Source organism: Luteimonas gilva, from assembly GCF_005239095.1.
GTDB classification, from domain to species: Bacteria; Pseudomonadota; Gammaproteobacteria; order Xanthomonadales; family Xanthomonadaceae; genus Luteimonas_C; species Luteimonas_C gilva.
Window position 1 is genome coordinate 903,267 of record NZ_SZUA01000002.1, and the last position, 57,671, is coordinate 960,937.

Sequence of the window (57,671 nt, forward strand, 5' to 3'; positions counted from 1 at the left end):
AGGGTCAACTGTCCCATGGGGGTTACAAACAATGGCTTCTAACTACCTTGCCAAAGGCCTGAAGCGGAGCGCGCTGACCGTTGCACTCGGTCTGAGCTTCGTCGGCGGCGTCCAGGCGCAGACCAACACCGCAGGCGCGGTGACCGGTCGTGCGGCTTCCGGCGACACCATCACGGTCGCCAATCCGGCTACCGGCTTCACCCGTACCATCACTGTGGGCGCAGACGGCAACTACCGCTTCTCGCAGTTGCCGACCGGCCAATACACCATCACCCGCAACAACGGTTCTCCGCGCAACGTCACGGTCAACGTGGGCACCAACGCCAACGTCGATTTCGTCGCTGCCGGAGGCGACGCAACCGAGCTCGGCACCGTTACGGTCGTCGGTACCGGCGCGGTCAACCCGATCGACATCTCGTCGGTGGAGTCGACCACGATCCTGACCGCCGAGCAGATCAAGAAAATCCCGGTCGCGCAGAACACCACCGCGGTGGCGTTGCTGGCTCCGGGCACCGTTCGCGGCGACGCCGCGTTCGGCAACCTGGCTTCGTTCGGCGGTTCGTCCGTCGCCGAAAACCAGTACTACCTCAACGGCTTCAACATCACCAACTCGTTCCGCAGCCTGAACTTCGCTGCGGTGCCGTTCGAAGCGATCGCCGAACAGCAGATCAAGACCGGCGGCTACGGCGCGGAATTCGGCCGTTCGTTGGGCGGCGTGATCAACCAGATCTCCAAGCGCGGCACCAACGAGTTCCACGCCGGCGGCAACGTGTACTACATCCCGGAAGATCTGACCGAGGAAACCAAGAACACGTTCTATTCGAATCCGCTGACCCCGGACAGCTTCGGCCAGCTCCGCAGCGACAACTCGAAGGACAACGGCTGGCAGTACACCGCCAACGTCTGGGCCAGCGGCGCGCTGATCAAGGACAAGCTGTTCGCCTACGGCTTGGTGTCCTACAACAAGCAGGAAGCCGATGCTTGGGGCAGCGTGTTGGCCACCGGCAACACCACCACCGAAACCAAGAGCCCGAAGTGGTTGGTGAAGTTGGACTGGAACATCACCGACAACCACATCCTCGAATTCACCGGCTTCTCGGATAAGCAGAAGCAGTACGTCGACAGCTACCTCAACGACGTCGGCAAGCTCAACCGCACTCAGTTCCTGGGCACGACCCTGAACGAGCAGGGCGGCGAGAACTACGTCCTGAAGTACACCGGCTACCTGACCGACAGCTTCACCTTGTCGGTGCTCGCCGGCCACGGCGAATTCTCGCGCGCGACCGAGCTGATCGCTCCGGATGGCCGTCACATCACCTACGACGGCAACATCAACGCTCCGGCCCAGCCCGGCTGCCCGGTCATCATCGACAGCCGTCCGGGTTATCGCGTGACTTCCACCGGCGCTTACAAGAGCACCTGTAACGTCAGCGGCGGCCAGCTGAACCGTAAGGATTCCGGCGACACCCGCGACCAGTTCCGCCTCGACGCCGAATGGCAGTTGGGCGACCACCTGCTCCGCTTCGGTTACGACCGCGACGATTACGAGTCCATCGCCGGCGTGGCGATCGAAGGCGGCTACCAGTGGACCTTCCTGACCAGCAACGGTCCGGACGGCGCGCCGAACACCGGCGACGAGTTCGACATCGCCCGCAAGCAGTACTTCAGCCAGGGTTCGACGGTCAAGGTCAAGCAGCACGCGTACTACATCGAAGACAGCTGGAACATCACCGACAACTTCATCGCCTACCTCGGCGGCCGTTGGGATACCTTCGAGAACATCAACGGCCAGGGCGCCACGTACGTCAAGATCAACAACCAGTTCGGTCCGCGTCTGGGCTTCTCCTGGGACGTGTTCGGCGACTCGACGTTCAAGGTGTTCGGTAACGCCGGCCGCTACGCGCTGCCGCTGACTCCGTCGGTGGCTGTCCGCGGCGCTTCCGCGTCGCTGTTCAGCCGCGAAGACTTCACCTTCACCGGCGTCAACCCGACTACGGGCGAGCCGACGGGTACGACCTCGCGCGGCAACTTCCGTTATTTGAACGGCGAAGACGGCCATCCGAAGGAAGCTCGCGCCATCGCGTCCAAGAACCTCGATCCGATGTATCAGGACGAGTACATCTTGGGCTTCCAGAAGCAGCTGACCGATCACTTCTCGATGGGCGTTCGCGGCATCTTCCGCGACCTGAAGGCGGCGATCGACGACAACTGCGATTACACGGCGATCCTCGACGCCCATCCGGGTGCGGCCTTCGAACTGCCGAACCCCGGCTTCCCGTACTGCCGCATGTTCAACCCGGGCGAAGACGCGGTCTTCGAAACCGATTTGAACAACGACGGCCATTGGGTCACGGACACCATCCCGGGCGCCCGCCTGTCGCCGAAGGCCAAGCGCACCTACTCCGCGCTTGAAGTCTTCTTCGACGGCAACTGGGACAAGCTGTTCCTGCAGGGTTCGTACACCTACGCCAAGTCGAAGGGCAACACCGAAGGCGGCGTGAAGTCGGATATCGGCCAGGCCGATACCAACGTCACCCAGGACTTCGACTACATCGAGCTGACCCGCGATACGTACGGCTACCTGCCGAACGACCGTCGCCACAGCTTGAAGCTGTTCGGCAGCTACCAGATGACCGACGAGTGGGCGGTGGGCGCCAACTTGCTGGTGCAGTCGGGCCGTCCGCTGAACTGCTTGGGCGTGTTCGATACGAACCCGGGCCCGGTGTACGCGCCGCATCCGTACGGTTCGTCGTTCATGCGTTGCGGCACCACCACCGCCGGCGGCGCCAACGACGCGACGGTCGTCGCCCGCCCGCGCGGCACGGCCGGCCGTCTGCCTTGGACCAACCAGATCGACTTGAACGTGGCCTACACGCCGAACTGGGCCGAGGGCCTGACGCTGAAGATGGACATCTTCAATGTCCTGAACTCGCAGAAGGTGACCTCGGTGATCGAAACCGCAGAAGTGGCGGCCACGGGCAATCCGTCGTCGACCTACTTGCTGCCGGCTTCGTTCCAGGCTCCGCGCCAGGTCCGCTTCATGGTTCAGTACGACTTCTGATAAGCGGTATATATAGACTGTTGACCTTTAGCCGCCGGCCTTCGGGCCGGCGGTTTTTTATTGCCCGCGGTCCGTAGGGTTTCTCGCGCATCGGAGCGGCGATGCTTCGGTTTCGCGACGGCTTCGCTTCAGCTCGGGTCTTCGCGAGCGCGCTCGCTCATTACCGGCGCATGAACGCCGGGGCTGGATAGGTCATCTCTCAAGACCATGACTTATGGCCTATAAAAATCGACAAACAGATCCTTCTTATCGTTCTAACGCCCATTAAGTAACGGCGCCCGATACAAAACCATGACTAATGGCATGGTGACCGTAGGCACAAGCGCACACCCAGTATTGGGAGTATGTGACTGATTTATAAGAAAATTTTTGTGCATTAACCCTTGTTAAGGATTTGTTGACTGGCCTATAGTCGGCCGGTCATGCCGCTATTTCGGCCCTGACTCCACTTGCAGTTTTTTCAGGTCAACAGTCCCAATGGGGGTTACACAATGGCTTCTAAGCACCTTATCCAAGGCTTGAAGCGGAGCGCGCTGACCGTTGCACTCGGTCTGAGCTTCGTGGGCGCCGTCCAGGCGCAGACCAATACCGCGGGTGCGGTGGGCGGTCGCGCTACTGCCGGCGACACCATCACCGTCAGCAATCCGGCGACGGGCTTCACCCGCACCATCACGGTCGGCGCAGACGGCACCTACCGCTTCGCGCAGCTGCCCACCGGCCAGTACACGGTCAGCCGCAACAACGGCAGCCCGCGCACGGTCAACGTGAGCGTCGGCGGCACCCAGAACGTCGATTTCGTGGCCGCTGGCGGCGGCGACGCGCAGACCCTCGACACCGTGACGGTCGTCGGTTCCGGCGCGGTCAACCCGATCGACATTTCGTCGGTGGAGTCGACCACGATCCTGACCGCCGAGCAGATCAAGAAAATCCCGGTCGCGCAGAACACCACCGCGGTGGCGCTGCTGGCCCCGGGCACCGTCCGCGGCGACGGCGCGTTCGGCAACCTGGCTTCGTTCGGCGGTTCGTCCGTCGCCGAAAACCAGTACTACATCAACGGCTTCAACATCACCAACTCGTTCCGCAGCCTGAACTTCTCGCAGGTGCCGTTCGAAGCGATCGCCGAACAGCAGATCAAGACCGGCGGCTACGGCGCGGAATTCGGCCGTTCGCTGGGCGGCGTGATCAACCAGATCACCAAGCGCGGCACCAACGAGTTCCACGCCGGCGGCAACATCTACTACACCCCGGAAGAGCTGTCCGAAACCAGCCCGGACGCCTACCTCTCCAATCCGCTGTCGCCGAACTTCGGCAGGCTGCGTAGCGACAACTCGAAGGACAACGGCTGGCAGTACACCGCCAACGCCTGGGCCAGCGGCGCGCTGGTCAAGGACAAGCTGTTCGCCTACGCCTTGATCTCCTACGGCAAGCAGAACAACGACGCCTGGGGCGCGGTGAACACGGACCAGAATACCGCGACGGAGCAGAAGAATCCGAAGTGGCTGTTGAAGATGGACTGGAACATCACCGACAACCACATCCTCGAGTTGACGGCGTTCTCGGACAAGTCCAAGCAGTACATCGACACCTACAACAACACCCCGGGCCAGACCGACCGCTTCAACTTCATCGGTACGACCTACAACGAGCAGGGCGGCGAGAACTACGTCCTGAAGTACACCGGCTACCTGACCGACACCTTCACCCTGTCGGCCCTGGCCGGCCGCGGCGAATTCTCGCGCTCGCAGAAGCTGATCGCTCCGGACGGCTCGGTCGCTTCCTACGACGGCAACATCCACAATCCGGACCAGCCGGGCTGCCCGATCGTGGGCGACGGCCGCAGCGCCGCTCGCATCGCCGCCACCGGTCTGTACTCGAGCTCGTGCAACATCAGCGGCGGCCAGCTCAACCGCCTCGACTCGGGCGACACCCGCAAGCAGTACCGCCTCGACGCCGAATGGCAGTTGGGCGACCACCTGATCCGCTTCGGTTACGATCGCGACGACTACGAGTCCATCGCCGGCGTGGCGCTGGAAGGCGGCTCGCAGTGGACCTACCTGACCGACGACCACGGCACGGACGACGAGTCCGACGACACCGACATCGTCCAGCAGCAGATCTTCAGCCAGGGTTCGACGGTCAAGGTCAAGCAGCACGCGTACTACATCGAAGACAGCTGGAACATCACCGACAACTTCATCGCCTACATCGGCGGCCGTTGGGATACCTTCGAGAACATCAACGGCATCGGCGCCACCTACGTCAAGATCAAGGACCAGTTCGGTCCGCGTCTGGGCTTCTCGTGGGACGTGTTCGGCGACTCGACGTTCAAGGTGTTCGGTAACGCCGGCCGCTACGCGCTGCCGCTCACCCCGAGCGTGGCCGTCCGCGGCGCCTCGGCTTCGATCTTCAGCGTCGAAACCTTCACCTTCACCGGCGTCAATCCGGTCACCGGCGAGCCGACGGGCTTGGTCTCCAACGGCGACCAGTTCTTCGCCAACGGCGAGGACGGCTTCGCCAAGGCGCCGCAGGCGATCGCTTCGAAGAACCTCGATCCGATGTACCAGGACGAGTACATCCTGGGCTTCCAGAAGCAGCTGACCGACCACTTCTCGATCGGCGTTCGCGGCATCTTCCGTGATCTGAAGGCGGCGATCGACGACAACTGCGATGCCGGCGCGCTGTTGACCGCCGCGGGCTTCCAGAACGTCGGCGGCCATTGGATGCGCGGCGGCCGCGAGGCCGTGCTGCCGAATCCGGGCTTCCCTTACTGCCGCATGTTCAACCCCGGCAACGACGCGGTGTGGGTCACGGACTTCTTCAACGACGGCAATTTCGAGACCACCACGGTTCCGGGTTCGGCGCTGGCGCCGAAGGCCAAGCGCACTTACTCCGCGCTTGAAGTCTTCTTCGACGGCAACTGGGACAAGCTGTTCCTGCAGGGTTCGTACACCTACGCCAAGTCGAAGGGCAACACCGAAGGCGGCGTGAAGTCGGATATCGGCCAAGGCGACACCAGCACCACCCAGGACTTCGACTACCTGGAGTTGATGACGGACACCTACGGCTATCTGCCGAACGACCGTCGTCACAGCCTGAAGCTGTTCGGCAGCTACCAGCTGACCGACGAGTGGGCGGTGGGCGCCAACTTGCTGGTGCAGTCGGGCCGTCCGGTGAACTGCTTCGGCGTGCTCGACCTGGATCCGGGTCCGGATTACGTCCCCCACCAGTACGGCGGTGCGTTCATGCGTTGCGGCCCGACCACCCGTGGCGGTTCGAACGACACGAGCGTGGCTGTACCGCGCGGCACCAAGGGCCGTCTGCCTTGGACCAACCAGATCGATTTGAACGTCGCTTACACGCCGAACTGGGCGGAAGGCCTCACGCTGAAGATGGACATCTTCAACGTGCTGAACTCGCGTAAGGTCACTTCGGTGAACGAAGTCGCCGAAGTCCGCGCGACCGGTCTGCCGAGCCAGACCTACCTGCTGCCGCTCACCTGGCAGCAGCCGCGTCAGGTCCGTTTCATGGTCCAGTACGACTTCTGATCCGGTAACGTCAGTGCTGCAAGCAAGTGGCCGCCTTCGGGCGGCCACTTTTTTTCCGGGGCTGCGGGCGCCCGGTCCGGTATCCTAGGGGCTTAGCTTCCGGACCACCCCATGCAACAACAGATCGCGCGCCACTGGGCGCAGGCCCAGGCTTTCGAAGCCGCCCACAATGCCGAGGCGGCCCGGGCGGCCTACGAATCGATCCTGCAATTGGACGCCGCCCAAGCGGGCGCTTGGCTGCGCCTGTCGCGGCTGGACCAACTGTCCGACCAATACCGCGCCTCGCGCCTGCATGCGTTGAACGCGGCCAAGGCCGTGGTCGAAAAAAAGGATTGGAAGACGCTGCCGTTCGTGACTCTGCGGCTGCTGTCCTTCGACGAGCGCAACGCGGTCCGCGACTTGATCGTCAACGCGGATTGGACGAGCCGCGAAGTGCTCGGTCAATCTCCGGTGCTGTCCCAGCATTTGTGGCTGATCGAGGAATACGAGGAATCGCTGCGCTTGATCGACGAGGCCTTGCGCCACGTCCGCGGCCATCATCTGTTGAGCTATTCGCGCGCCAATGCGCTGCGCTATTGCGGACGCATGGACGAGGCGACCGCCGAGTACGAGAAGTGCATCGCGCTGGCGCCGGACTACGCGTACGCGCATTGGTCGCTGGCCTACCATCAGAAAGCGGATCCGCCGGGCAGCCGGATCGACCGGATCCGCCGCGTCAAGGCGCGCACCGGGCCGTCGCTCGAGCGCGTGCATCTGTGCTACGCCTTGTTCAAGGAATTGGACGATGCGGGCGAAACCGAACAGGCCTGGGCCGAGCTGGAGGAGGGCGCCGCGATGATGCGCGGCTCGTACCGTTTCGATTCGGCCGAGCAGGTCCGTCGCATCCAAGCCTTGCTCGACGATGCGCCGCAGCCGTCGGAAGCGGCGCAGGCCGGCGGGCGCGTACCGATTTTCGTGGTCGGCATGCCGCGCACCGGCACCACCTTGCTCGAACGCATCCTCAGCAACCACGCGCAGATCGCGACCGCCGGCGAGTTGAACGATTTCGCGCGCGCAGTGAGCTGGGAGGCCGATCATTTCTTCGCCGGCGCGTTGCAGGAACCGTCGTTGGGTAGCCTCTACGGGCTGGACCATGCCGCCGTGGGCCGCGAATACCTGCGCCGCACCGAACCGCTCGCGGCCGGCCGCGATTTCCTGGTCGACAAGAACCCGGCCAACTTCTTCAATGTCGGCCTGATCCGCCGCGCGCTGCCGCAAGCCAAGATCCTGTGCCTGGTGCGCGATCCGATGGATGCATGCTTCTCGAACTTGAAAGAGCTGTTCTCCGGCGACGCTTATCCTTACAGCTACGATCTGAACGAGTTGGCCGATCACTACGCCGGCTTCGAGCGTTTGCGGCAGCATTGGCAGCGCGCCATGCCGGAGGCGTTCCATACCGTCCGCTACGAAGATCTGGTGGCCGATCCGGCCGGCGTCGCGCGCGGCGTGGCGGAATTCCTCGGCGTGCCCTACGCCGAGGACAGCATCGATATCACCCGCAATACGGCGCCGGTCGCCACGGCGAGCAGCTCGCAGGTGCGGCAACCGATCCATGCCGGCAACGTCGGCGCGTGGCAGCGCTACGAACGGCCGTTGCGGACGCTGCGCGAGCGGCTCGAAGCCGCCGGAAACGCGGCATGACTTCGCGTTACGGACGCACGGCGCCATGAATCAACCCGCCGCCCAGTTGCGCGATCTGCTGGCCAGCGCCGAGAGTTATGCGGCGCGGCGCGATTGGCCGCGCGCGATCGAATCCTACGAGTCGTTCCTGAAGCAGCGGCCCGGCGACGCGTTCGCGATGGTGCAGTTGTCCTATGTGCATTCGTTGGCCGGCCACTACCGCGCGGCCCGAGACTATGCGCTGCGCGCCGCGGCCCTGCGGCCGACCGATTCGAAGGTGCTGCCGGAACTGATCGCCCGGCTGCGCACGTTCAACGAAGGCGACGCCTTCCACGATTGCCTCGCGCGGCTGCCGCCGCTGTCGCGGGTCGAGATTCCGCTGTTGCTCGCCTTCGCCGCGCAGCTCAGCTATTTGAACGAGCAGGAGCGGGCGATCGCGTTCCTGGACGAAGCCAAGAGCGCCGATCCGGATTATCCGCCCACGTTGCTGTCGCGCAGCCAGGTGCTGACTTATCTGGGCCGATTCGACGAAGCCGAAGAAGACCTCCGCCGGGTCCTGGCGCGGGCGCCGGAAATCGCGCAGACCTATTGGCTGGTTTCGCGGCTGCGCAAGCAGACGTCGGCGTCGAATCATGTGGACGCGATCCGGCGCCAGCTCGCGCGGCCCGGGCGCAATCCCGACGAGACCGCGCTGCTGGCCAACGCGCTGCACAAGGAGCTCGACGATCTGGGCGATTACGAGGGCGCCTGGGAGGCCTTGGAGCAATCCAACCGAGCCAAGCGTTCGCGCTTGAGCTACCGCGCCGAGGACTCGCGCGCCCTGGTCGACGGCCTGATCGGCTTGCCGTTGCCGCCGCGCGGGCCGTCGTTCCAGAGCTTCGACAGCGAGCGCACGCCGATCTTCATCGTCGGCATGCACCGCTCCGGCACGACTTTGCTGGAGCAATTGCTGGACGGCCACAGCCAAGTGCGCGGCGTCGGCGAGCTGTACGACTTCACCAGCCAAATGCGCTACGCCACCGACCACCATTGCCGCGGCGTGATCGATGCGACCGTCGTCGAACGCGCGCGCGGCATCGATTTCGGCGCGGTCGGCGCCGGCTATCTGAAAGGCATGCAATGGCGCTTGGGCGACGAGCGCTGCTTCACCGACAAGCTGCCGTCGAATTTCCTCAACGCCGGTTTCATCTGCCGCGCGCTGCCGCAGGCCAAGCTGCTGCACATGGTGCGCGACCCGGTCGAGACCTGTTTCTCGAACCTGCGCGAGCTGTTTTCCGACGCCAATCCGTATTCCTACGATCAGGGCGAGCTGGCCGACTTCTACCGCCAATACCGTCGATTGATGGCGCATTGGCACCAGGCCTGTCCGGGCCGGATCCTGGACGTGGATTACGCCGAACTCACCCGCGAGCCGGAAGCGGTCGTGCGCCGGGTCGCCGGGTTCTGCGGCCTGGCCTACGAACCGGCGATGCTGGAACTGCAGCAGCGCTCGCGCGGCGTGGCCACCGCCAGCGCGGTGCAGGTGCGCAGCAAGGTGACCGCGCTCGAACGGCCGAAGTGGGCGCCGTACGAAAGCAAGCTAGGTCCGCTCATCGGAGCGCTGGAAGTAGTTTGAGAGCCCCAGGCTTGTGGGAGCGGCTTTAGCCGCGAGCTTTCATTTCAGATCGCGGCTTTATGCGAGAAGAGCTCGCGGCTAAAGCCGCTCCCACAAGCGCTAAGGGATCAGAGATCCTGCTCGTAGCGGACGTAAGGCACGGTGCCGTCTTCTTCGCCCGAGCTGTTGCCGGGCGAGAACGGGTTCTTGCCGCGGGTGACGACGTTCTCGGCGCCGACCGTCAGCTGGCCGCTCCACGGCGTGCGCCAGGTGACGCCCAGCCCCAGGCCTTCCCACTTGCCGCTGCCGCCCGGCACGTCGACTACGCGGCCGACGATGTTGGCGCTGAACGCGCCGATGCCGCCGCCGACCGACAAGCTCTTGGTGTTCCAGCGATCGGCGAGGCCGGCGGGCAGGTCGGCCGCAGGCACTAACCGGGCCTTGGCCGTGGTGCCGCCGATGCTGACCATGCCGTTGCGGCCGATGCTCTTCTCGGCGAACAAAGTGAGATCGTTCTGTTCGAGACGGGCGCCGTTGGCGCCGTTGTTCATCAGCCAACCCGGCAGGGCGTCGCGGCCCGTGCCTCCGGTCACGCCGAAGCGCATGCTGCCGCGATTGATCGCAGCGCCGACGTTGGCGCGCTTGTTCTGGCTGTTGTAGCTGTTGCCGAACGAGCCGACGAAGCAGTTCTCGCTCAAGCTGCCGATCGCGCTGGCGATGCCGGTCTTCTGGTCGCAGAGCAGGGCCAGCGAATCGCCGCCGCCCAAGCCGACCATGGTGTCCAAACTGTACTTGCCGAAGTGCCAGCGCATGCCGGTGGCGGCGTCGCCGGTGGGTTCCAGATACAGCGCCGCTTCGACTTTGCCGTTGGCGTTGTAGATCGGCAGGATCGCGGTATCGGCTTGCTTGGCCTGCGCATGCGCGTCCGTCGCCGCGCCTAGCGCGAGCAAAGAGGCCAATGACAGTGTCAGCAGGGATCGCATGGTTCGTTATCGACCCGTTGGGCGAGCCTGAAGTTCCCCCTTCAGGCGGACGATCAGGCTAATCGATTTATGTTTATTTAACAATCCCCTGGGGCCGTTTCCGGTCCCCGTTCGTCGGTTATTGCAGGCGATCTGGGGAGGCGGCGTGAAGGCCGGGAGCGGCGAATAAGGCATCGATTTCGTCCGGGTCGAACCGGTATTGCTGGCCGCAGAATTCGCAGCGGATCTCGGCCACGCCGCGCCCGTGCAGGGCGGCCCGGGCCTCTTCCTGGCCCAGGGATTCCAGCACGGCGGCCACGCGCTCGCGCGAGCAAGAGCAGGCGAACGCCAGCGGGCGCTCCGCCAGGGTGCGGGCCTCTTCTTCGTGGAACAGGCGGTGCAGCAGGGCCGCGCCGGGGGTCGCCAACAGCTCGGCCGGTCCCAAGGTGTCGAACAGGGCCGTCGCACGGGCCCAGCCGTCGTCGTCGCCGCTATCGCCGGGCAGTTTCTGCAGCATCAGGCCGGCGGCATCCAGGCCGTCCGCCGCCAGCAGCAGGCGGGTAGGGAGCTGCTCGGATTGGCGGAAGTAGTCCTCGAAGGCGCCGGCCAGCGATTCGGATTCGATCGGCACCAGGCCCTGGTAGCGGGTCGGATCGCGGCCGTGGGGATTCGGGTTCTCGATGGTGATGGCCAGCAGCGCCCCCTCGCCCAGCGCGCGCAGATCGCGGGACACGGTGCCGCCGGCCTCGTCCAACTGGGCGATGCCGCGCAAGGTGCCCGCCGCCGTGCATTCGGCGAACAGGGCGCGCAGCGCGCCGGTGCCGCGCAGCTGCACCGACAAACGGCCCTCGATCTTGGCATGGCCGGTGAACAGCGCCGTCGCCGCAGCGGCTTCGCCGAGCAATTCGGCGACCGCCGCCGGATACTCGGCACGGTCGCGGATATGGCGCCAGGTGTCGCGCAGATGCACGTGCACGCCGCGCACGCCGGCGTGGGGGAGCAGAAAGCGGGTCAGGCGGTCGGAGGCGTTTTCCGGGGTCACGGTCATGGAGGTCGGAAGTGAGAAGGGCCGCGCATCGAAGATAATGCCGGTCGCGCGCAAGCGGGAGTGGGGCGAGATGGGGGCGACTGAGGTAGACGACAAGCCGCGGCGGCGCGGGCGCCGGCTGTGGCGCTGGTTGCTGTGGCTGCCGCTGCTGTTCGCGGCGTTCTCGATCCTGCAGGTGGCGTCGCTGCGCTTCATCGATCCGCCGTTTTCGATGTTCATGCTGAACCGGCAACTGGCCGCCTGGGTCGAAGGCGATTGGCGTTTCCGCATCGCCCACGACGCGCGCGATCTGGAAGACATGTCGCCGTATCTGCCGTTGGCGCTGGTGGCTGCCGAAGACCAGAATTTCCCGGAGCACAGCGGATTCGATTTCAAGGCGATCGAAAAGGCGCGCAAGAACAACGCGCGCGGCCGGCGCGTGCGCGGCGGCAGCACGATCAGCCAGCAGGTGGCCAAGAACCTGTTCCTGTGGAGCGGGCGCAGTTGGGTTCGGAAAGGCATCGAGGCCTGGTACACGGTGCTAATCGAGACGCTTTGGCCGAAGCGTCGGATCCTGGAGATGTACGCCAACTTCGCCGAATTCGGCGACGGCGTATACGGCGCGCAAGCCGCGGCGCGGACCTATTTCGGCAAGGACGCGCGCAACCTCAGCGCGGCCGAAAGCGCACGCCTGGCGGCGGTGCTGCCCAGCCCCCGCCGCTACAGCGTCAGCCGCCCAGGGCCTTACGTGCAGCGCCGCAGCAATGCGATCCAGCGCCAGATGCGCGCGCTGGGCGGCCCCGCGTACCTCAACGATCTCTGATCCGGAAGCCGCGGGCGGCCGCCCTCGGCTAACATCGCCGCATGAGCCCCGACCGCCTCACCATCGTCGTCGCCGCCTACAACGAGGCCGAAGCGCTGCCGCTGCTGCATCCGCGCATTTCCGACGCGCTGGCGCGGGTCGAAAATTTGGATGCGCGCGTGCTGTACGTCGACGACGGCAGCCGCGACGGCACCTGGCGCGCGCTGCAGGCGATCGCGGCCGACCCGCGCGTGTCGCTGCTGCGCCTGTCGCGCAATTTCGGCAAGGAAGCCGCGCTCACCGCGGGCTTGGACCACGTCGAAGACGGTGCCGCCGCGCTGATCCTGGACGCCGATGGCCAAGATCCGCCCGAATTGATCCCGCAGTTCGTCGCCCAATGGCGCCAGGGTTACGACGACGTGCACGGCACGCGCGTGGAACGCGCCGGCGAAAGCTGGTTGAAGCGCGCCACGGCGCACGGCTTTTACCGGCTGATCGGCCGCTTGTCGAAAACGCCGATCCCGCAGGACACCGGCGATTTCCGCCTGCTCTCGCCGCGCGCCGTCGCCGCATTGCGGCAATTGCGCGAACGGCACCGCTTCATGAAAGGCCTGTTCGGCTGGATCGGCTTCAAGACGGTCGCGATCCCGTATTCGCGCGAATCGCGCGCCGCCGGGCGCAGCAAATTCGGCTTCTGGAAGCTGTGGAACTTCGCGCTGGAGGGCATCACCAGCTTCTCCACCGCGCCGTTGCGGGCGGCGACCTATCTGGGCCTGGCCACCGCGCTGGTCGCCTTCCTGTACGCCGTCTGGATCGTGCTCAAGGCGCTGCTGTGGGGCGACGCCGTCGCAGGCTGGCCGACCATGATGGCGGTGATCCTGTTCCTGGGCGGCGTGCAGCTGATCGCGCTGGGCCTGATCGGCGAATACCTGGGTCGGCTGTACGAGGAATCCAAGCAGCGGCCGCTCTACCTCGTCGACCGCTGGCAAGCGGCGTCTGGAGTATCCTCGGAACCAGGTCCTAGCGAAGGAGACGGCCATGCGCTGCGTACGCCATCTGCTGGAATCCAAGGCTCCTGAGGTCTTCGCGATCGGGCCGGACGCGCCGGTGATCGATGCGATCCGCCTGATGGCCGAAAAACGCATCGGCGCGGTGGTGGTGATGCAGGGCGGACGCCTGGCGGGAATCCTTTCCGAGCGGGACTACGCGCGCAAGATCGTGCTGCAGGGCCGCTCCTCGGCGACCACCCCGGTGCGCGACATCATGACCGCCGACGTGGTCACCGTCGGCCTGCAGGACAGCGTGGACCATTGCATGCAACTGGTCACCGAGCGCCGGATACGCCACCTGCCGGTGGTCGACGGCGCCGCGGTGCTGGGCGTGGTGTCGATCGGCGATCTGGTGAAGGCGGTGATCGAGGACCAGCAAGTGCAGTTGGATCAGCTGCAGCGCTACATCGCCAGTTGATTCGATACGGCTTCGCTCCTACAAAACCGGGTCAGCGGATCGGCGCGCAATTCACCGCCTCGCCGTCGTTCTGAATCAGCATTACCGCCCGTTCGCCAATCGCGAAGCGCAAGCCGCGGTCCATATAGCTGGGCGGGCGGCTGTTGGGCACGTAGTCGATGGTCACCGTGCGCGCGTCGCTCAAAGTGATGCGCGCGTAGTTTTGGCCGAAGACGTCGACGCGGTGGCCTTCGCATTCGTAACTGGCCGTCACCGCCGGATCTTTGCTCGGCGACATGTCGATGGCCTTATTCGCCGCCGGCGGCGTCTCGGCCGGCTTGCAAGCGACGAGCGCGACCGCCGCGATCGCGCATGGGATCCAGGTCCGCATGTGTTTTCCCCTGAAACGCGAAAGTACGACGACGAAGCGGGTCCGTCCGCGAATGGCTGGATTTTAACGATGCCGTGTCGAGGCGACGTTACGGCGGTCTCACTTCGCGTAACGCCCGCCGCAATCGGCGTCCTGGCCGCCGCCAAGCTCGGTCGTCGCCAGCAGCGCGGCCGGCGGGGCGATCGTGGCCAGCGCCAGCGCGATGCCGCCGCGCAACCCGATCCGGGCATAATCCGGACGCACGTTCGGATGCTTGAACGTACCATCGACGTACAGCGGCACCCGCAACGACAATAGGCTGCGGCCCTTCGGTCGCGGCCGCATCGTCAGATCCAGGGTTTCGTCGCGCAAGCTCACCGTGCCGGAGCCGATCACGATCGTGTCGGTGGTGTCGAAGGCCAGCGCGCGCGTCGTCATCAGGCCGTCCTTCACCGCGAAGTCGCCGAACGCGCAACGGATCGGAATGGGTTTGTCGCCGGACAACTTGGTCCGGATCGCGCCGGCCAAGTTCAGTCCCGCCAATTTCATCAGCAGCTTGCTCACTTGGCCCTGGCCCATGCCGATGGCGATGTCGCCGTCGGCGTTGCCGAGCATGTTCGCGATGGAATTGCCGCGCGTCGTCACATCGAGCTTGCCGCCGATCTTGCCGATGGATTCCTGCGCCAGCGTGCCGTCCGGCATCAGCTTGGGCAGGCTCAATCCGCGCATCGCGACGTCGGCGCGGGTAAGGATCGTCGACTGCCGCGCGTCCATGCGGATGTTGGAGCGGATATCGCCGTCGGCGACGCCGAAATTCAAGGGCTCCAGCCGCAGCAAGCCGCCGTCCAGGAAAAGATGCGCGTCCATGTCGTCGATCGGCAGCGACGGCGCATTGATCCGCACCGCCTTCAAGCGCACGTCCGCGTCCATCGCGCGCAGCTTGTCCAGCTGGTAGGGCGTGTCCGGCAGCACGCGCGGGCTCGCCGCCTGTTTCGCGGCCAGCGCTTGCAATTCCGGATTCGTCGAATCGGCGCCTTCGGATTTGCGGCCCGAACCGACGAAGCCCGAGAGGTCCTCGAAGTCCAGCCGTTTCGACGCCAGATCGGCCTTCAAGAACGGCCGCGCGCGGCCGGTGATGACGTGGGCGTAACCGCGCAGATCGCTGTTGCCGACCTTGCCGGCGAAATCGTCGTAGCGCCAGGTGTCGCCGATGCGCGTGAGGCGGCCGTCGAAGCTGTAAGGCGGCGTGGGCGGAATGGCGACGCCGATCAGCGGATACAGATCGTCCAGGTTCTGTCCGGACAGCGCGAAGCGCAGATCGAACCCGCGCAAGCGCAAAGGATCGAGCAGGGTGCCGCGCGCATGCGCGCGGGTGCGGCCGGCGCTGGCGCGCAGGTCGATGCGATAGGGCTCGTCGGTATTGGCCAATTCCAACGGCGATTCGGCGCGGCCTTTCAACGCGAACGGGTTGCCTTTCCAGCGTCCGTCGCCGTCGACCTGGATCGCCGGCGCCGCGCCGCGCCGCTGCGCTTCGTAACTTTGCAGATCGATATCGATGTCGGTCTTGCCGCGCGCGTCGACGAAACGCAGCCGCCCTTCGTCCACCCACAACCGGCGGAACTGCGGCGGCTCGCCGCCGGTGTCGGGGCCGAACACCCAATTGCCTTTGCCGTCCGGTCCGGTTTCCAGATAAGCGTCGGGTTTGGTCAGGCGCAATTCTGGGATCAGCACTTCATGCCGTTTGATCAGGGCGGGCCACAATTCCAGGCGCAATTCCATGCGGTCGGCCGCCGCCATCGTGGGCTGCTTGGACCAAGCGGCGTTGCCGAAGACGAGTTTATCGGCGCGGATCGTGACCACCTTGCCCAGGTCCACGTCGAGGTCGCCGCCGATGTCGAAGCTGCGGCCGGTGCGGGCTTCGACCTGGCGCTCCACCGGGCCTTTGATCCAGTTCCAGTCCCAGAACACGATCAGCAGGATCAGCGCCAGGATCAGCAACACCGCCAGCGTCAGCCACGGATGCTGGCCGACGTCGTCCACGAACGGCGTGCGTTTGCGCGGCGGCGCTGGGGCGTCAGGAGCGTTCATCGCGGATTCCCAAGGATTCCGCACACCTTGGTCAGGCGCAGGTAAAACGAGGGTGAAACCGTTGCGCGGCGTTCAGCGAGCCGGGGCTATCTGCGCCAGCACGGCCACGTAATGGCAGACGCTGCCGGCGATCACGAACAGATGCCACACCGCGTGCGAATAGCGCAGCGAAGGGCGGTGGTAGAAAACGGTGCCCAGCGTGTACAGCACGCCCCCGGCCAGCAGCCAGCCGAAGGTCCAGTCGTCCAGCGCCTGCAGCAGCGGCTTGATGGCCAGCAGCACCAGCCAGCCCATGGCCACGTAGATCAAAGTGGACAGCAGCTTGAAGCGGCCGGTATAGAACAGTTTGAACGCGACGCCGAGCGCGGCCAGGCTCCAGATCGCCGCGAACAGCCACCAGCCGACCGGGCCGCGCAGGCCGATCAGCGTGAATGGCGTATAGGTGCCGGCGATCAGCAGATAGATCGCGCAATGGTCGAACACCTTCAGCCGCGCCTTGGCGATCGGGTGCTGGATGGCGTGGTACAGGGTCGAGGCGATGTACAGCAGCAACAGGCATAGGCCGAACACGATCGACGCGATCAGCTGCCAGTGGTCGCCGTACAACGCGGCGAGCGTGATCAGCACCGCGCCGCCGGCGAGCGCGGCGGCGGCGCCCAGGCCGTGGGTCAGCGCGCTGGCGAATTCTTCGCGTAGGTCGACTGCGCGTTCCATGGGCACAGAGTGTGCGCCAAGAATCGAGCAAATGCTCGGTCTTGCCTTTGTGGGAGCGGGTCAGTCGACGGCCACTGCGTGGGCATGTTCGCGCGTGGCCAGGAACTCCACATCCGGCGCGCGCTCCTCGGCCAACTGCAGATTGACGCGGGTCGGAGCCAGGTAGACCAATTCGCCGGCCGCATCCACCGCCAGATTCAGCGCGTTCTTGTCGCGGAACTGCTCCAGCTTCTTCGCATCGTTGCAGCGGATCCAGCGCGCGGTGGCGACGCCGACGGGTTCGAACAACGCGTCGACGCCGTATTCGTCCTTCAAGCGGTAGGCGACCACGTCGAACTGCAGCATGCCGACCGCGCCCAGGATCAGGTCGTTGCTCATCAGAGGCCGGAAGAACTGGGTCGCGCCTTCCTCGCTCAATTGCGCCAAGCCTTTTTGCAGCTGTTTCAGCTTCAGCGGATCGCGCAGGCGCGCGCGGCGGAACAGCTCCGGGGCGAAGTTCGGGATGCCGGTGAAGGTGATCGCCTCGCCCTCGCTGAAGCTGTCGCCGATCGAGATGGTGCCGTGATTGTGGATGCCGATCACGTCCCCCGGCCACGCGCTTTCGGCGATTTCGCGGTCGCTGGCCATGAAGGTCAGCGCGTTGGCCAGCTTCACTTCCTTGCCGCTGCGCACATGGAAAGCCTTCATGCCGGCGCTGAACTTGCCCGAGCAGATGCGCATGAACGCGACCCGGTCGCGGTGCTGCGGATCCATGTTCGCCTGGATCTTGAACACGAAGCCGGTCAGCTTCGGCTCGTAGGCCGCGACTTCGCGCGCGGTGGTCTCGCGCGGCTTGGGCGCGGGCGCATGCTCGACGAAGAAATCCAGCAGCAGCTGCACGCCGAAGTTGTTCACGGCCGAACCGAAGAACACCGGCGTTTGGTGGCCGGCCAGATACCTGGCCGGATCGAAGGGGTGCGAGGCGCCTTCCACCAATTCCAATTCTTCGCGCAGCTCGCGCAGCATGTCGGGCCCGATCCGCGCTTCCAATGCGGGATCCTCGACCGAAGCAAAAATGGTCGAATCCTGGCGGGTGAAGTTGCGGCCCTGTTCGTACAGATGCACTTCGCCGGTGATCAGGTGCACCACGCCCTTCAGCCGCTGGCCCATGCCGATCGGCCAGGTGATCGGCGCGCATTGGATGCCAAGCACGCTTTCCACTTCGTCCAGCAAGTCGATCGGGCTCTTGCCTTCGCGGTCGAGCTTGTTGATGAAGGTCATGATCGGCGTGTCGCGCAGCCGGCAGACTTCCATCAGCTTAATGGTGCGCTCTTCCACGCCCTTGGCCACGTCGATCACCATCAGCGCCGAATCGACCGCGGTCAGCACGCGATAGGTGTCCTCGCCGAAGTCGGCGTGGCCGGGCGTGTCGAGCAGGTTGACGATGCGGTCCTCGTACGGGAACTGCATCACCGAGCTGGTGACGGAAATGCCGCGTTCCTTCTCCAGCGCCATCCAGTCGGACGTGGCGTGGCGCGCGGCCTTGCGGCCCTTGACCGAGCCGGCCATCTGGATCGCGCCTCCGAACAGCAGCAGCTTTTCGGTCAGCGTGGTCTTGCCGGCGTCGGGATGCGAGATGATCGCGAAGGTGCGGCGGCGGGCGGCTTCGGTGGAAACGTCGGACATGGCTCGGGCGCCCATCGGGCGCCGGATCTCGGAATCGTGGCGCGAATTATAGCCGGGAAAGCTTTTAGACGCGGATCGGAGCGAAAAAAGCGGATAAAAACGGATGAAGCTTAGTATTTGTTTTCCGAATTTCCCTTGTTCCGCTTTTATCCGCTTTTTTCGCTCTGATCCGTGTCTAAAGGCTCTAAGGCTCACCGCGCGAACTGCACCACGCCCTCGGGGCCGCGCATCCGGAACGGGATCGATTCCAGTCGCATGCCGCGGTTCACCTGCACCGCGAAATGCAGGTGCGGGCCGCTGGTGAAGCCGGTATTGCCGGACAGGCCGATCTGCTGGCCCTGGCGGATGCGCTGGCCGACCCGGACCAGCGCGCCGTCCTGCTGCAGGTGCGCGTACAGCGCCATCGTGCCGTCGTCGTGCAGGATGCGGACGAAATTGGCGCGGCCGCCGTATTCCTCTTCGCTGAGGCCGGCCTGAGCGAAATCGGATTCGATTTGCATCACGGTGCCGGCGCGCGCGGCCATCACCGGCGTGCCGATCGGCGCGGCGAAATCCAGCGCGTAACGATTCTGCGGATCGGCATGGCTGAAGCCGCCGCCGAAACCTTGGTCGATGCGCAGCGTCTGCGCCGGCAGCGGGATCAAGTAATCGAATTCGCGCGGCTTCGCGCTCGGATCGCCCGGCACGCCGTCCAAGAAGACTTCGTAATCGCCGGGCCGCGTGCTGTCGGCGGTGAACAGGTTCGCGATCAGCACGCTGCCTCCGGCGGGCACGACGGCGCGCGCGGGCAGAGCCGGTACGCTGGCGAAATTGCGGTTGCGCCGGTACTGCAGCAGCACTTCCACCGGCCCCGCCAGGGCGTTGTCGGCCCAAGCCGAATAGCGTCCGTCGCGGTCTTCGATCCGCAATCGGACCGCCGCGTGCGGCCCGTCGGTCAACGGAATCCTTTCGACGCGGACGTTCGCCGATTCCGGCGCGTGGTCGCCGTAATGAACAACGCCGTCGCGGTCTTTCCAGCGATAGGCTTGCTCGGCCGGCGCCGCGAACGCCGCGCCGGCCAGGACCAGCGCGACGATGTGCAGCCGCTGCCGTCGGCTCAGCGCAGGCATGCCGTGTCGAGGTGCAGATCGCGCACGACGTCGGCCAGGTCGAACGCCGCCATCGCCTTGTCGCCGTGCACCGCGAACAGCGCGCCGGACGGGAAGCGTTGCGTCGCCGCGGCGTGCAGGGCGATGCCGTCGGTGTGGCCGGTGGCGGTGCCGATGAAGCTGCCGCGGTAGTCGAGCGTGGCGCGGTCGAACAACAGGAATACAGTGCGCGGATCGGCTTGGTCCACCGCGACCCAATACCCTTGTCCGCCGCTGCAATCCCACAACGCCACGCCTTCGGCTTGGGCGCGGAAACGGCCCGGCGCCAGGCTCTTGCCGACATAGCGTCCGGCCAGGTCGTATTCGCGCAGATCGGTGCCGATGCGGGTGTCCTCTTCGGCGATCAGCAAGCGGTCGTTGGCGGGATCCCCGCCGATCGATTCGACGATGCGCAGCGCCGCCGCCGGCGTGGTGTCGCCGAAGGAACCCTGCGATTCTGCTTGCACCTCGTCCTCGCCCAGTTGCACCCGGTAACGGCGCACGCGTTGGTCCAGCTGCGACAGCGGCGGCACCACGTCGAACTTCTTGCCTTCCATGAAGCTGTCGGTGATGTACACGTCCAACTCGTCGGGCGCGATTTCGTGCAGCCACACGCCGTACGGGCTGCGCAGCTGGTCGGCGCCGAACGCGGTCAGCGGCTTGAAGTCGGGCAGGGACAGCACTTGCACGCGGTGGTTGTCGCGTTCGACCACGAAAAGATAGTCGCCGAACACGGCGATGCCGTTGGGCCGGTTGAACTCGCCCAGGGCCGGGCCCTTGCCGCCGACTTCGCGCAGGCGCTCGCCGCTGTCGCCGTCGAACACGACCAGGTGGTGGGTGGATTTGGCGGTGGCGATCACCCACAGTCCGCCGTCGTCCTTGGGCCAGGCCGCGAGCGAGTCGAGCTCGTCGGCCGGGTGTTCTTCTGTGATGAAGGCTTCGGCGACCAGGGTCGCATCCGCGGCCGGCGCGGCGTTTTGGGCGGATTTGCTGGATTGCTCCGGCACGGTCGCGCAGCCCGCCAGACAGAGCAGCGCGAGCGCCAGGAGGCGTTGGGGTGTACTCATCGGTTCAGTATGCGGGATCGACCCGTCCATGGTCACGACACAACATATCGCTTTATGCGTATGAAGCGATTGACAGGCCGGAAAATGGCTGGCAGTCTATGGCCATCCATCGAGACCGGCTGAGGGACAGGCCCGAAGACGCCGGGGCAACCCGATGGAGCGAAAGCTCCGTCGAAGGTGCCAAGTCCTGCGGGGACCTGTACGTCCGCCGTGAAGATGGTTGCGCTCCGCCGTATCGGCGGGGCTCGACTTCCGACGCGCCCGCAAGCACCGATGGCCTTGTCCCCAACCGGATATCGCCATGAGCCTCGTCGAAAGCGCCGCGCAGTTCGCACCGCATCCCTACGTTTCGCCTTATGCCTTCGAGCCCGTGCAGGGCCGCGACGCCGTGCGCGGCGAAGTCGCGCTGGAATTGAACCTGCGCCACGCCGGCTGCCGCGCGCTGCGCGTCCGCTACGAAGCGGTGGGCCCGGCCGGCGCGCCGGCGGTGCTGGTCGCCGGCGGCATTTCCGCCGACCGCCACGTCGTCGCCAGCGGCGCCTTCCCGCAGGCCGGCTGGTGGCAGGCGCAGGCCGGCACCTTCGCCGGCTTGCGCGTGATCGCGATCGACTGGCTCGGCGCCGACGGCGCGCTCGACGCGCCGATCGACAGCGCCGACCAGGCCGACGCCATCGCCGGCGTGCTCGACGCGCTGGGCGTGCGCACGCTGGCCGCCTTCGTCGGCTGCTCGTACGGCGCGATGGTCGGCCTGCAGTTCGCCGCGAACCACGGCGAGCGCCTGCGCCACTTGGTCGCGATCAGCGGCGCGCACCGCGCCCATCCCTACGCCAGCGCTTGGCGTGCGTTGCAGCGCAAGATCGTCGCGCTCGGCCAGTTGCAGTGCGCCGAGGACCAGGGCCTGTCGCTGGCGCGGCAGCTGGCGATCCTCAGTTATCGGACGCCGCAGGAATTCGCCGAACGCTTCGACGCCGCCGCGGTGGTCGACGGCGCGCGCGCACGCTGCGCTTCCGAAGATTATCTCGACGCTTGCGGTTCGCGCTTCGTAGAACGCTTCGACGCCACCGCCTACACCCGCCTGTCCGAATCGATCGACCTGCACAGCGTCGACGCATCGCGCATCGCCGTGACCACGACCGTGGTGGGGGTGGAAGACGATCTGCTGGTGCCGATCGCCGATTGCTACGCGCTGGTCGAACAGGTCCGCGCCGATACGCAAGTCCGCGTGCTGCGCTCGAAGTACGGCCACGACGCCTTCTTGAAGGAAACCGATGCGGTCGCCGCGATCCTGCGCGCCGTGTTCGCCGACTGTCGCGGAGGCGCGGCATGAGCGCTTCGGATTCGAACTGTCGCCAGGCCACGCGCGCGGTCCGCGCCGGCATCGACCGCGACACCGCGTTCGGCGCGGTCACGCCGCCGCTCGTGCTGTCCAGCAATTTCAGTTTCGCCGGCTTCAACGACAAGCGCCAATACGACTACACGCGCAGCGGCAATCCCACCCGCGATCTGCTTGGCGAAGCGCTGGCGGAATTGGAGGGCGGCGCCGGCGGCGTGGTCACCGCGACCGGCATGGCCGCGATCACCCTGGTGCTGAACGCGCTGCTGCAACCGGGCGACCGGCTGGTCGTGCCGCACGACGGCTACGGCGGCAGCTGGCGCTTGTTCAAGGCGCTGGCGGCGAAAGGCCATTTCGAATTGGTGCTGGCCGACCTGACCGATCCGCGCGCGCTGACCGTGGCGCTGGAGCCGGCGCCGAAGCTGGTGTGGATCGAAACGCCGTCGAATCCGTTGTTGCGCATCACCGATTTGCGCTTCGTGATCGAAGCGGCGCACGCCAAGGGCGCGATCGCAGTGGTCGACAACACCTTCCTGTCGCCCGCATTGCAGACGCCGATCGAATTCGGCGCCGACGTGGTCGTGCATTCCACCACCAAATACATCAACGGCCACAGCGACGTGGTCGGCGGCGCGGTGGTGGCCAAGACGCAGGAACTGCACGACCAGTTCGTGTGGTGGGCGAACGCGCTAGGCATCACCGGTTCGCCGTTCGACAGCTTCCTCACCTTGCGCGGCCTGCGCACGCTGGACGCGCGTTTGCGCGTGCACCAAGAAAACGCTGCGGCCATCGCTTCGCAGTTGAATGAGCATCCCGCAGTCGCCAAGGTCTATTACCCCGGTTTGGAATCGCACACGGGCCATGCGCTTGCCGCGCGCCAGCAGAAAGGCTTCGGCGCGATGCTGAGCGTCGAACTAGACGGCGACGAGGAAGCGGTGCGCGCCTTCGTCGAAGGCCTGCAATGCTTCACCTTGGCCGAATCGCTGGGCGGGGTGGAAAGCCTGATCGCGCATCCGGCGACGATGACGCACGCGGCGATGTCGGCCGAGGCGCGCGCGGCCGCCGGTTTGTCCGACGGCTTGTTGCGGCTTTCGGTCGGCATCGAAGCCTTGGAAGACCTGCAAGCGGATCTGGCCGCGGCGCTGGATCGCGCGCAGGCGGTGATCGAAGCCGGACAGCGCAAACGGGTGGACGCGTGAGCCTCGCGGCGACGGCGCGCAACGAAGCCGGCGTCGCCGCGCCGGCACGGGTGCCACGGCAGCCCCGGATCGCATTGCTGGGCACCGGCGTCGTGGGCAGCGCCTTCGTCGCGCGCCACCAGCGCTTGGCGCAGCGCGGCGTCGCTTTGCCGGCCTTCGAGCTGTTAGCGAATTCGCGGGGCCATTTCGATGCGGCTGCGGCGCCGGAACAAGCCCTGCGCGCCGCCTGCGATGCGCCGCGCGACGGCGAGCCGCACGACATCGACATCGCGCGCTTGCGCCGCGGCGACATCGTGGTCGACGCCACCGCGAGCGACGCGGTCGCCGCGCGCCACGCCGACTGGCTGGCGCACGGCATCCACGTGGTCACCGCCAACAAGCTGGGCAACGGCGCCGACCTCATGCGCGCGCAGGCGATCGCGCGCGCCCAACGCGAGGGTCGCGCGCATTACGGCGACAGCGCCACGGTCGGCGCCGGCCTGCCGTTGCTGCGTTCGATCCGCGAACTCGTCGCCGGCGGCGACGCGATCCATGCCGTGGAAGGCGTGCTGTCCGGCTCGCTCGCGTGGCTGTTCGACCGATACGACGGCATGCGCCCGTTTTCCGGCTTCGTCCGCGAAGCGCGCGCGGCCGGCTATACCGAGCCGGATCCGCGCATCGATCTGTCCGGCGAGGATGTGCGGCGCAAGTTGCTGATCCTGGCGCGGGCGGCGGGGATCGCTTTGGAAGCCCACGAAATACAGGTCGATTCGTTGGTGCCGGCTGCTTTAGCCGCCGCCAAGGAAAACGATCTCGATGCCGCGCTGCTTACGCTCGACGCGCCGCTGCGAGAGCGCTATCAAGAGGCTTACCGCGATGGCGCCAAGCTTCGCCTCGTCGGGCGCTTCGGTGCCGCCGGCGCGAGCGTGGGGTTGCGCGCGCTGCCTGCCGACCACCCGCTTTGCGGAGGCTCCGGAGCTGACAACCGGATTGCGATCCGCAGCGATCGTTATGCCGAGCAACCGCTGATCATTCAGGGCCCTGGCGCCGGAGCCGAAGTCACCGCAGCGGCTTTGCTGGACGACCTCATTCGGATTGCCGTGCAGCTTTGAAGCGACGTAGTGCGATGCCGCATGTCCTGCAATCGGATAGAAGTTAGTTGCAGGCCTCGGCAGTGAGACGCTGAACACAAAATAAAACCTTCCGCGTCGACCACAGCGGCAGCGCTATCTTTTCCGTCTGTTCTATTGCCTCGTGGCGATTTTTATGCCGAGGAGATCCTTATCGACAACAGATAGGAAAACATATGAAAAGGTATGCAGTTGCATTAATCAGCGCGACGGTTGTGTTGATGTTGGGCTTCGGCAGCGCCAGCGCGCGTGAGGCGCGTCCGACACTTGGAATCGGCGACAGTCTGCCCAAGCCGACGGGTCGAGTCGTGATCGGAGAATGCACCGGAAGTCACTGTAGGCTTTATGACTGCCGGGAAGAGGATTACCAATCCGTTTGCGACTTCGTGGCGTATTGCATGATCAATTCTGATAGCGGAGATCTGGAATGCGATGAGGCTTAGTTAATGTTGGTCGAATTCGCGCGGTCTCCGTGCTGAAAATGATCGCTCACAGTAGATCGGCGTATCTCGAGCATAAACGCCGGCCTCGTAGGCCGGCGTCAGCGCGTCCCTGCCAAGGGGGGCGCGCCTGCGATGCGGACGACCAAGGAGCTATGTCCACTTTTCGCACTTTTCACGTCATTAGTGGCGGGTTAGACATCGGCCCTTCCTAATCAATTGACGCGAGAAGGCATGAGAACACTTCATCTAATCGGTATCTTTGCGATTCCGCTGCTGTTCGCAGGCAATGCGGCTGCCGGTTCCTCCCAGAGCGCAGCCTATACTCCGCGAGATACTCCGATCAGCAGCAAACCCAGTCCCGACTTCGGCCATTGCGTCAAGATCGGCTCCAACATATGGGAGTGCGAGTATTGCTGGGAACTCGAAGATGAGCTGAGGAGCGTCTGCGAGAAGCACTTCATAGACGCAACCCCTCTGCCTTGGTGATTGGCCGGAACTCGTAAAAACGCCGGCCTCCTTGCGGAGGCCGGCGCTGCCGTTTCGCCGGCACGGGGGTGGGCCGGCTACGCGATCACTTCAGCCCGTCACTGACCGCCGTGATCAGGCTGCCCTGCGCATCGTCGCCGCTGAACTCCCAGACGAAGGCGCCGCCCAGGTTCTGCGCTTTTACGTAGCTCATCTTCTCCGTGATCATCGCCGGCGTGTCGTAGCTCCAGAACGTGGTGCCGTCGTATTTCCAAGTGGCACGCGCATTGGCGTCGGTGTAGATGGTGCCGGCGCGGTTCTTCAGCACCTTGTAGTCCTCGTTGCCGGCTTCGTACGTGCCGGGCGCCGCGGTGCCGTTCTGGTACAGGCCGTTGTTGACGTTGGCCACGCCCGTCCAGCCGCGGCCGTAGAAGCCGATGCCCAGATTGAGCTTGGAGGCAGGCACGCCCCGCGATAGGAAGCCTTCCATCGCGTCGTTCGAGTTGTAAAGTCGCTGATCGCCGGTCGACGGATCGTTGGGCGAATCGAACAGCGCCGAGTGATGGTTGGCCTGCGCATCCCACGTGCCGTGGAAGTCGTAGGTCATCACGTTGATGTAGTCCAGGTACTGATGGTACGCCGCCGGATTGGTCACGCGGATCTTGTCGATGCCCGCGCCCGCGGCGATGGTCAACAGCAGGCCCGGCCGCACCGCATTCAATTGCGATCGGAATTCGGCGAGCAGTGCGGTGAAGTTCGCGTTGTCCTCGGGCGTGCCGCAGCTCAAGCCGCAGGCGGCCGGATATTCCCAATCCAGGTCGATGCCGTCGAACACGCCCGCCGCCGCCGCGGTGCCGCCGGCGCCATCGGTGACCGGCAAATTGCCGCGGATGTAGGCGTCGATGCAGGACGCGACGAAGGCCTGCCGGTTCTCCGGTCGCGCCGCGCTGGCGAAACCGCGCGACCATGTCCAGCCGCCGAGCGAGATCAGCACTTTCAGGCCGGGATACTTCGCCTTCAGTTGCTTGAGCTGGTTCCAGTTGCCGCGCAAGGGCTGATCCCAAGTATCGGCTGCGCCGCTCACGCTTTCGCCGGCGCCGAAGGACTTGGTGTAGTCGGCGAACGCATCGCCGCCCACGCCGGTGTTCGGGTCGGAAGGCTGGGTGACGCCGACTTCGCAGCGGTTGTTGCGCACGTTGCCGAAGGCGTAGTTGATATGGGTCAGCTTGGCCGCCGAACCGCTGGTGTCGATGTTCTTGACCCGGTAATTGCGGCCGTAGATGCCCCATTGGACGAAGTAGCCGATGACGCGCTTGTTGCCCCCGCCGCCGCCAGTCTTCGTCGTCGCGCTGATCTGCCCGCTTTGCGCGGAGGCGTTGGTGGCGTTGTCGCGCGCGCGGACGCGGTAGTTGTAGGTGGTGCTCGCCGCCAATCCGGTATCGGTGAAGGTGGTGGTCGTCGGCGATCCGACCAAACTCCCGTTGCGGTAGACGTCGTAGCCGGCCACGCCGCTGCCGCCGGCATTGTCGATGGAGGCGTTCCATGCGAGCGAAACGCTGCTCGAAGTCTGCGACGGCGAATTCAAGCCTGTCGGCACGCTCGGCGGCGTGGTGTCGGTCGGCGGCGTGCCCGTGACGGTGATGCTGACGGTCGCGGACGTGGTGCTGGCGCCGCCGTTATCGGTGGCCACGGCCTTGAACGTGTGGCTGCCGGCGGTAGCGTTGTTCCAAGTCGCGCTGTAGGGCGCGCTGGTGTCGACGCCGAGCGAAGCGGTGCCGCGGAAGAATTCCACCTGCGCGACGTTGCCGTCGCTGTCGGCCGCATTGGCGGCGACCGCGATATTGCTGCCGGCAGCGTAGCTGGCGCCGTTGGCCGGTGCGGTCAACGACACCGTCGGCGGTTGGTTGGTGCCGGTGCCGCACGCGCCCAGGTCCTGGTACCAGCCGCAACTGGGGCAGTGGGTGGGCGGCGCGTTCCAAATCTGGATGTTCGCCTGGTACAAGCGGTTTTGATAAACCATCCGGTCGCCGGGGTTGTAGATGGTCGATGCGTTCCAAGCGGGAACGCCGCTGCAAGATGCGGTTTGCGCCTGCGCCAATGGCGCGAGGCCCAGCAACAACAAGAAGGACAGCAACAGCTGCCGAGGGCTTGCGTATTTCATGAGCTTCCTCTCCCTTGCAGTTCACGAACACGTGGCATGGATCCTGCGGACCGGTCGTTCCCCCGAACGCGTTGCTTATTCGATCCTTTCTCCGCGGATGGTTTCGGATTCGGCGTGTGGCGAATCGCGTGACAACGTTGTCACAGCATGCCTTCGTTATTTGCGATTGAGCGCACGTTTCGAAAATGACAATAGGTCAATCCAAAACGACTTCCGTCGCGATGCAGAACGCATCCGAAGACCCGCTTTTCACTGCGTCGACGGGCTGATGCGACTTGATGCAGACATGCAAAAAATTGCCCGCTACGCGTAGGTCGCGGAGGTGGCTCGTCGAATACGGCCCAAAGACAAATATTGTCTTGTCGCAGCGCAGCAGCCGAGCACAACAGGCCGGGAGGAAGCGCGACGCTCGCTGGCTGTTGCCCCCTTTGAAAAAGGGGGCGAATCGCCGGAGGCGATGGGGGATTTGCTGTTGTTGTTGCCGTTATTCGGGCAAAAGCAATCCCCGCTTAATCCCCTTTTTTAAAAGGAAGGAGAAAGTAATCAGCGCGACGGTTGCCGATTACGAAGTTCTGCGATTGCGGCTGCCGAGACCTCCTGCATTTGGCCGCCGTGGCGACCGCGGAGCCAGGTGGCGAGCGCGGCGACGTCGGCGTCGTTCAGATCGTCGGCGAAACCCGGCATGTCCTGCATGCGTTCCAAGCCGGGTAGGTCGTGCTCGGGCAGGCCATCGAGGATGGTGACGATCAAGTTGTGCGGGTTGGCGTCGCGCACGCTGCTGTTGCCGTGAAGCGCGGGCGCGACGTGCGGCACGCCTTGCCCGTCGCGGCCGTGGCAACCTGCGCAAAGTTCGAGGTAGTGCCGCTGTTCGGCGACAGGCGCCAGATCCGCATTTCCGGCGGGAGGAGGCAGGGCAACGGCTGATGGCGGTTTGTCGCCGACTAAGTAAGCGATAATCGCGGCACGATCGGCGTCGCGCAATCGACTTGTCGAAAGAGCGACGACTTTCAGCATTTCGTCCGACGCCACTGCCTGTGCGCTGACGCCGCCGGCGAGATAACGGTCAAGGCTTGCGGCATCCCAGCCGCGTTCGGCCAATTCCAGGGGCGTGAGACTAGGCGCGGCGAAACGGCCGAGTTTGTCGTTGCCGGCGAATTGACGCTCGCGATCCACTTGTCCCAATCGGCCGCGCGGACTGTGGCATTCGCCGCAATGCCCCATCGTTTCGACGAAGTATTGGCCGCGCCGCCAAGCCGGCGACGAACCCTGCGATGCAGGCACGGCCTCCGCGCCTGCGAACAGCCAATTCCAAGCATGGATGCCGCTGCGGATATTGAACGGGAAACCGACGCCGTTTTTCTTGTTTTCCTGCCGCACCGCCGGTTGGTTCATCAGATAGGCGTAGATCGCGTCGCTGTCCTCGCGCGCCATCGTCTTGTAAGAGACGTAGGGCATGGCGGGATACAGCTGATGCCCGTCGCGCGCTTCGCCTTTGGTTAAGGCGTGGTAGAAATCGTCGGAGGTGTAGCGACCGATGCCCGTTTCCGGATCGGGCGTGATGTTGGTGCCGTGGATCGTGCCGAACGGCGAAGCCAGCGGCACGCCGCCGGCGAACGGCGCGCCGCCCGCAGCGGTGTGGCAAGCCGCGCAATCGGCGGCGGCGGTCAGATAGCGGCCGTGGGCGATCTGTTGCGCCGTCGCTTCGACTTTCTGCGTCGGGCCGCGGTTCGCGAAGAACCGCATCAGCGCCGACAACAGCAGCCAGGCCAGCAGCGCGACCAGCAGCCAGGCGACGATTCGCCTCCAGCCGACCCGGGTCATCGCGATGTCTCCTTCACCAGCCCGGGCGTGCTCAGCACCAGATCCTTGACGGCTTGGTAGTAGCGCACGTAACCGGTGCAGCGGCACAAATGCGGATTCAAGGCCTCGGAGATCGTTTCCTCCACGCGGTCCGCGGCCACCGGCGACTCCGCCAGCGTTTCCAGCAGCACCGTTGCCGCGTTGACGAATCCGGGCGTGCAGTAGCCGCACTGGAAGCTGAAATGGTCGAGGAAGGCCTGCTGCACCGGCGACAGCGACACGATCTTGCCCGTCTCGTCGCGCTTGGCGTGGCCTTCCACCGTGCGGATCGACTTGCCGGCGAACCAATGCGCGCCGGTGATGCAACTGCGTACTTCGCGCGGGCCGCCGTCGCCGTCGACGATCACCGTGCAAGCCCGGCACACGCCCTGGCCGCAGCCGAAGCGGGTGCCGGTGAGGCCCAGGTATTCGTGCAGCACATCGACCAGCATCATGTCTTCGGGCACTTCGATCGGACCGTAGTCGCGGCCGTTGATCTTCAGCGTGAGCGAGCGCATCGGCAACAAGGTCGCGCTCATGCCGCATCCTCCTTCGGCGTCGCTTCGCCGGCCAATGCGGCCAATACTTTGTCCGGCGTCACCGGCAACTCGCGGAAGCGCAACCCGGTGGCGTGAGCGATGCCGTTCACGATCGCAGGCACCACCGCGATCATCACCACTTCGGCCATGCCTTTGGGCGCATCGGTGTCCGATATCGGCGGCAAGACTTCGCTGGTCTGCTTCCACACCGCCACATCGCGCGCGCGCGGCAAGGCATAGCGATTGAAGTTCCAAGTGCCGTTGCCGGGGCCGTCTTCGTAAAGAGGCAGGTATTCGTGCAAAGCATGGCCGATGCCCATCGCCAGGCCGCCCTGCATCTGGCCCGAGACCAGCTCCGGCACGATTTGGTCGCCGCATTCCAGGATCGAATGGTGGTTCAACAGATCGACCTTGCCGGTGGCCGTATCGACCGCGACTTCGGCGATAGTGGCCATCGTCGCGTAATAGACGACGCCGGCGTTGTTGCGCTGCGTATCTGGGTAGTAGACGCGGCTGCGTTCGATCATGCGATAGCCGTTCGCGGTGCCGCGGCCGGGTCCCGCCGCATTGCCGTCGCCGTAGCGCAGCGCCAGGCCGTCCAGCGGCAGGCGCTGCGAGCCGCTTTGCAGCGGGAAATCGGCCTCCGCCCATTGCCAGCGGTTGAAGGTGTGGACGACGGCGCCGGTCGGCAGGCCCAGTTCGTGCGCTTTCGCGGCGATCTGCTGCAGGGTCAGCGGAGACAATCCGCCGGCGCTGAGCTTGCCGTCGACCCAGCGCGCCTCTTCCATGCGCACCGACAGCGGCGACAGTTGGCCGCCGCCGAAGCCTTCGCTCCAAAGGGCGCGCGCCGCGGCCCATACGCCTTCGGCGAACAGCAATCGCGCCGCCTCCTTGGTCGCGTGGCCGCAGAAATAGGCGGAATTGCTGGCGCTGCTCGGGCTCATGTAGTTCGGCGTCCAGCTCGGATCGCCTTGTTTCGCGTCCTGCACCGCTTGCCGCATCAGCCACGGATCGTCGGTGGCGTGCATCGGCAGCGCCGACCACTCGGTTTCGCCGGTGCGCACGTCGTCGGCCGGACGGCCCAGCCACGGCGCGCACAGCGCGGCTTGACTGGTGGCCATACCGGTGCCCATTTCGATGGCGCCATGGCGCAGCAGGATGCGGCCTTCCTTCGACAGCGCGATTTCGACGAACGCGGCTTCTGCGCCGGTGCCGAAGTCCTTCTGCACGCAGCCGAAACCGACGCCGTAGCGCTTGCCGGGGTGGGCGGTCTCGTACTCGCGCTTGCGCTTGTCGCGCTCGCGCCAGAGCGGATGCGCGGCGGCCTTGTCCAGCACTTCGTCGGCGCGCATCGCGCCCCCGGGGATCGCGCCCTGGGTGTTCTTCATGCCGGTCTTGAACACGTTGCGCCGGCGCAGTTCGATGGGGTCGATCTTCAGCTCGGCGGCGACTTCGTCCACCAGCATCTCGGTCGCGCCCATGCTCTGCAGCGTGCCGTAGCCGCGCGCCGAGCCGGCGTCGAGCGCGCGCGAGGCGATCACGGTGCTGGCCAAGTCGCTGCGCGGGAAATAGTAGATCGACTGCGCCGCGGTCGCGGCGACCAGACAGACCGAGGGCGAGAAATTCTGGCGGCCGCCGCCGTCGCCGACCATATCGCCTTGGAATATCTCGAACTGCCCGCTCGTGCGGTCCACCGCGATCTTGTAGTGCATGCGGAAGCTGTGCCGTTTCAAACTGGCTTGGAATTGCTCGTAACGGTCGTTGGCCAAGCGCACCGGCCGTCCATCGCCGTACAGGCCGGCCATCAAGGCATAGAAGGGGAACGGATTGTGGTCTTTGGAGCCGTAACCGACGGTGTAGCAGGGATGCAGCACCAGCCGTTTCACGCCCAGGCCGCTCGCCGCCAGCACGCGTGCGCCTTCGTCGGCGACTTCCTGCGGCGATTGGGTGGCGACCACGAAATGCACCGTCGCTTCGTCCGCGTCGAACCAGGCGTTGCCGTTGTCGAGCTCGAAGGCGGACGTGTCGATCGATTGCGAAAAATATTCGCGCTCCAGCACCAGCTTGCCCGCGGCCGGCGATGCCAGCGCCGCCGCGATGTCGCCGGCGTGCGACGCGCCCTGCGCATCCAAACCGCCGCGCGGATTCGCCTGCGGCCATTGCGGGCGCTTCTTGCTGTAGCTGAGCGGATAGAGCGGGGTGTCCTTCAGGCTGGAATAGGCGTCGTCGTCGTAGGGTGTGGCGCCGCCGACGCGGACGTAGCGGAACGCGGCCCACGGATCGCGTTCCAGCGGTCCGGTTCGCTCGCCGTAGCGCACCACGTCGTCGCGGAATTTCAACGCCGATTTGGCGGCGCGAAAACGTGGGAAATCGCGCCAGACCAGCAGCGCGACCGCATGGCCGAGATAGGCGGGCGTCTTGCCTTCCGGCAGCAGCATGTCCTCGCCGTAGAACTGAGGGAATTGCACGCCGTCGCGTTGCAGGTCCGCCGCGGCGACGATGCGGTCGGGCTTCAGCCTCGGGTCGAGCATCGACAGATCGAAGCCGGCGTAGATCCGGTTCGCCTGCGTCGCGCGCAGCAGCATCGCGTGCGATTGATCCTGAGGCCAACCGGGCAGGTCGCGGCCGCGCATGTCGAAACTGAATATCTTTTCGCCGGTGACCTTGGCGGTGGCGTCGCTGCGGTAACGGATCTTGCCGCTGGCCGGGTCCCAAGGCAGCGGCCGCAGCCGTTGCTCTTCGAACAGCGCGGCCAATGCGGCGCTGCCGGGCGCTGCGACGTACACCGAAATGCCGGCGATCACGCTGCATTTGAGGAAATCGCGGCGGCTCAGGCTGGCGGTCATGCGGACATGCTCCGGCTGGCTGACCCCGATATTAACCCCGATGGGCCGTAGCCCGGGTGGAGCGCAGCGATACCCGCGACGCTACCGCGACGCATCCCGTAAAATCGCGTCGTCGAGTCCCCCGGCTCGCTGGTGATCCGTCCATGCCCCCGAACCGAGCCGATGGCGCCTTGCGAGTCGCGTTGTTGGAAGACGACGCGATGCTGCGCGAGCGCATCCTGCTGCCGGGGCTGGCCAATTTCGGTTTCGCCGTGGTCGGCACCGAAACCGCGGCCGCTCTGCACCATCACCTCAACACCCAAACGGTGGACATGGTCGTGCTGGACGTGGGGCTGCCCGACCAGGACGGCTTCACCGTCGCGCGCAACGTCCGCGCCGCGTATCCGGAGATCGGCATCGTCATGCTCACCGGGCGCGGCGCGACGCCCGATCGCGTGCGCGGGCTCAGCGAGGGCGCCGACGCTTATCTGTCCAAACCGGTGGAGATCGAATTGCTCGCCGCTACGTTGCACAGCCTGGCGCGGCGCTTGCGCGATCCTGCGTCCTCGGCGCCGCCGAAACGTTGGCAGTTGGACGGCAACGGCTGGTGCCTGGTCTCGCCGAAAGGCATCAACGTCGCGTTGACCCGCACCGAGCGGCGCGTGATCGAACGCATGGTCGCCACCGCCGGCGAACTGGTCACGCGCGAGCAGCTAATCGCCACGCTCACCGACAACGTCTACGACTTCGACGCGCATCGCCTGGAATCTTTGATCTACCGCCTGAGGCGCAAGGTCGCCGATGCTTGCGGCGAGCCGCTGCCGCTGGCCGCGGTGCATGGCGAAGGCTACGTCTTCAACGCCGGCTAATGCGCTTGTGTAGAGCGGAGCTTGCTCCGCTGCTCGTGCTCTTGCTCTTTGTGGGAGCGGCTTCAGCCGCGAGCTCTTTCCAGCAGGTCGCGCGCGGCGGAAAGCTCGCGGCTGAAGCCGCTCCCACAAAGCCAGGCATACTTTTCTCTTTCGTTTCTCGAAGGACTAGATGCCAGGACTCAACGCGGCTTGGAAACATGTCGATTTCCGGGCACATACCAGCGCCAAGGTTTTTCCGCGGCCAAGCGGATTCCAATCCGAGTGCCCACCGCAGGCTCTGCAGGCGGCGGCATGCCGTCGGACGCGATCCATATCCCTCGATCGCGCTTGACGAGATCCGCGCCGTCCAGAAATTTCGCTATTCCCATCGCTTGGCATAGCTTTGCCGGGCCGGAAGCCAGGTCGCGATCGCGCAGCAGATCGCCTCGCGCCTTCCTCATCTCCTCGAGCCCGCTCAGCGGCTCGAGCGCGCGCAGCAGCACGGCCCAACCTTGATCCGCGGGCCCGCACACGGCGTTGGCGCACCAGTGCATGCCGTAGGTGAAATACACATAGAGACCGCCGCCGGGACCGAACATGCTGGCGTTGCGCGGCGTTCGTCCTTTGAAAGAATGCGCGGCGGCGTCTTCCGTGCCGGCATAGGCTTCCACTTCGACGATGCGGCCGGCGCGGCCGTCGTCGCGGACCAGGATCTTGTTCAGCAGTTCCGGAGCGACGGCTACCGGGTGACGCAAGTAGAAAGACCGAGGAAGGGGCTTCAACGATCCGCTCCGATTCCGCCAGAGGCGAGAGGCAGGCGCAGATAGAAAGTCGAACCCTTGCCCAGCTCGCTGTCGACGCGGATATCGCCGCCGGCGGCGGCGATCAGATCGCGGATCACCGACAGGCCCAAACCGGTACCGTCGGCGGCCGATTTGGTGGTGAAAAAAGGTTCGAAGATCTGCCGTTTGACGGGATCGCCCATGCCTTGGCCGTCGTCGGCCATCGCGATTTCGGCATGGCCGTCGGATTGCGATACCGTCACCGTGAAATGGCCGCCGTCGGGCATCGCGTCGCGCGCGTTGGCGGCGACGTTCAACACCATCAGTTCCAGTTCGCTGCGGTCCATGCGTACCGGCAGCGGTTCCTCGCTGGCGGCGTATTGCAAGCGCACCTTCGGCGGGAACAGCTGGCGCAGCATCGGCTGCAATTCGGCGAGAGCGGCGGACAGGTCGAACGTTTCCAGCTTGAGCAAGTCGCGACGGCTGAAGCTGAGCAGCTTGCGCGAAAGCGCGGTGCCGCGGCGGGCGGCGACTTCGACGCCGTCCAGCGCGTCGGCCAAGCCGTCGGTGCGTTCGCGCTCGTCGCTCAATTCCTGCAAGCGATGGCGTTGCGCGGAGAAGCCCAGGATCACGTCGAGGATGTTGTTGAAGTCGTGCGCGACGCCGCTGGCCAGGCGGCCGGTGGCTTCCAGTTTCTGGGCATGGATCAGCTGGGCCTGGGCGCGTTCGCGTTCGGCCATTTCGCGCTGCAGTTCGCGCTGACCCGCCTTGGATTCGGCCAGGCTTTCGCGCAAAGCGGTGAGGGTGCGGTCGAGGATGATCGTAATGATCAGATAGCTCAACACCAGCGACGGCGCATTGCGCATCGAGTTGGCGATCCACTGCGCGGTCTGCTGGGAATTGTTGGCGTCGGTGACGAAGCCGATCGCGAACACCACCACCAGCAGAGAGAACGCGGTCCACAGCGCGCGCCGGCCCAGCACCAAGCCGCTGATGACCAGCACCAGGATCACCGACACTTGATCGATCAGCTGCGCCTGCGCGCCGAGCATGTGGTAGGCCAAGGTCAACGAGGCCAGCTGCGCGGCGACGAACAGCTTGATCGCGATGCGGAATTTTCCGCGCCGGATCAGGAATACGCTGAACAGCGCGAGCGATGCGGTGATCAAGTCCAGGATCAGGACGATGGTCCAGCCCTTGGGAATCGGGCGCGAGGACAAATGCCAGGCCCAGTTCGCCGGCAGTGCGATGCCGTAGAACAGCAACAGCAGTTGCATCACCGGCGCGTTGCGTCGATCCACCTCGTCGGCGATCGGCGCGCTGCCCAGCCAAGTGAGAATCCGGTTCCACATTTGGATCAAGCCCGTCTCCGCGATGCGGTCGGCAGCGGCGCGTTCCGATCCGTCGGAACCAGGAATTCCGTGCGCGTCCGCAGGCTTGCGCCGAGAGCGGCCGGCGACGGTGAGATTTCGGTGAGTATTGGGTGAGAAGGCGCGCGTGACAAGCCGCGGAGTGCCGCCTTAGGTTCGCTATCAACCTGCTGCTGGCAGTAGCTGACCTCCAAGGGCAGCGCGCAGCGACGGCCCGCGAAGACCGGCCAACCGGGGGACGCACAACTTTCATCTGGCGATTCGGGCCCCCCGCCTGAGCGGGCGCGGCCGCGAGCCAGCTTTGCGCTTCGAACACGAACGGGAGAGGGGTTAGATGAACAAGGTTTTCAGTCTGGTGTGGAGCCGTTCGCGGCAGGCGCTGGTAGTGGCTTCCGAACTGGCGTCGGCGCAAAGCAAGCGAGCCGGCCGCCCTGGCCGCAAAGCGGCGCTGGGCGTCGTGGCGTTGACGGCGGGCCTGGCGCTGGCGCCGCTCGCGCAAGCGGCGCAATCCGGCAAGAAAACTTGCGAAGTCGCGCTGCCCGGACAGCCCGGCGTCAAGGTCGATTGCGCCGAGTTGGAAAAGATCGTCGCCGCGGCCAAAGCCGACAAGGGGCGCCAGCAGCGCCCGGTCGAGGACACTTTCGATTCCGACTACTTCAAGGCCAACGGCGCCGGCGACGGCAGCGACGACGCCAGCGCGCAAGGCGACGGCGCCATCGCGATCGGCAGCGGCGCGCAGACGCGGCCGTGGGTGAGCGACGAGCTCGGAGAAGCGTTCGAAGCCGTCGGCGCCGTCGCCATCGGCAAGCAATCGACGGCCGAAGGTTGGGAAGCGACGGCGCTCGGCGCGAACAGCTTCGCATCCGGTAATTCCTCGGTCGCCGTCGGCGGCGAAAGCATCGCCGCGGGCATCGGCGCGGCGGCGTTCGGCCAAGGTTCGATGGCGTTCGGCCACGCGAGTACGGCGATCGGCCAAGGCGCGGCGACGTTCGGTTTCGGCAACACCGCGGTCGGCGCTGCGGCTGAGGCTTCCGCGGAACAGGCGGCGACCGCGATCGGCGCATTGAGCGTCGCGGCGGGCATGGGGTCCACCGCGATCGGCGGCGATGCCAAGGCTTACGGCGCGGGCAGCTTCGTCGGCGGCTTCGGCGCCGGTGCGAACGGCGAAGCGGGCGTCGCGCTCGGTGCGCATTCGCTCGCGGTCGCGGGCGACTTCAACGTCGCGGTCGGCGGTTATGCGACTTCGATCGGCCAAGGCAGCGTCGGCGTGGGAAGCAACAGCTTGGCCAACGGCGCCAACTCGGTCGCGGCCGGCTACAACGCCGCGGCCAACGGCGCGGATACGGTGGCGATCGGCGGCAGCGAATGGACCGATCGCGACGGCGACGGCATGCCCGATGTCGGCGAGGCGACATTGGCCGAAGGACAGGGCGCGGTCGCGCTCGGCAGCTTGGCGGGCGCGAGCGGCAACCAAGCGCAAGCGGTCGGCTATCAAGCGAACGCGTTGGCGGACAACGCGACGGCCACCGGCGCGATGAGCCTGGCCGGCGGCGAATCCAGCACCGCGACGGGCGCGAACAGCGTCGCCAACGGCGCGGAAAGCAGCGCCTACGGTTCGCAAAGCTACGCCGATGCGGATTACGCGAATGCCATCGGTAGTGGAAGCTATGCCGGCTCGATGGGCGCCAACGCCATCGGTACCGGCGCGACCGCGCTCGGCGAAACTTCGAACGCGATCGGCTACGGCAGTTTGGCCACCGGGTGGGATGCGGTCGCTGTCGGCACTTCTTCCTATGCCTCGGGCGTGAATGCGGTCGCGATGGGCTATGGGTCGAGCGCGAACGCGGATCTCTCGGTGGCGATCAACACCGGTTCGGAAGTCGGCTTCTGGGCCGATGCGACGCCCGGCGTCGGCGCGAACGCCAACGGCGGCGTCGCGATGGGCGGCGGCGCTTCGGTCGGCGCGGATGCCGCCGCCGGCGTGGCGCTCGGCCTCAGCGCGACCGTCGCGGCGGGCGCGTACCAGGGCGTCGCGATCGGCACCGGCGCCAACGCCGGCGATGCGCAAAGCATCGCGATCGGCGGAATCGGCATCGATCGCGACTGGTTCCTGCGGCCGACTTATGCGGGCGGCATCGGTTCGGTCGCGATCGGTCTGGGATCCAACACCTTCAACGACTATTCCACCGCGCTCGGCGCGTTCAGCACCGTCGACGCGGACAACGCGGTCGCGTTGGGCACCAATTCGGTGGCCGATCGCGACAACACCGTATCGGTCGGTCAGGCAGGCGACGAGCGCCAGATCACCAACGTCGCCGCAGGCACCGAGGCCACCGACGCGGTGAACAAGGCGCAGTTGGACGAAGTGGCCGAAGGCGTCAGCGATTCCAGCCATTACTTCGCCGCCAACGGCGCCGAAGACGGCAGCGACGACGCCGACGCGCAAGGCGAAGGTTCCATCGCCGTGGGCCGCAACAGCATGACCACCCAGAACGCGAGCACCGCGATCGGCGCCGAGAGCATCGCCGACGGCCTGGGCGCCAGCGCTTTCGGGCAGGGCGCGATGGCGTTCGGCGATTCCAGCGTGGCCATCGGCCAGAGCGCGGCGACGTTCGGGTTCGGCAACACCGCCGTCGGCGCCGGCGCCGAGGCTTCGGCCGAGCAAGCCGCGACCGCGATCGGCGCACTGAGCGTCGCGGCCGGCATGGGTTCCACCGCCATCGGCGGCGATGCGCAGGCCTACGGCGACGGCAGCTTCGTCGGCGGCTTCGGCGCCGGCGCGAACGGCGAGGCGGGCGTAGCGCTCGGTGCGCACTCGCGCGCCGTGGCCGGCGATTTCAACGTCGCGGTCGGCGGCTACAGCGCGGCGATCGGGCAAGGCAGCGTCGGTATCGGTTCGAATAGTCTGGCGAATGGCCAGCATTCCGTCGCCGCCGGCTACAACGCCGCGGCGAACGGCGCGGACACGGTCGCGATCGGCGGCAGCGAATGGACCGACCACGACGGCGACGGCATGCCCGACGTCGGCGAAGCGACGCTGGCCGAAGGGCAGGGCGCGGTCGCGGTCGGCAGTCTCGCCGGTGCGAGCGGCAATCAAGCGCAGGCCGTCGGCTATCAAGCCAATGCACTGGCCGACAATGCCACGGCTACCGGCGCGATGAGCGTTGCCGGCGGCGAATCCAGCACCGCGACCGGCGCGAACAGCGTCGCCAATGGCGCGCAAAGCAGCGCTTACGGCGCGATGAGCGATGCGGAAGGCGATTATTCGACCGCCGTCGGCAGCGGCAGTCTGGCGTTGAGCGAAGGCGCGACCGCGCTCGGCAACGGCGCCAACGCGCTGGGCACGCAAAGCCTGGCCAGCGGCTACGGCAGCTTGGCCAACGGCGAATTGTCGATCGCGCTGGGCAGCGAGAGCCAAGCGCTCGGCGAAGCGTCGATCGCATTGGGCACGCAAAGCCTCGCCGAAGGCATCGATGCGGTAGGCATCGGCGCGGGCAGCTATGCCGCCGATTTCGGTACGGCCTCCGGCACCTTGAGCCATGCCGGCGTGTTCGGCGCGACCGCTTTGGGCCACAGCGCCTTCGCAGACAACTACTACGCGATGGCCTTGGGCACGGCTTCGACTTCGCTGTCCGAAGGCGGCATCGCCATCGGCACCGACAGCTACGTCGACGCCGGCGCTTATCAAGGCATCGCGATCGGCAGCGTCGTCTCCGCGCTCGGCCACCGTTCGATCGCGATCGGTTCGCAGTGGACCACCGCGGGCGGCGACAGTGCGGTCGCGATCGGCGGCACTTTGGCCTGCGAGGGCATCTGCGTCGAGACGAACAATGCGGCCTGGGGCAGGAACAGCGTCGCGCTCGGCGCCGGCGCGCAAGCGCAAGCCGATGGCGCCACCGCGCTCGGCGGCGGCTCGATGGCCGGCGGCATCGATTCGGTCGCGGCCGGCCAATACGCCCGCGCTTGGAGCGACAACTCGGTGGCGCTGGGCAGCATGTCGTTGGCGACGGCCAACGGCGCGGTCGCGCTCGGCGCTAATTCGATCGCCGACCGCGACAACACAGTATCGGTCGGCGATGCGGGCACGGGCTTGACGCGCCAAATCGCCAACGTCGCGGCGGGCACCGAAGCCAACGACGCGGTGAACAAGGCCCAGCTCGATGCCGTGGCCGACAGCGTCGGCGACGCCAACGACTACTTCGCCGCCAACGGCGCGGGCGACGGCAGCGACGTGGCCATCGCCGACGGCGAGAACGCCACCGCGGCCGGCGCGAACAGTGCCGCGAATGGTATCGAAAGCAGCGCTTACGGCTATCAGAGCAATGCCTTAGGCGATTATTCGACGGCGGTCGGCGGCAGCAGCCTCGCTTTGGGCACCGGCTCGTCGGCTTACGGCACCGGCGCCAACGCGATCGGCGAATTCAGCAACGCCAGCGGCTACGGCGCGATCGCCGAAGGCGACAACAGCAGCGCGATCGGCACCAACGCTTTGGCGGCCGGCGGCTCCAGCTTCGCCGGCGGCGACGGCGCGCAGTCCAACGGCGGCGGCAGCGTCGCGTTGGGCGCGGGCAGCGTCGCCAACGGCTCGCTGGGCGTGGCGGTGGGTTCGGGCAGCCAGTCGAGCGGATTCTTCGCGGTCGCGGTGGGCGGCGAAGCTTGGGCGAATGCGCCGTTCACCACGGCGATCGGCGCGTTCGCCACGGCCGACGGTTGGCAGAGCACCGCGATCGGCAACGGCGCTTTCGCCACCGATTTCAACGCCACGGCGATCGGTTCGGGCGCGATGTCCGGCGTCGCCGGCGTGGCGATCGGTTCGGGCGCGGCCTCCGGTTATTGGACGACTGACGAAGAAACAGGCCAGAACGTGTTCTTCGGCTCGCAAGGCACCGCGGTCGGCCAGAATGCGGCCGCCACCGGCCAATTCAGCACTGCGCTGGGCGGCTTCTCCGACGGCTCCTTCAGCTCGGCCGGCGCGACCGGCCAGTACAGCACCGCGATCGGTTCGGGCGCGTACGCCGGTTCGTATTGGGGCAGCGATCTCATCGGCGACCGCACCACCGCGGTCGGTTCGGAAAGCTGGGCGATCGGCAATTCCGCCACGTCGCTGGGCTTCAACAGCTTCGCGCAATCGGACAACGCCACCGTGCTCGGCGCCAACGCGTGGACCACGCCGGAAGCGAGCAACAGCGTCGCGCTCGGACAGGGTTCGCTGGCCGAACGCGCGAACACCGTGTCGGTGGGCGCTGCGCACGAATGGACCGATGCCGGCGGCACCGTGCATCAAGCGATCGATCGCCAAATCGCGAACGTCGCCGCGGGCACCGAGGACACCGATGCCGTCAACGTGGCGCAATTGAATGCGGCGACCACGGCCGCCACGCGCTATTTCAAGGCCAACGGCGCCAACGACGGCAGCGACGACGCCGAAGCGGTCGGCGAGTTCGCCATCGCATCCGGCGCGAACGCGTACGCCGACGGCGACACCGCCGCGGCTTACGGCGCCGGCGCATCGGCTATCGGCAACGGCGCCACGGCGACGGGCCACCAGGCGGCGGCCACGGCCGAAAACTCCACCGCGAACGGCGCCGGCGCCAGCGCGTCCGCGCAGGGCGCTACCGCCATCGGCGGCCGGCGCGCGCTGGTGGACGATGCGGGCAATCCGGTCCTGGACGAAGACGGCAACCCGATGTACGCGGCTACCGAGGCCAATGGCGTGGACGCCACCGCGGTGGGCGCCGGCACATCGGCGAACGGTACTTGGTCCAGCGCGGTAGGCGCCAGCGCCAACGCCGGCGGCGAATACAGCAACGCGCTCGGTACCGAAGCTTCGGCCCAAGGATTGCAGTCCACCGCAGTGGGCTATCGCAGCAGCGCCACCGATGCGCTGGGCACGGCGGCGGGCGGTTATGCGGTGGCGCAAGGCATCGGTTCGTCCGCCATCGGCTACGGCAGCAACACTACGGGCGACGCGTCCGTCGCGATGGGCGGCGCCGCCGACATCGTCTTGCTGGAAAGCGGCGGCGGCTTCCCCAGCGGGCAGCTCACCGGCACGACCGCCAAAGGCTACGGCGCGAATGCGTTCGGCTCGGCGGCCTACGCCAACGGCGACCAGTCCACGTCGGTCGGCGCGGGTGCGGTCGCGGACGGCCGCATGACGGTGAGTCTCGGCTCGATCAGCACCGCTCAAGCCGACTACGCGACCGCCATCGGCGTGCGCAGCGTCACCACCGGCATGTACGGCATCAGCCTGGGCTACGCCACGCAGGCCACGCAGCAGCACGCCGTCGCGATCGGCACCGGCGCCAACGCCGCCGGCGCGGCGAGCATCGCGCTGGGCGTGAGCAGCAGCGCGACGGGCAATGCCAGCGTCGCGCTCGGTGCGGGTTCGGTGGCCGATCGTAACAATGTGGTATCGGTCGGTTCCGCAGGCGCCGAACGCCAGATCGCGAACGTAGCGGCCGGGACCGCGGATACCGATGCGGTCAATGTCGCGCAGTTGAACGAAGTCGCCGATAGCGCGGCGCAAGCCAGCAAGTTCTTCAAGGCCGACGGCGAGGAAGGTTCCGTAGCCAGCGGCGAGAACAGCGTCGCTGCCGGCGCATCGTCGGTCGCTTCCGGCGTGCGCAGCACCTCGGTCGGCGCCGCGAGCCAGGCGCAAGGCGATTTGTCCACGGCGGTCGGCAGCGATGCGCTGGCGCAAGGCGTGAACAGCGCGGCCTTAGGCGCTATGAGCTTCGCCCAAGGCAACGGCGCGGTGGCGATCGGCGCGAACGCGAATGCGCGCGCGGCGGGCAGCGTCGCGATCGGGCAGGGCGCCAGCGTCGGCTCGTTGAACAGCAATTCGGTCGCGCTCGGCGCCAATTCGATCACCACCCGTTCGAACACGGTGTCGATCGGCAGCGCCGGCAACGAACGTCAGATCACCAACGTCAAGGCCGGCACTCAGGCCACCGATGCGGCGAACATCGCCCAGATGCAATCGGCCGCCAACGCCTTGGGCGGCGGCGCCGGATTCTCGGCCGGCGCGTTCGTGGCGCCGACCTACACGATCCAGGGCGGCAGCTATCGCAACGTCGGTGCGGCGTTCACCGCGGTGGACAACAAGCTCAGCAGCTTGCAGAGCCAAGTGAACGACATCCAGGTCGGCACGTCGCAAAGCAACGCGGCAGGCAACGAAACCGCAACTGCGGCAAACCCGGCCGCCGAAGCGCCTGCGAGCGCGGCGACGACGGAAGTCGCCGCGACCCCCGGCGAAACGAATGCGCCGGTTCAATCCGCAGCGGCGCCCGTTGCGGCGGCCTCCGCGCCGACCCGCGCCAATGCAGAAACCGACGTTTCCGCGCAGACGCTGTCCTCGGCCAAGGGCTACACCGATCTGCGCTTCAACGCGGTGAGCGACGACTTCAACCAATTGCGCTTAGACGTCGAAAACCGCTTCGTGAAGCAGGACCAGCGCATCGACCGCATGGGCGCGATGGGCGGCGCTTTGACCGGCATGGCGATGAACGCCGCGGGCCTGTCGGGCCGCAACCGGATGGCCGTCGGCGTCGGCGCGCAAGGCGGGCGCCAAGCCTGGGCGCTGGGTTATCAGCGCGCCTTGGGCGATCGCGCCAGCGTGTCGCTGGGCGCGGCGTTCTCCGGCAGCGAAAGCACCGTCAGCGGCGGCGCCGGTTTCAGTTGGTAAGCGTGGTCGACGTGTTCCGAAAACGCGAAGGCGCCGGGCGTCCGGTTCCCCCCGAAACGGCGCCCGGCGCCCTTCGCGTCACCTTGAATCCCTGGGAGAGAGCAACGCAATGAACAGCAAGCCCCGTTATCTGGCCGCCGGCGGCCTGACCGCCGCCGTATTGGTCGCGCTGACCGCCTACGCCTCCGCGAATTCCGGCGGCCGTTCCAACCTCGCCGCCGTCGCCGCGACTTCGGCCTCGTCCACTACGCCCGCTGCGCGCTTGATTCAACAGCGCACGGTGCCGCTGGCGCGCACCCAGGCCGATACCGGCTATCAGCGCTTCATCGTCAAATACCGCGATGGCGCCGTCGCTTCGCGCAGCGCCTTGGCCACCGCCGACCGCGCCAACGCGGCGCTGCGCAGCGCCGGTTTCGCGACGGCGTCGCTGTCGCCCGTGCGCCGCACCGGCACCGGGGCGGACGTGCTGCGCGCGACACGCCGGTTGAGCGTTTCCGAGTCCGCCGCCTTCTTGCGCCAGTTGCGCAGCGATCCGGCGGTGCAATACGCGCAGCCCGACTACATCAAGCAACGTTACGAAGTGATCCCCAACGACCCCTACTTCGGCCAGTTGCAGTGGGACTACAACAACCCGGTCGGCGGCATGAACGCGACCACCGCTTGGGACACCGCGCAAGGCGAGGGCGTGATCGTCGCCGTGCTCGACACCGGTTACGCCGACCATAGCGATCTGAACGCGAACCTGGTGCCGGGTTACGACTTCATCCACGACGAAGATGTGGCCGGCGACGGCGACGGCCGCGACGACGATGCGCACGACCCGGGCGATTGGTACGGCGGTTACGCCAGTTCCTGGCACGGCACGCACGTCGCCGGCACCGTCGCGGCGGTGACCGATAACGGCGCGGGCCTGGCCGGCGTCGCCTACAAAGCGAAGGTGCAGCCGGTGCGCGTGCTCGGCCACGGCGGCGGCTACACCTCCGACATCGCCGACGCGATCGTCTGGGCTTCGGGCGGCAGCGTCGACGGCGTGCCCGACAACGCGACGCCGGCCGAAGTGCTGAACCTCAGCCTGGGCGGCGACGGATCCTGCGCGCAGGATCCGGCGACGCAGGAAGCCATCGACGGCGCGATCTCGCGCGGCGTCACGGTCGTCGTCGCCGCGGGCAACGACAATCAGGACGCGGCTTACCATTCGCCGGCCAGCTGCCGCGGCGTGATCACGGTGGGCGCGAACGGCATCGACGGCGCCAAGTCGTGGTTCTCCAACTACGGGGCCACGGTGACGCTGTCGGCGCCGGGCGGCAACGCGACCAGCGGCAGTTCGCCGAACGACAGGTGGATCTGGTCGCTGGGCAACAGCGGCGATCAAGGGCCGGAAGGCGAATCGCTGATCGGCATGATCGGCACCTCGCAAGCCAGTCCGCACGTGGCCGCGACGGTCGCGCTGATGCAGAGCGCGGCGGTCGCCGCCGGCAAGCCGGCGCTGACGCCGGCGCAGATCAAGAAGATCCTGCGCAGCACCGCCAAGCCGTTCGCGGTGACGCCGCCGGTCAGCACGCCGCTGGGCGCGGGCATCCTTGACGCCGCCGCGGCGACCTACGCCGCTACCCAGGACGTGAGCGACGACGAAGCCGAGCTGCTCAGCAACCGCGTGCCCGTCACCGGCTTGACCGGCGCCGCCGGCGACGAACTGCTGTACATGATCGAAGTGCCGGCCGGCACCCGCAGCTTGAATCTGCGCAGCTACGGCGGCACCGGCGACGTATCGCTGTACGTGGCCTACGACGACGTGCCGAGCACGACCGTGTACGACCGCAAGTCGGCCAAGCCCGGCAATAGCGAAGCGGTGGTCTACACCAATCCGGCGCCGGGCACGTATTACGTGCGCGTGGCCGGCGTGCAACCGTTTGCGAACGTGTCGGTGATGGGCATCTACTGATTGGATTGGCGACCGATGATCTCGGTTTTGAGGAGGCGAGAATTTCGCCTCCTTTTTTTGTGCGGCAGCGCCGGCCTATTGGGAAAGAGTGCGCGCCAGTCCCGCGTCCCATAGCGGCAGAGGCTTGGCCAGCGTTTTGTTCTGCAGAGCCGCGGCTTCGTTGTAGGTCGCCAGCAACTGGCGCTGATCGCAGAAGACGTCGATGACGCGCTGCCGGCCGAACTGGTTCTCGATGGTCACGGCCATCTTCCATCCGACCGTGTACCAGGGGCCCTGCACGCCGAAGTATCCCATCATCTTCGCGTCGACGGCAGACGCATCGCCCGCTTTGCCGTCCAATACGGTCAGGAAGAAAGCGTTCTGCTCGGCCATCAGCTCGTCGAATTTAGCCACGTTGCGCGCCCATTCCGCGGATTCTTGCTCGCCGCGGTCGACCAGCGGGTCGGGTCGCGGGCCGCCGGCCGCGGCCAACACCGCGAATCCCTCGGAAAAAGAACCGACCCAGCCCTGCAGCTTGGCTAGCGTGGAGTCGGGCGAGGCGTATTTTTTCTTCGTCGCCGCGGGCGGACAGACCGAGTTCTGGCCGATGTGGTGCAACTCGTGCGCCATCGTATTGCGCGCTTTCGCCGCCGGGACGTCCGCATCCAAGTAGAGGAAAATGGCGGGATCCCGGCGCGTATCGAACACGAATTCGTTCTTCTTCGGTTTGATCATCGGGTAGACGGTGCCTTTCATCTTCGCGCCGGCCGGCAGATACGCGAATGCGATCTTCGCCGCCGCTTCGATCGGTTGCGAAGTCCATTCCCGCAGCGTCCGCCGCAGTCCGGCCACCTGCTCGGCGCTACGCGGCGTCTCCATGAAAGCCTCGAAATCGGCTTCGGTGAATTTGCGGCCCATCCAAGCTTCGCGCTCCTTCAGGCGGCGGTAGCCGGAGGTCGCGAACAGCGCTTGCCAGTCTGCCTCCGTCACCTGTTCGCCCTTGACGCGCTTGTCGAGGATCGACAATGCGGCTTCCGCCTCGCTGAGGTCGAATTTGACGGCCACGGCGTTGTCGGCGGCCGGAGCGGGGCAGGCGGCGAGCATCGCTGCGGCCAAGAGGCCGCATACCGGGGTTTTCATAAAGGCGCCCTGTTCGGAAGATCCCACCGCATGGATGCGCCGGTGCGGGAAAGGGTCGCAACTGCGTTTTTCCAAGGAGTTGCCCCTTCCCTTCGCGGGACAACGCGCCTTTCCGCGATACGCATGGTCGCGCATACAGCAGCGAATGGCGCAGATCATAAATGCGTGCTGACCGGTCGCGAGGCGTTCGGGTTAGCTGCCGAAGAAGAATTCCGTCTTACTAGCGCCGATGAGGATGGAGCCCGCTTCGCGCATCTCTTCCATTTATCGAGAGCGAAATCATGAACAAACTGACAGCTTCATGGGCCTGCGCGGCCCTTCTGCTGACCGGCGCCGCTAATGCGCAGCCGACCGCTACTTGGACGGAGTCGAACCTCGAGGAGCGTCCCCAAAGCGGTGCACAGCCACGCGGACGATGGTGCGAACCCGTGGGAAGCGGTTACTACGAATGCTTCGACGAGCATTGCTACGACGACTACGGCACCCAGAAGTCCGTCTGCACGCTCACGACTTGGATCAAGGAAATGGACAAATGACGGCCGTCCGCGCCGTTACTTGATTGCCGCCGCGCATTCTTCCGGTTTTGCCTGCAACAGAAAATGCGGCCCTTCGATTTCGATGCAAACGGCGTTGCGGCTGAGATCGCGGATCGCCCGCCAGCCGTCGTCGCCGACGAGGCGGTCGCGGCTGGCTTTCAGATAAAGCAATGGGCAATCGATCTGCGGGATCAGGTGCGTCACGTCCACGTCGGCCACAGCTCGCAAACGTGCGCGCATCGCTTCCGCACTCACGCTGCGCACGGCCTCGCGCATGCGGCGCGCCCAGTCGCGCGTGGACCAGCGGCCCATCAGCCAGGGCATCGCCGGGCCGATCGGGAGTTTGTTCGGGGAAATCAGACGCAGGATCGTTTCGAAGGCCCGCAGCATCGGCGACTGCGGCGCTTTGGCGAACGAAGCGCACAGCACCAGGCCGATCAGGCCTTCTGGTTTCCGCGCCGCAATTTCGATCGCGATCGGGCCGGAGAAGGATTCGGCGACCAGCACGAAGGCGCCGTCCTTCGGCAAGGCATCGGCGACCAACGCCGTCAACGCCGCGTAGTCGAGCACGGCGTGCTTCGGGTACGAAATCACCTTCGCGACCAGGTCCGGCGCCAATGCCGTAGCGAATTCGGTCAACAGTTCTCCGGTGCCGTCCATGCCTGGCAGCAGGATGGCGCGCATAAACAGTTCTCCTTATCGGCGCTTATATAAGATTAATTTTTGCCGACCAATTTTAACGCTGAGTAAGACGAGGTTCCTGCCAATATTTTGATTGTTCTATTTGGCCGGTTTGAATTGAGTAATCCGTCAGACAAATACCGCGAATTGCCGCGGTAGTCGATGCATAGGATTAAACATGAAATATCAAATTGCGCTACTCATGTTTTTAAGCGCTCTAGGGGTGGATGCGCAGGCAGCTTCGAGCGGTTCTGGGTACAACGGTCCGACGGTGCTTCGGGGCGATACCCAAAAACAGACATCTAAGCTTTGGGAGTACCGTTGGTGCGACGACAGTGGCGGCGGATTGGTGTGCGGGATCACGATTTGCACGGAAGAAACCGAAACGGAAAGCCGCTGCATGACGGTCACTTGGAATGATAATGAGGGTGCGGGCGGCTAGTCGCAGCGGTTAAACCAGGGTTGGTGGTCAGCACTCGATCACGTTGACCGCCAACCCGCCGCGCGACGTTTCCTTATATTTGTCCTGCATATCGCGCCCGGTGTCGCGCATGGTCTTGATGACCTTGTCCAGACTCACCTTGTGCTTGCCGTCGCCGCGCTGGGCCATGCGCGAGGCGTTGATCGCTTTCACCGCGCCCATCGCATTGCGTTCGATGCAGGGGATCTGGACCAGGCCGCCGATCGGGTCGCAGGTCAGGCCCAGGTTGTGTTCCATGCCGATTTCTGCAGCATTCTCGATCTGCCCGGGAGTGCCGCCGAGCGCGGCGACCAGGCCGCCGGCGGCCATCGAGCAGGCCACGCCGACTTCGCCCTGGCAACCGACTTCGGCGCCGCTGATCGAGGCGTTTTCCTTATAGAGAATGCCGATCGCCGCGGCGGTCAGCAGGAAATCGAAGATGCCTTGCTCGCTGGCGCCCGGGCAGAAGCGTTCGTAGTAGTGGCCGACGGCGGGGATGATGCCGGCCGCGCCGTTGGTCGGCGCGGTGACGACGCGGCCGCCGGCGGCGTTTTCCTCGTTGACGGCGAGCGCGTACAGGTTCACCCAATCGAGCACGGTCAGCGGATCGCGCATCGCCGCTTCCGGCTTGCTCGACAGTTCGGCGTGCAGGGCCGGCGCGCGCCGCGCGACGTGCAAGCCGCCGGGCAGGGTGCCGCTCTCGCGGATGCCGCGAGCGACGCAGCTTTGCATCGCCTTCCAGATGTCGCGCAGGCCGTCGCGGATCTCGTCTTCGCTGCGCCAGGCCTTTTCGTTGGCGAACATCAGCTGCGCGATGGTCAGGCCGCTGCGCTCCGCTTGCGCCAGCAGTTCGTCGCCGCTGTGGAACGGGTAGGGCAGTTCGGTGGTGTCGGCGACGATGCGGTCTTCGGCCGCTTCGTCCTGATTGACGACGAAACCGCCGCCGACCGAGTAGTAGTCGCGGGTGGCGATCTCGACGTCGTCGGCGCCGTACGCGGTGAAGCGCATGCCGTTGGTGTGGTAGGGCAGCTTCTGCCGCTTGTTCATCACCAGGTCGCGCTTCTCGTCGAAGGCGATTTCGTGCTGGCCGTGCAGCAGGATCTTCTTCTGGCCGCGGATGCGTTCCAGCGCGGCGGGGATGATGTCCGGATCGATCTGGTTCGGCCAATGGCCTTCCAAGCCCATCAGCACCGCCTTGTCGGTGCCGTGGCCGCGGCCGGTCAGCGCCAGCGAGCCGAACACTTCGGCGCGGATGCGCGTCACGTCCTGCAGGCGGCCGGATTCGACCAGCCATTTCTCGACGAAACGCGCCGCGGCGCGCATCGGCCCGACGGTATGCGAGGAACTCGGCCCGATGCCGATCTTGAACAAGTCGAAAGTGCTGACGGCCATGCCGTTATTCTATGCCTTATCCGCATTCCACGACCGCCCCGGACCGCGATGCCGCTCATCCTTTACCAACGCGACGACTGCCCGCTCTGCGACCGGGCGCTGGCGATGCTGGCCGAAGCGCGCGCGCCTGAATTCGATACCGTATGGATCGACGAGGACGAGGCCTTGGAGAGCGAGTACGGCCATCGCGTGCCCGTACTGCGCGATGAAGCGGGGCGCGAGCTCGATTGGCCGTTCGACGCCGCGAAGGTCCGGGCCTTCCTCGTCGCGCCGTAGCGGGCCTGGCTCTTCGTAGAGTCGAGCAGGCTCGACTCTACGAAAGCCGAGTCGTTATTTCGCGACTTGGAACACGACCTTGGTGCTGATCGCCACTTCGTTCGGAATGGTCTTGGTATCGGCCCAATCGCCGCCGCCGACGCCGAAATCCAGGCGCTTGACCGTGGCCTTGCCGCTGAGCACGGGCTTGGCGCCCGGCGTCCAAGTGAAATCGAGCGTCACCGGCTTGCTGACGCCGCGCAGCGACAGGGTGCCGTCGGCGGCGTAGCGGTTGCCGCCCAGCGAGCGGAACTTGCTGGCGGTGTAGCGGGCCTGGGCGAACTTGGCGACGTTGAAGAAATCGGCTTCCTTCAAGGTGGAATCGCGATCGGCGTTGCCGGTCTTGGCGCCGGCCAGCGGGATGGTCACGTCGAGTTTGGCTTTGGCCAACTGCGCCGGATCGAAGCTGAGCTGGGTCGAAAAGCCGGGGAAACTGCCGGTGAAGGTCTCGCCGTCGTACTGGCTGGCGAAGGCCAGGGTCGAACCCGGCGCTTGCACGTAATCGGCGGCCATGGCGGGCGCGGACATCATCGCCACGAGCGCGGCGGCGACGGCCGCGGGCGAATTCAATTTATGCGACATGGTTCGACTCCTGTGGGGGTTCTTCCGGCTGGGTCCGCTTGCGCCGCCGGGGCAGCATCCGGACCAGGGTGGCATCGTTCTGGACCAGGTGGTGGTAGAGGGCCGCGACGGCGTGCAGCGCGACCAGGCAGACCAGCACCCAGAACAAGGTTTCGTGGGTATCGTGGGACAACGTGCGCAGCGAAGGGTTCGGCGGACTGAGCTTGGGTACCAGGAACAGGCCGAACCAGCGGAACGGACGCAGGCCGCTGGACGAGTCGTACAGCCAGCCCGACAGCGGCATGGCGAAGATCAGCGCGTACAGCAGCCAATGGGTGACGGACGCGATGCGTTCCTGCCAGCGCGGCGTGCCCGCCAGCGCCGGCGGCGCACCGGCGTACAAGCGCCAGCCCAGGCGCAGCACGGCCAGGACTAGCACGGTGATGCCCAGCGATTTGTGCAGGGTGTAGACCCAGAAGTACTTCGGCGTTTTGGGCAGGTCGACCATGATCAGGCCGACTGTGGCGATGGTCAGGATCAGCAACACGATCAGCCAATGGAAGGTTTGGCTGACCGCGCCCCAGCGTTCGACGTTCTTCAAGGTCATGGCGTTTCCTGCGCAGGCGGCGCTGCCGGCTCTTCCGCGTCGGCGTCGAAGGCGTGCGGCGATTCGTCCTTGTTTTTGTCCTTGCCGTTGTCGGGCACCGCTTCGGCTTCGATGCGCAGTTCGACCTGATTGCCGATCACCGCCTTCCACGAGTCGATGCCGAAATCCATCCGGTTCAACGTGACGGTGGCGGAAAAACCGGCGGTGCGGCGGAACGGCGGCATCGGATGCCGCTTCAAAGCGTTCAACTTCACGTCCATCTTGATCTCCCGCTTCACGCCGTGCAGCTGCAGCAGCCCATACACGGAGGCGTGTTCGGCGTCGATCGGTTCGATCCGCGTCGAAACGAAGGTCGCTTCGGGGTAGGCGTCCACGTTCAACAGGCGGCCGCCGATGGCCGCGTCGTTCCAGTCGTCGTCGCCCAGGTCGATCCGCTCCAGCGGGACGCGCACCTCGAGTTTGGTGGCCGACCAATCCTGAGGATCGAACTGCAGCGTGCCGGTGCTGCCCGAAACGGTGCCGATGGCGTTGGAGAATCCGGCGTGGGAAATCGCGAACATCACTCGCGTATGCACCGGATCCAGACGGTAGCGGACGGTTTCCGCGGCGGCGCTGGGCAAATAGGCCAGCGCGAGCAGCAAGGCCAGGACACCGCTCAGCGCGGGAGTTGATATTGTCAGGAAGGGCTTGCGGCGGCTCATGGGGCGATTCTAGGCCGGCATCGATGAATGCGGCAGCGGCGAAAGACAGGCCCGTGGGCTTGCGGCCGCAACGCTGCGTTGCGAGCATTGCCGGCTGGGGGGTCGGGATTAGGGCCTGTTACCGCTATTGGGATAGGCCACGCCGCGCTTGAGCGCGTGCGGGGCAGGGAAGAGTGAGGGAATGTATGTCGATACACGACCGAGTGATGACGCGGCACCGCGCGCACTCAAACGCGGCCCTTCGGGTTGCCGTGTGCCACCGGGCGGCCGCGCACGACTTGAGCGGGCGGCCAGCCTGCCGCTGCGCCGCGCACGACCACCTGACGACCGGACACGGCAACGTGGCCTATTCCAATAGCGGTAACAGGCCCTAGCCATGTTGCGTGCCATCGCCGTGTTGCTGCTGACGCTCTGCTGGGCGGCGGCGAAGGCCGCGCTGCCCGAAACGCCGCAATTCCGGCGCTTCGGTTTCGAACAGGGCCTGCCGAAAAGCGCGATCCACTTGGCGCTGGACCAACAAGGCTATCTGTGGATCGCCACGTTGGACGGTTTGGCGCGCTACGACGGCGTCGAATTCAAGATGTGGCGGCATGCGATCGGCGATGCGGAGTCGCTGCCCGACAATCTGTTGCAGGTCGTGCACGTCGATGCGCAGAACCGGGTCTGGGTGGCCAGCACCAGCGCCTTGAGCGTGCTCGACAGGGACCGCCGCGCGTTCCGCAACATCGCGTTCGCCGGCGCCGCCGAATCTTGCCGGCGCGACATCACGGCGCTCGCTTCCACGCCCGAGGCCGAGATCTGGCTCGGCACCTACAACGGCGATTTGTGTCGGATCGATCCACAGGGCCGCATCCAACGCTTCGCCGCCGACACCGCGCAGCCGGACAGCCTGCCGGCGGCGCCGATCATGTCCCTGCTGATCGATCGCCAGGGCCGTTTGCTGATCGGCACCGACGACGGATTGGTGCGCTTGGAGCAAGGCCGGTTCATGCGGATCGCGCCGGCGGTGCTGGGCGGGATCAAGGTCGCGTCGCTGAGCATCGAACCGGACGGCACGATCTGGGTCGGCAGCGCGAAAGGCCTGCACCGTTTGTCGTCGGACGGCCGCCTGATTCCGGCGCCTTGGCCCCTGCGGCCGAACGCGACCCACGCCGTAGTCGTGCGCGATCGCGGCGGCGGCCGCTGGGTCGGCACGATGGGCGGGCTCTACCGCGAAAAAGACGGCGATTTCCAGTTGATGCAGCGCGATGTCGGCGTCGGCTTGTGGGGGCCGGAAAGCGGCGTGCTGTGCATCGTCCAGGATTTGGAAGGCGGCACCTGGTTCGCGACCTATTCGCAGGGGCTGGTCTATCTGCCGCCGGATTGGAACCGTTTCGCGACGGTGACGTCCGTCGACGGATTGATGCTGGACAACCTGGATCTGCGCGATGCGACGGCCGATCCGCGCGGCGGATTCTGGATCGCGACGGCGACCGATCTGTACCGGCTCGAAAACGATAGCCGGCAACTGCGCAAAGTGGTTTCCGCCCCGCAGCTGGGCATGCAGTGGATCCATTCGCTGCAGGCGCGGACGGACGGGAAAGTGTGGATCGGCCATGCGTCCGGCCTGAGCCTGTTCGATCCGGCCAGCGGCCGCGCGCAACGCTGGCCGTTCGACCGCTCGGCCGACCTCGGCGTGACCGTCACCCAGATCATGCAGACGGCGGACGGACATGTGTGGCTGTCGCTGTTCGGCGGCATCGTCCGCGAATACACCGCGGACGGAAAACTGCTGCGCGAGCTGGATCCGCACCGCACCGGCGGCGCGGGTTGGCGCGGCGGCGCGGTGCTGGTGCGCGGCCCCGGCGGCGAGCCCTGGCTGCCGTCGGGGCAGCGTCTGCTGCGCTGGGACAAAACGCGCTTCGTCGCGGTGCCGGTCGCGCCGGGTTCGCCGGTGTACGCCTTCGCCTTCGACGGCCCGGAGCGGGTATGGGTGGCGCGCCCAGGCGCGCTCGAAGCCTACGACTGGAACGGCAGCGCGTTGAAGCGCAACGAACGCATCGACGCCGACAGCGATCTGCCCGCGGTCGACATCGACGGCATCCTGATCAGCCCGCGCGGCCAGGTTTGGCTGAACACCATCCGCGGCCTGCTGCTGTATTCGCCCGAGCAAAAGCGATTGCGCACCTTCGGCGCGCACGACGGCCTGCCCGATCCCGATTTCTCGCTGGCCGCACCGCGCATGGGCGCGGCCGGACAGGCGCTGGCGGTGTCGGCCGCGGGCCTGGCCTTGTTCGATCCGGAAATGCGCGTCCCCGAAGCCAGTCCGCCGCCGCTCGCGATCGAGGGCTTGAGCGTGATGCGCGACGAAGACGAAACGCCATTCGATCTGCAGCATCCGATCGAGCTGCAACCGCGCGACCGCGATCTGCGAGTCACCGCGCGCCTGCTGTCCTTCGCCGATCCGAGCTCGCACAAATACCGCTTCCGCTTGGAAGGCTACGACCCGGATTGGGTCGAACAGCAAGGCAACGGCGAGCGCGTGTTCTCGCGGCTCGAACCGGGGCGCTACGTGCTGTCGGTGCAGGCGGCCGGCGCGGACGGGATCTGGTCGAAGGCGCGCGAATTCGCCATCACCGTGCATCCGCCGTGGTGGCGCACGGTGTGGGCGATCGCGGCGTTCGTGATCCTGGGCGCGGCGGCGTTGTGGTCGCTGGCTTGGGCCTACCAGCGCCGTTTGCGCGGCAAGCAGCAGTGGCAATTGGCGCGGCACAAGCACGAGTTGGCCGAACAGGCCTCCGAAGCCAAGACCCATTTCCTGGCCACGCTCGGCCACGAGGTTCGCACGCCGATGACCGGCGTGCTCGGCATGAGCGAGTTGCTGATGGGCACGGATCTGGACGAACGCCAGCGCGGCTATGCGCAGTCGATCCGGCGCGCCGGCGAACACTTGCTGCGCCTGGTCAACAATGCGCTCGATCTGGCGCGCATCGAAGCGGGCAAGCTGGATCTGGAGCAGATCGATTTCGACCTGCGCGAATTGGTGAACGACGTCGCGACCCTGATGGCGCCGGTGGCCGAAGCGCGCGGGCTGGGTTTCGCCAAGGCGATCGCGCCCGGCGCGCCGACCGTGCTGCGCGGCGATCCGATGCGCTTGCGCCAGATCCTGCTGAACCTGCTCGGCAACGCGATCAAGTTCACCGAGCACGGCCACGTCGGCCTGCGCGTGTCGCGGTTGTCGCCGCAAGGCGTGCGCTTGGAAGTGAGCGACACCGGCCCCGGTTTGAGCGAAGAGCAATGCGCGCGCTTGTTCCGCCGCTTCGAGCAGGCCGACGGCGCGCGCACGACTTCGCGCTACGGCGGCAGCGGCCTGGGTTTGGCGATTTGCCAGGAGCTCGCCGCGGCGATGGACGGGCGCATAGGCGTGGAGAGCGAACCGGGCGCGGGCAGCCGCTTCCTCGTGGACTTGCCGTTGCCCGAGGGCGACGCCGCTTCCGCCGCGACGGCCGCCCTCGCGTCGTCCGCGACCGCAGCCGACCCTGCGTCGTTGCGCGTGCTGCTGGTGGAGGACGATCCGACCGTGGCCGAAGTGATCGCAGCCCTGCTGCGCGCGCGCGGCCATCACGTCACCCACGCCGCGCACGGCTTGTCGGCGTTGACCGAAGCGGCGATGGCCAAGTACGACTTGGCCATGCTCGATCTGGATCTGCCCGGCATGGACGGTTTCGCGCTCGCGCGCCAACTGCGCGCGCAGCGTTTCGCCTCGCCCCTGCTGGCGGTGACCGCGCGCGCCGACGCAGAAGCCGAACCGCAGGCCCGCGAAGCCGGTTTCGACGGCTTCGTGCGCAAACCGGTGACCGGCGCGATGCTGGACGAAGCGGTGCGCGCGGCGTTGGAGCCGCAGGCCGCTTGAGTCTTGATCTTGTGGGAGGGGCTTCAGCCCGACGGCTTTGTCGGGGCTGAAGCCCCTCCCACAAGAGCGCTGCGGCTATTTTTGCGCTGCGGTGTCCCGCAGGAAATCGATCACGCCGGACACGTACGTTTTCTGATCGTCGTACATCGCCATATGGCTGCCTTGCGGGCAATACAGATAGCGGCCGTGCGGCAGGCGCTTGCTCATCATCTCCATGAAGGCCGGATCCATGGTGTCGTAGCGCGCGCCGATCACCAAAGTCGGCACTCGGATCTTCGCCAGGTCCGCGGTGCGGTCCCAGTCGGCCAGGATGCCGCTCGCGCCCAGTTCGCTCGGCCCTTGCATCGGCACGTACACCTTCTTGTTGATCTTGGCGAAGGCGCGGTTGACCGGGTCCGGCCACTGCGCGTTGGGTATGCGCAGGATGTGCGCCTCGTAATGCGGCATCAACAGTTCCATATAGCGCGGGTCGTCGAATTTCTTCTCCGCCTCCAAGCGTTTGATCTCCTTCAGCGCAACGGGATCCATCTGCGGTTCTAGCGTTTTCGCGGCGTAGTCGTTGTAGGCCGGGATGCTGGACATCATGTTCGAGATGATCAGGCCTTTCAGGTGCTGCGGGTACTTCAGCGCGTATTCCGTCGCCAGGATGCCGCCCCAGGAATGGCCGAGCAGGTAGAAGTTGTCTTTGTCCAGGCCCAGCGCCTTGCGTACCTGTTCCACTTCCTCGACGAAGCGCGCGGTGTCGAGCAGGCGCGGGTCGTCCGGCTGGTCGCTGTAGGCCGAGCCCAACTGGTCGTAGTAGTAGTACTCGATGCCGGCGCCCGGGAAATAGCTGTCGAAGGCCTCGAAATATTCGTGCGTCGCGCCCGGGCCGCCGTGCAGGAGCAGCAGCTTGATCTTCGGATTGTTGCCGACGCGCTTGGTCCACACCTTGAAATCGCCGACCGGCGTGTGGATCGGGATCATGCGCGCGCCGCCGGACAGGACGTCTTCGCGGCCGGCATTGTCGTAATAGGCCGAGGGAGGCGCTTTCGGTTCGGCAGCGGACGCCGCGCCGAAGCACAGCAGCAGCAAAACGGTCAGGCCGTACTTCATCGCGATCTCCCCGAGTCGGTGCTGATGCGAGCCTATCGGCCTGTGGCGGGTGCTGCAACCTGCCTCGGCTCGGCCGTATCTGCACTGGGATGAAACGACAAGATCTAGCTTTCAGGCGACCTCCACGCCGCATCGCAACTGCCGCTGTCGCACTCCTGTTTTGGCTGGGCTCGACCTCAGTCGCCGGCGCAGCCGGACTGATCGTGAATGCCTTGCCAGCACGGCCGCTCGTCGAAACCGGGCGAGGCGCCCAATCGTTGAACTTCGACCTGATCTTCGAAAACCGCGGCGATCAACCGTTGGAACTGATCAAGCTGGAAGCGACCCTGTTCGACCGCCACGGCCGCTTCCTCGGTCAACGGCGGCTGGACGGCAACGGCGACACGACGACGATGAGCGCGGCCACCGTGCCCAACCGCGCTCTGCCTGCGCGAGGAAAGCTGGTGGTGTTCAATCCATTTCAGCAATTCCCGACCGATCTGTTCCTGGGCGATATCCGCTACGACGCGACCTTCGCGGAACCCGCGGATCATTCGCGCACGCAGACGGCATCGCTGCGCGTCGCACCGCGCGCCTACGCGCCGAGCACGAAGTTGTCGCTGCCTCTGGCCGGCCCGGTTTTCGTGCACGACGGCCACGATCTGTA

Annotated in this window: 38 protein-coding genes and 1 riboswitch (1 of these 39 only partly in view); of the genes, 17 read left to right on the top strand and 21 right to left on the bottom strand. The window is 66.1% G+C overall.

The window, feature by feature from the left end:
- The first annotated feature begins 31 nt into the window (after nt 1-31).
- From FCE95_RS12140 to FCE95_RS12155, 4 genes are all read left to right on the top strand, one after another.
- Entirely contained in the window at nt 32-3,061 is a 3,030-nt protein-coding gene (locus FCE95_RS12140; RefSeq protein ID WP_137267270.1) for a TonB-dependent receptor, read from the top strand.
- Between the two features lie 491 nt (nt 3,062-3,552).
- Nucleotides 3,553-6,606: a TonB-dependent receptor gene (locus FCE95_RS12145; protein WP_137267271.1), complete on the top strand. Its 3,054-nt coding sequence runs from the start codon at nt 3,553-3,555 to the stop codon at nt 6,604-6,606.
- A gap of 111 nt (nt 6,607-6,717) precedes the next feature.
- Nucleotides 6,718-8,286, top strand: coding sequence for a tetratricopeptide repeat-containing sulfotransferase family protein (locus tag FCE95_RS12150; protein ID WP_137267272.1), 1,569 nt, complete (start codon nt 6,718-6,720; stop codon nt 8,284-8,286).
- A 25-nt stretch (nt 8,287-8,311) separates the two neighbouring features.
- The gene (locus FCE95_RS12155) at nt 8,312-9,880 is read left to right on the top strand and encodes a tetratricopeptide repeat-containing sulfotransferase family protein (protein WP_189644738.1); all 1,569 of its coding nucleotides are present in this window, start codon (nt 8,312-8,314) and stop codon (nt 9,878-9,880) included.
- 107 nt (nt 9,881-9,987) lie between these two features.
- On the opposite strand, the gene FCE95_RS12160 is transcribed toward FCE95_RS12155, so the two are convergent.
- Nucleotides 9,988-10,842, bottom strand: coding sequence for an XOO1806 family protein (locus tag FCE95_RS12160; RefSeq protein ID WP_137267274.1), 855 nt, complete (start codon nt 10,840-10,842; stop codon nt 9,988-9,990).
- Between the two features lie 118 nt (nt 10,843-10,960).
- Nucleotides 10,961-11,869 carry an Hsp33 family molecular chaperone HslO gene (gene hslO, locus FCE95_RS12165; protein WP_137267275.1) on the bottom strand — a complete coding sequence of 303 codons (909 nt, stop codon included), beginning with the start codon at nt 11,867-11,869 and terminating at the stop codon, nt 10,961-10,963.
- A gap of 70 nt (nt 11,870-11,939) precedes the next feature.
- Between hslO and mtgA the strand changes: the two genes are divergently transcribed.
- The 3 genes from mtgA to FCE95_RS12180 are packed head-to-tail and all read left to right on the top strand — an operon-like array spanning nt 11,940 to nt 14,117.
- Nucleotides 11,940-12,671, top strand: a complete 732-nt coding sequence (gene mtgA / locus FCE95_RS12170; protein ID WP_137267276.1) for a monofunctional biosynthetic peptidoglycan transglycosylase — start codon at nt 11,940-11,942, stop codon at nt 12,669-12,671.
- Between the two features lie 41 nt (nt 12,672-12,712).
- Complete coding sequence (locus FCE95_RS12175; protein ID WP_137267277.1) at nt 12,713-13,729, top strand: glycosyltransferase family 2 protein; 1,017 nt, start codon at nt 12,713-12,715, stop codon at nt 13,727-13,729.
- Nucleotides 13,689-14,117 (top strand): CBS domain-containing protein, encoded by a 429-nt coding sequence (locus tag FCE95_RS12180; RefSeq protein WP_137267278.1) that lies wholly within the window; start codon nt 13,689-13,691, stop codon nt 14,115-14,117. Before FCE95_RS12175 ends, FCE95_RS12180 begins: the two co-directional genes overlap by 41 nt.
- Nucleotides 14,118-14,148: 31 nt before the next feature.
- On the opposite strand, the gene FCE95_RS12185 is transcribed toward FCE95_RS12180, so the two are convergent.
- The 6 genes from FCE95_RS12185 to FCE95_RS12210 all read right to left on the bottom strand — a co-directional run bounded on the left by FCE95_RS12185 (nt 14,149) and on the right by FCE95_RS12210 (nt 21,127).
- The gene (locus FCE95_RS12185; protein WP_137267279.1) at nt 14,149-14,487 is read right to left on the bottom strand and encodes a hypothetical protein; all 339 of its coding nucleotides are present in this window, start codon (nt 14,485-14,487) and stop codon (nt 14,149-14,151) included.
- Nucleotides 14,488-14,586: 99 nt separating this feature from the next.
- Nucleotides 14,587-16,554 carry an AsmA family protein gene (locus FCE95_RS12190; RefSeq protein WP_137267280.1) on the bottom strand — a complete coding sequence of 656 codons (1,968 nt, stop codon included), beginning with the start codon at nt 16,552-16,554 and terminating at the stop codon, nt 14,587-14,589.
- Nucleotides 16,555-16,626: 72 nt separating this feature from the next.
- Complete coding sequence (gene trhA / locus FCE95_RS12195; protein ID WP_137267281.1) at nt 16,627-17,268, bottom strand: PAQR family membrane homeostasis protein TrhA; 642 nt, start codon at nt 17,266-17,268, stop codon at nt 16,627-16,629.
- Nucleotides 17,269-17,328: 60 nt separating this feature from the next.
- On the bottom strand, nt 17,329-18,933 hold the full coding sequence (locus FCE95_RS12200) for a peptide chain release factor 3 (protein WP_137267282.1): 1,605 nt from the start codon (nt 18,931-18,933) through the stop codon (nt 17,329-17,331).
- 191 nt (nt 18,934-19,124) lie between these two features.
- The gene (locus FCE95_RS17415) at nt 19,125-20,042 is read right to left on the bottom strand and encodes a peptidoglycan DD-metalloendopeptidase family protein (RefSeq protein WP_137267283.1); all 918 of its coding nucleotides are present in this window, start codon (nt 20,040-20,042) and stop codon (nt 19,125-19,127) included.
- On the bottom strand, nt 20,030-21,127 hold the full coding sequence (locus tag FCE95_RS12210) for a phytase (RefSeq protein WP_137267284.1): 1,098 nt from the start codon (nt 21,125-21,127) through the stop codon (nt 20,030-20,032). The genes FCE95_RS17415 and FCE95_RS12210 overlap by 13 nt, the downstream gene beginning before the upstream one ends.
- Nucleotides 21,128-21,230: 103 nt before the next feature.
- Nucleotides 21,231-21,350: riboswitch (SAM riboswitch) on the top strand.
- Nucleotides 21,351-21,428: 78 nt separating this feature from the next.
- Here FCE95_RS12210 and metX point away from each other — a divergent pair.
- Genes metX through FCE95_RS12225 form a run of 3 tightly spaced genes read left to right on the top strand, consistent with a single transcriptional unit; the run spans nt 21,429 to nt 24,750 of the window.
- Nucleotides 21,429-22,454: a homoserine O-succinyltransferase MetX gene (gene metX, locus FCE95_RS12215; protein ID WP_137267285.1), complete on the top strand. Its 1,026-nt coding sequence runs from the start codon at nt 21,429-21,431 to the stop codon at nt 22,452-22,454.
- Nucleotides 22,451-23,659: an O-succinylhomoserine (thiol)-lyase gene (locus tag FCE95_RS12220; RefSeq protein ID WP_137267286.1), complete on the top strand. Its 1,209-nt coding sequence runs from the start codon at nt 22,451-22,453 to the stop codon at nt 23,657-23,659. Before metX ends, FCE95_RS12220 begins: the two co-directional genes overlap by 4 nt.
- 50 nt (nt 23,660-23,709) lie before the next feature.
- Complete coding sequence (locus FCE95_RS12225; RefSeq protein ID WP_137267591.1) at nt 23,710-24,750, top strand: homoserine dehydrogenase family protein; 1,041 nt, start codon at nt 23,710-23,712, stop codon at nt 24,748-24,750.
- Between the two features lie 1,032 nt (nt 24,751-25,782).
- Here the strand turns inward: FCE95_RS12225 and FCE95_RS17420 are convergent.
- The 4 genes from FCE95_RS17420 to FCE95_RS12245 form a co-directional block, all read right to left on the bottom strand.
- Complete coding sequence (locus FCE95_RS17420; RefSeq protein WP_137267287.1) at nt 25,783-27,837, bottom strand: glycosyl hydrolase family 18 protein; 2,055 nt, start codon at nt 27,835-27,837, stop codon at nt 25,783-25,785.
- Between the two features lie 543 nt (nt 27,838-28,380).
- A complete protein-coding gene (locus FCE95_RS12235; RefSeq protein ID WP_137267288.1) occupies nt 28,381-29,658 on the bottom strand; it encodes a c-type cytochrome in 1,278 nt (425 codons plus the stop codon).
- On the bottom strand, nt 29,655-30,215 hold the full coding sequence (locus FCE95_RS12240) for a (2Fe-2S)-binding protein (protein WP_189644740.1): 561 nt from the start codon (nt 30,213-30,215) through the stop codon (nt 29,655-29,657). The genes FCE95_RS12235 and FCE95_RS12240 overlap by 4 nt, the downstream gene beginning before the upstream one ends.
- Entirely contained in the window at nt 30,212-33,061 is a 2,850-nt protein-coding gene (locus tag FCE95_RS12245) for a xanthine dehydrogenase family protein molybdopterin-binding subunit (RefSeq protein WP_137267289.1), read from the bottom strand. Before FCE95_RS12245 ends, FCE95_RS12240 begins: the two co-directional genes overlap by 4 nt.
- 143 nt (nt 33,062-33,204) lie before the next feature.
- Here FCE95_RS12245 and FCE95_RS12250 point away from each other — a divergent pair, with 143 nt between their 5' ends.
- Entirely contained in the window at nt 33,205-33,909 is a 705-nt protein-coding gene (locus tag FCE95_RS12250) for a response regulator transcription factor (protein WP_137267290.1), read from the top strand.
- 179 nt (nt 33,910-34,088) lie between these two features.
- Here the strand turns inward: FCE95_RS12250 and FCE95_RS17290 are convergent, their stop codons facing one another.
- Together FCE95_RS17290 and FCE95_RS17295 are read right to left on the bottom strand one after the other, a co-directional pair.
- A complete protein-coding gene (locus tag FCE95_RS17290) occupies nt 34,089-34,670 on the bottom strand; it encodes a DNA-3-methyladenine glycosylase (protein ID WP_223266881.1) in 582 nt (193 codons plus the stop codon).
- On the bottom strand, nt 34,667-36,022 hold the full coding sequence (locus FCE95_RS17295; RefSeq protein WP_223266899.1) for a sensor histidine kinase: 1,356 nt from the start codon (nt 36,020-36,022) through the stop codon (nt 34,667-34,669). Before FCE95_RS17295 ends, FCE95_RS17290 begins: the two co-directional genes overlap by 4 nt.
- Before the next feature lie 352 nt (nt 36,023-36,374).
- On the opposite strand from FCE95_RS17295, the gene FCE95_RS12260 reads away from it, so the two are divergent.
- Together FCE95_RS12260 and FCE95_RS12265 are read left to right on the top strand one after the other, a co-directional pair.
- Nucleotides 36,375-43,724, top strand: coding sequence for an ESPR-type extended signal peptide-containing protein (locus tag FCE95_RS12260; RefSeq protein ID WP_137267291.1), 7,350 nt, complete (start codon nt 36,375-36,377; stop codon nt 43,722-43,724).
- 109 nt (nt 43,725-43,833) lie between these two features.
- The gene (locus tag FCE95_RS12265; RefSeq protein WP_137267292.1) at nt 43,834-45,666 is read left to right on the top strand and encodes a S8 family peptidase; all 1,833 of its coding nucleotides are present in this window, start codon (nt 43,834-43,836) and stop codon (nt 45,664-45,666) included.
- A gap of 75 nt (nt 45,667-45,741) precedes the next feature.
- On the opposite strand, the gene FCE95_RS12270 is transcribed toward FCE95_RS12265, so the two are convergent.
- Nucleotides 45,742-46,785, bottom strand: coding sequence for a DUF5700 domain-containing putative Zn-dependent protease (locus FCE95_RS12270; protein ID WP_137267293.1), 1,044 nt, complete (start codon nt 46,783-46,785; stop codon nt 45,742-45,744).
- A gap of 551 nt (nt 46,786-47,336) precedes the next feature.
- Nucleotides 47,337-48,005 (bottom strand): alpha/beta fold hydrolase, encoded by a 669-nt coding sequence (locus tag FCE95_RS12275; RefSeq protein WP_137267294.1) that lies wholly within the window; start codon nt 48,003-48,005, stop codon nt 47,337-47,339.
- 175 nt (nt 48,006-48,180) lie between these two features.
- Between FCE95_RS12275 and FCE95_RS12280 the strand changes: the two genes are divergently transcribed.
- Complete coding sequence (locus FCE95_RS12280) at nt 48,181-48,444, top strand: hypothetical protein (protein ID WP_137267295.1); 264 nt, start codon at nt 48,181-48,183, stop codon at nt 48,442-48,444.
- A gap of 27 nt (nt 48,445-48,471) precedes the next feature.
- Here the strand turns inward: FCE95_RS12280 and FCE95_RS12285 are convergent, their stop codons facing one another.
- Entirely contained in the window at nt 48,472-49,854 is a 1,383-nt protein-coding gene (locus tag FCE95_RS12285) for an L-serine ammonia-lyase (protein WP_137267296.1), read from the bottom strand.
- Nucleotides 49,855-49,902: 48 nt separating this feature from the next.
- On the opposite strand from FCE95_RS12285, the gene FCE95_RS12290 reads away from it, so the two are divergent.
- Nucleotides 49,903-50,130, top strand: coding sequence for a glutaredoxin family protein (locus tag FCE95_RS12290; RefSeq protein ID WP_137267297.1), 228 nt, complete (start codon nt 49,903-49,905; stop codon nt 50,128-50,130).
- Nucleotides 50,131-50,184: 54 nt separating this feature from the next.
- On the opposite strand, the gene FCE95_RS12295 is transcribed toward FCE95_RS12290, so the two are convergent.
- The 3 genes from FCE95_RS12295 to FCE95_RS12305 are packed head-to-tail and all read right to left on the bottom strand — an operon-like array spanning nt 50,185 to nt 52,038.
- Nucleotides 50,185-50,751, bottom strand: coding sequence for a YceI family protein (locus tag FCE95_RS12295; protein WP_137267298.1), 567 nt, complete (start codon nt 50,749-50,751; stop codon nt 50,185-50,187).
- A complete protein-coding gene (locus tag FCE95_RS12300; protein WP_137267299.1) occupies nt 50,741-51,337 on the bottom strand; it encodes a cytochrome b in 597 nt (198 codons plus the stop codon). Before FCE95_RS12300 ends, FCE95_RS12295 begins: the two co-directional genes overlap by 11 nt.
- A complete protein-coding gene (locus FCE95_RS12305) occupies nt 51,334-52,038 on the bottom strand; it encodes a YceI family protein (protein ID WP_137267300.1) in 705 nt (234 codons plus the stop codon). Before FCE95_RS12305 ends, FCE95_RS12300 begins: the two co-directional genes overlap by 4 nt.
- A gap of 376 nt (nt 52,039-52,414) precedes the next feature.
- Here FCE95_RS12305 and FCE95_RS12310 point away from each other — a divergent pair, with 376 nt between their 5' ends.
- Nucleotides 52,415-55,930: a hybrid sensor histidine kinase/response regulator gene (locus tag FCE95_RS12310; RefSeq protein ID WP_137267301.1), complete on the top strand. Its 3,516-nt coding sequence runs from the start codon at nt 52,415-52,417 to the stop codon at nt 55,928-55,930.
- Nucleotides 55,931-56,005: 75 nt separating this feature from the next.
- On the opposite strand, the gene FCE95_RS12315 is transcribed toward FCE95_RS12310, so the two are convergent.
- Nucleotides 56,006-57,025: a proline iminopeptidase-family hydrolase gene (locus FCE95_RS12315; protein WP_137267302.1), complete on the bottom strand. Its 1,020-nt coding sequence runs from the start codon at nt 57,023-57,025 to the stop codon at nt 56,006-56,008.
- Between the two features lie 257 nt (nt 57,026-57,282).
- On the opposite strand from FCE95_RS12315, the gene FCE95_RS12320 reads away from it, so the two are divergent.
- A protein-coding gene (locus tag FCE95_RS12320) for a peptidoglycan DD-metalloendopeptidase family protein (protein ID WP_189644741.1) crosses the window boundary here: on the top strand, nt 57,283-57,671 show its 5' end (the start). It continues 586 nt past the right edge of the window; 389 of the gene's 975 nt are visible here — the first part of the coding sequence; the start codon lies at nt 57,283-57,285; its stop codon lies off the right edge, out of view.

Excerpts from the sequence above, each read along its gene's own strand:
- FCE95_RS12140 (WP_137267270.1), top strand. The coding sequence starts at position 32 with ATGGCTTCTAACTACCTTGCCAAAGGCCTGAAGCGGAGCGCGCTGACC.
- FCE95_RS12145 (WP_137267271.1), top strand. The coding sequence starts at position 3,553 with ATGGCTTCTAAGCACCTTATCCAAGGCTTGAAGCGGAGCGCGCTGACC.
- FCE95_RS12150 (WP_137267272.1), top strand. The coding sequence starts at position 6,718 with ATGCAACAACAGATCGCGCGCCACTGGGCGCAGGCCCAGGCTTTCGAA.
- FCE95_RS12155 (WP_189644738.1), top strand. The coding sequence starts at position 8,312 with ATGAATCAACCCGCCGCCCAGTTGCGCGATCTGCTGGCCAGCGCCGAG.
- FCE95_RS12160 (WP_137267274.1), bottom strand. The coding sequence starts at position 10,842 with ATGCGATCCCTGCTGACACTGTCATTGGCCTCTTTGCTCGCGCTAGGC.
- hslO (WP_137267275.1), bottom strand. The coding sequence starts at position 11,869 with ATGACCGTGACCCCGGAAAACGCCTCCGACCGCCTGACCCGCTTTCTG.
- mtgA (WP_137267276.1), top strand. The coding sequence starts at position 11,940 with ATGGGGGCGACTGAGGTAGACGACAAGCCGCGGCGGCGCGGGCGCCGG.
- FCE95_RS12175 (WP_137267277.1), top strand. The coding sequence starts at position 12,713 with ATGAGCCCCGACCGCCTCACCATCGTCGTCGCCGCCTACAACGAGGCC.
- FCE95_RS12180 (WP_137267278.1), top strand. The coding sequence starts at position 13,689 with ATGCGCTGCGTACGCCATCTGCTGGAATCCAAGGCTCCTGAGGTCTTC.
- FCE95_RS12185 (WP_137267279.1), bottom strand. The coding sequence starts at position 14,487 with ATGCGGACCTGGATCCCATGCGCGATCGCGGCGGTCGCGCTCGTCGCT.
- FCE95_RS12190 (WP_137267280.1), bottom strand. The coding sequence starts at position 16,554 with ATGAACGCTCCTGACGCCCCAGCGCCGCCGCGCAAACGCACGCCGTTC.
- trhA (WP_137267281.1), bottom strand. The coding sequence starts at position 17,268 with ATGGAACGCGCAGTCGACCTACGCGAAGAATTCGCCAGCGCGCTGACC.
- FCE95_RS12200 (WP_137267282.1), bottom strand. The coding sequence starts at position 18,933 with ATGTCCGACGTTTCCACCGAAGCCGCCCGCCGCCGCACCTTCGCGATC.
- FCE95_RS17415 (WP_137267283.1), bottom strand. The coding sequence starts at position 20,042 with ATGCCTGCGCTGAGCCGACGGCAGCGGCTGCACATCGTCGCGCTGGTC.
- FCE95_RS12210 (WP_137267284.1), bottom strand. The coding sequence starts at position 21,127 with ATGAGTACACCCCAACGCCTCCTGGCGCTCGCGCTGCTCTGTCTGGCG.
- metX (WP_137267285.1), top strand. The coding sequence starts at position 21,429 with ATGAGCCTCGTCGAAAGCGCCGCGCAGTTCGCACCGCATCCCTACGTT.
- FCE95_RS12220 (WP_137267286.1), top strand. The coding sequence starts at position 22,451 with ATGAGCGCTTCGGATTCGAACTGTCGCCAGGCCACGCGCGCGGTCCGC.
- FCE95_RS17420 (WP_137267287.1), bottom strand. The coding sequence starts at position 27,837 with ATGAAATACGCAAGCCCTCGGCAGCTGTTGCTGTCCTTCTTGTTGTTG.
- FCE95_RS12235 (WP_137267288.1), bottom strand. The coding sequence starts at position 29,658 with ATGACCCGGGTCGGCTGGAGGCGAATCGTCGCCTGGCTGCTGGTCGCG.
- FCE95_RS12240 (WP_189644740.1), bottom strand. The coding sequence starts at position 30,215 with ATGAGCGCGACCTTGTTGCCGATGCGCTCGCTCACGCTGAAGATCAAC.
- FCE95_RS12245 (WP_137267289.1), bottom strand. The coding sequence starts at position 33,061 with ATGACCGCCAGCCTGAGCCGCCGCGATTTCCTCAAATGCAGCGTGATC.
- FCE95_RS12250 (WP_137267290.1), top strand. The coding sequence starts at position 33,205 with ATGCCCCCGAACCGAGCCGATGGCGCCTTGCGAGTCGCGTTGTTGGAA.
- FCE95_RS17295 (WP_223266899.1), bottom strand. The coding sequence starts at position 36,022 with ATGTGGAACCGGATTCTCACTTGGCTGGGCAGCGCGCCGATCGCCGAC.
- FCE95_RS12260 (WP_137267291.1), top strand. The coding sequence starts at position 36,375 with ATGAACAAGGTTTTCAGTCTGGTGTGGAGCCGTTCGCGGCAGGCGCTG.
- FCE95_RS12265 (WP_137267292.1), top strand. The coding sequence starts at position 43,834 with ATGAACAGCAAGCCCCGTTATCTGGCCGCCGGCGGCCTGACCGCCGCC.
- FCE95_RS12270 (WP_137267293.1), bottom strand. The coding sequence starts at position 46,785 with ATGAAAACCCCGGTATGCGGCCTCTTGGCCGCAGCGATGCTCGCCGCC.
- FCE95_RS12275 (WP_137267294.1), bottom strand. The coding sequence starts at position 48,005 with ATGCGCGCCATCCTGCTGCCAGGCATGGACGGCACCGGAGAACTGTTG.
- FCE95_RS12280 (WP_137267295.1), top strand. The coding sequence starts at position 48,181 with ATGAAATATCAAATTGCGCTACTCATGTTTTTAAGCGCTCTAGGGGTG.
- FCE95_RS12285 (WP_137267296.1), bottom strand. The coding sequence starts at position 49,854 with ATGGCCGTCAGCACTTTCGACTTGTTCAAGATCGGCATCGGGCCGAGT.
- FCE95_RS12290 (WP_137267297.1), top strand. The coding sequence starts at position 49,903 with ATGCCGCTCATCCTTTACCAACGCGACGACTGCCCGCTCTGCGACCGG.
- FCE95_RS12295 (WP_137267298.1), bottom strand. The coding sequence starts at position 50,751 with ATGTCGCATAAATTGAATTCGCCCGCGGCCGTCGCCGCCGCGCTCGTG.
- FCE95_RS12300 (WP_137267299.1), bottom strand. The coding sequence starts at position 51,337 with ATGACCTTGAAGAACGTCGAACGCTGGGGCGCGGTCAGCCAAACCTTC.
- FCE95_RS12305 (WP_137267300.1), bottom strand. The coding sequence starts at position 52,038 with ATGAGCCGCCGCAAGCCCTTCCTGACAATATCAACTCCCGCGCTGAGC.
- FCE95_RS12310 (WP_137267301.1), top strand. The coding sequence starts at position 52,415 with ATGTTGCGTGCCATCGCCGTGTTGCTGCTGACGCTCTGCTGGGCGGCG.
- FCE95_RS12315 (WP_137267302.1), bottom strand. The coding sequence starts at position 57,025 with ATGAAGTACGGCCTGACCGTTTTGCTGCTGCTGTGCTTCGGCGCGGCG.